The organism is Rhodoferax ferrireducens (assembly GCF_003347515.1).
In the GTDB taxonomy this organism is placed as follows: Bacteria; Pseudomonadota; Gammaproteobacteria; order Burkholderiales; family Burkholderiaceae_C; genus Rhodoferax.
In genome coordinates, this window is sequence record NZ_QEII01000269.1 from 111947 (window position 1) to 168876 (window position 56930).

At 60.5% G+C, this 56930-nt stretch carries 50 protein-coding genes and 1 tRNA gene (2 of these 51 running past the window's edge); 24 read left to right on the forward strand and 27 right to left on the reverse strand.

Features of this window, described 5'->3' with window-relative positions:
* The 9 genes from C5P05_RS11830 to C5P05_RS11870 form a co-directional block, all read right to left on the reverse strand.
* Nucleotides 1–385: the beginning of a pilus assembly protein TadG-related protein gene (locus tag C5P05_RS11830; RefSeq protein WP_114970036.1), read on the reverse strand. Its footprint begins 953 nt before the window's first position; 385 of the gene's 1338 nt are visible here — the first part of the coding sequence; the start codon lies at nucleotides 383–385; its stop codon lies beyond the left edge, outside the window.
* 49 nt (nucleotides 386–434) lie between these two features.
* Nucleotides 435–698 (reverse strand): hypothetical protein, encoded by a 264-nt coding sequence (locus tag C5P05_RS11835; RefSeq protein ID WP_198674703.1) that lies wholly within the window; start codon nucleotides 696–698, stop codon nucleotides 435–437.
* A gap of 162 nt (nucleotides 699–860) precedes the next feature.
* Nucleotides 861–1880 carry a helix-turn-helix transcriptional regulator gene (locus tag C5P05_RS11840; RefSeq protein WP_157979310.1) on the reverse strand — a complete coding sequence of 340 codons (1020 nt, stop codon included), beginning with the start codon at nucleotides 1878–1880 and terminating at the stop codon, nucleotides 861–863.
* Nucleotides 1881–2096: 216 nt separating this feature from the next.
* Nucleotides 2097–2849 (reverse strand): lysophospholipid acyltransferase family protein, encoded by a 753-nt coding sequence (locus tag C5P05_RS11845; RefSeq protein ID WP_198674704.1) that lies wholly within the window; start codon nucleotides 2847–2849, stop codon nucleotides 2097–2099.
* Nucleotides 2849–4141: a dihydroorotase gene (locus C5P05_RS11850; protein WP_114970039.1), complete on the reverse strand. Its 1293-nt coding sequence runs from the start codon at nucleotides 4139–4141 to the stop codon at nucleotides 2849–2851. Before C5P05_RS11850 ends, C5P05_RS11845 begins: the two co-directional genes overlap by 1 nt.
* Nucleotide 4142: 1 nt before the next feature.
* Complete coding sequence (locus tag C5P05_RS11855) at nucleotides 4143–5105, reverse strand: aspartate carbamoyltransferase catalytic subunit (RefSeq protein ID WP_114970040.1); 963 nt, start codon at nucleotides 5103–5105, stop codon at nucleotides 4143–4145.
* Nucleotides 5106–5108: 3 nt separating this feature from the next.
* Nucleotides 5109–5606: a bifunctional pyr operon transcriptional regulator/uracil phosphoribosyltransferase PyrR gene (pyrR, locus tag C5P05_RS11860; RefSeq protein ID WP_114970041.1), complete on the reverse strand. Its 498-nt coding sequence runs from the start codon at nucleotides 5604–5606 to the stop codon at nucleotides 5109–5111.
* Nucleotides 5603–6028, reverse strand: a complete 426-nt coding sequence (ruvX, locus tag C5P05_RS11865) for a Holliday junction resolvase RuvX (protein WP_114970042.1) — start codon at nucleotides 6026–6028, stop codon at nucleotides 5603–5605. Before ruvX ends, pyrR begins: the two co-directional genes overlap by 4 nt.
* A complete protein-coding gene (locus tag C5P05_RS11870; protein ID WP_114970043.1) occupies nucleotides 6025–6624 on the reverse strand; it encodes a YqgE/AlgH family protein in 600 nt (199 codons plus the stop codon). The genes ruvX and C5P05_RS11870 overlap by 4 nt, the downstream gene beginning before the upstream one ends.
* A gap of 21 nt (nucleotides 6625–6645) precedes the next feature.
* Here C5P05_RS11870 and C5P05_RS11875 point away from each other — a divergent pair, with 21 nt between their 5' ends.
* A complete protein-coding gene (locus C5P05_RS11875; RefSeq protein ID WP_114970044.1) occupies nucleotides 6646–8136 on the forward strand; it encodes a cryptochrome/photolyase family protein in 1491 nt (496 codons plus the stop codon).
* A gap of 51 nt (nucleotides 8137–8187) precedes the next feature.
* Here C5P05_RS11875 and C5P05_RS11880 read toward each other — a convergent pair whose 3' ends face one another.
* From C5P05_RS11880 to C5P05_RS11905, 6 genes are all read right to left on the reverse strand, one after another.
* Nucleotides 8188–13896 (reverse strand): Hpt domain-containing protein, encoded by a 5709-nt coding sequence (locus tag C5P05_RS11880; RefSeq protein WP_114970045.1) that lies wholly within the window; start codon nucleotides 13894–13896, stop codon nucleotides 8188–8190.
* A gap of 44 nt (nucleotides 13897–13940) precedes the next feature.
* Nucleotides 13941–16190 carry a methyl-accepting chemotaxis protein gene (locus C5P05_RS11885; protein WP_114970046.1) on the reverse strand — a complete coding sequence of 750 codons (2250 nt, stop codon included), beginning with the start codon at nucleotides 16188–16190 and terminating at the stop codon, nucleotides 13941–13943.
* A 21-nt stretch (nucleotides 16191–16211) separates the two neighbouring features.
* Nucleotides 16212–16742, reverse strand: a complete 531-nt coding sequence (locus tag C5P05_RS11890; RefSeq protein ID WP_114970047.1) for a chemotaxis protein CheW — start codon at nucleotides 16740–16742, stop codon at nucleotides 16212–16214.
* Nucleotides 16743–16757: 15 nt separating this feature from the next.
* Nucleotides 16758–17123, reverse strand: coding sequence for a response regulator (locus tag C5P05_RS11895; protein WP_114970048.1), 366 nt, complete (start codon nucleotides 17121–17123; stop codon nucleotides 16758–16760).
* Nucleotides 17123–17515 (reverse strand): response regulator, encoded by a 393-nt coding sequence (locus tag C5P05_RS11900; RefSeq protein ID WP_198674709.1) that lies wholly within the window; start codon nucleotides 17513–17515, stop codon nucleotides 17123–17125. The genes C5P05_RS11895 and C5P05_RS11900 overlap by 1 nt, the downstream gene beginning before the upstream one ends.
* 66 nt (nucleotides 17516–17581) lie before the next feature.
* Nucleotides 17582–17734, reverse strand: a complete 153-nt coding sequence (locus C5P05_RS11905) for a rubredoxin (protein ID WP_198674705.1) — start codon at nucleotides 17732–17734, stop codon at nucleotides 17582–17584.
* Nucleotides 17735–17888: 154 nt separating this feature from the next.
* Here C5P05_RS11905 and thiD point away from each other — a divergent pair, with 154 nt between their 5' ends.
* Both thiD and hemL read left to right on the forward strand, forming a co-directional pair.
* Nucleotides 17889–18800: a bifunctional hydroxymethylpyrimidine kinase/phosphomethylpyrimidine kinase gene (gene thiD, locus C5P05_RS11910; protein ID WP_232834453.1), complete on the forward strand. Its 912-nt coding sequence runs from the start codon at nucleotides 17889–17891 to the stop codon at nucleotides 18798–18800.
* The gene (hemL, locus tag C5P05_RS11915; RefSeq protein WP_114970052.1) at nucleotides 18784–20094 is read left to right on the forward strand and encodes a glutamate-1-semialdehyde 2,1-aminomutase; all 1311 of its coding nucleotides are present in this window, start codon (nucleotides 18784–18786) and stop codon (nucleotides 20092–20094) included. Before thiD ends, hemL begins: the two co-directional genes overlap by 17 nt.
* 108 nt (nucleotides 20095–20202) lie before the next feature.
* On the opposite strand, the gene purH is transcribed toward hemL, so the two are convergent.
* From purH to dusB, 3 genes are read right to left on the reverse strand one after another with little or no spacing between them, the layout of a single operon-like run.
* On the reverse strand, nucleotides 20203–21795 hold the full coding sequence (purH, locus tag C5P05_RS11920) for a bifunctional phosphoribosylaminoimidazolecarboxamide formyltransferase/IMP cyclohydrolase (protein WP_114970053.1): 1593 nt from the start codon (nucleotides 21793–21795) through the stop codon (nucleotides 20203–20205).
* A 56-nt stretch (nucleotides 21796–21851) separates the two neighbouring features.
* The gene (locus C5P05_RS11925; RefSeq protein ID WP_114970054.1) at nucleotides 21852–22088 is read right to left on the reverse strand and encodes a helix-turn-helix domain-containing protein; all 237 of its coding nucleotides are present in this window, start codon (nucleotides 22086–22088) and stop codon (nucleotides 21852–21854) included.
* Complete coding sequence (gene dusB / locus C5P05_RS11930) at nucleotides 22085–23137, reverse strand: tRNA dihydrouridine synthase DusB (RefSeq protein ID WP_114970055.1); 1053 nt, start codon at nucleotides 23135–23137, stop codon at nucleotides 22085–22087. Before dusB ends, C5P05_RS11925 begins: the two co-directional genes overlap by 4 nt.
* 122 nt (nucleotides 23138–23259) lie before the next feature.
* Here dusB and C5P05_RS11935 point away from each other — a divergent pair, with 122 nt between their 5' ends.
* On the forward strand, nucleotides 23260–23730 hold the full coding sequence (locus tag C5P05_RS11935; protein ID WP_114970056.1) for a YqaA family protein: 471 nt from the start codon (nucleotides 23260–23262) through the stop codon (nucleotides 23728–23730).
* A 214-nt stretch (nucleotides 23731–23944) separates the two neighbouring features.
* Here the strand turns inward: C5P05_RS11935 and ychF are convergent, their stop codons facing one another.
* Entirely contained in the window at nucleotides 23945–25030 is a 1086-nt protein-coding gene (gene ychF, locus C5P05_RS11940) for a redox-regulated ATPase YchF (protein WP_114970057.1), read from the reverse strand.
* A 143-nt stretch (nucleotides 25031–25173) separates the two neighbouring features.
* Between ychF and C5P05_RS11945 the strand changes: the two genes are divergently transcribed.
* From C5P05_RS11945 to C5P05_RS11955, 3 genes are read left to right on the forward strand one after another with little or no spacing between them, the layout of a single operon-like run.
* Nucleotides 25174–26283: an FAD-dependent monooxygenase gene (locus C5P05_RS11945; RefSeq protein WP_114970058.1), complete on the forward strand. Its 1110-nt coding sequence runs from the start codon at nucleotides 25174–25176 to the stop codon at nucleotides 26281–26283.
* A 17-nt stretch (nucleotides 26284–26300) separates the two neighbouring features.
* Nucleotides 26301–27014: a DsbC family protein gene (locus C5P05_RS11950; protein WP_114970197.1), complete on the forward strand. Its 714-nt coding sequence runs from the start codon at nucleotides 26301–26303 to the stop codon at nucleotides 27012–27014.
* On the forward strand, nucleotides 27014–28828 hold the full coding sequence (locus C5P05_RS11955) for a M61 family metallopeptidase (protein ID WP_114970059.1): 1815 nt from the start codon (nucleotides 27014–27016) through the stop codon (nucleotides 28826–28828). The genes C5P05_RS11950 and C5P05_RS11955 overlap by 1 nt, the downstream gene beginning before the upstream one ends.
* On the opposite strand, the gene C5P05_RS11960 is transcribed toward C5P05_RS11955, so the two are convergent.
* Nucleotides 28815–29621, reverse strand: a complete 807-nt coding sequence (locus C5P05_RS11960; RefSeq protein ID WP_114970060.1) for an enoyl-CoA hydratase-related protein — start codon at nucleotides 29619–29621, stop codon at nucleotides 28815–28817. The genes C5P05_RS11955 and C5P05_RS11960 overlap by 14 nt on opposite strands.
* 108 nt (nucleotides 29622–29729) lie before the next feature.
* Between C5P05_RS11960 and C5P05_RS11965 the strand changes: the two genes are divergently transcribed.
* The 9 genes from C5P05_RS11965 (at nucleotide 29730) to mdoH (ending at nucleotide 39958) form a co-directional block, all read left to right on the forward strand.
* A complete protein-coding gene (locus C5P05_RS11965) occupies nucleotides 29730–30509 on the forward strand; it encodes an enoyl-CoA hydratase (RefSeq protein WP_114970061.1) in 780 nt (259 codons plus the stop codon).
* Between the two features lie 38 nt (nucleotides 30510–30547).
* Nucleotides 30548–30624, forward strand: a tRNA-Met gene (locus C5P05_RS11970).
* Nucleotides 30625–30762: 138 nt separating this feature from the next.
* Nucleotides 30763–31212, forward strand: coding sequence for a hypothetical protein (locus tag C5P05_RS11975; RefSeq protein WP_232834454.1), 450 nt, complete (start codon nucleotides 30763–30765; stop codon nucleotides 31210–31212).
* 102 nt (nucleotides 31213–31314) lie between these two features.
* A complete protein-coding gene (gene miaB, locus C5P05_RS11980; RefSeq protein ID WP_114970062.1) occupies nucleotides 31315–32673 on the forward strand; it encodes a tRNA (N6-isopentenyl adenosine(37)-C2)-methylthiotransferase MiaB in 1359 nt (452 codons plus the stop codon).
* A gap of 38 nt (nucleotides 32674–32711) precedes the next feature.
* A complete protein-coding gene (locus C5P05_RS11985; RefSeq protein ID WP_114970063.1) occupies nucleotides 32712–34133 on the forward strand; it encodes a sensor histidine kinase in 1422 nt (473 codons plus the stop codon).
* Entirely contained in the window at nucleotides 34117–34782 is a 666-nt protein-coding gene (locus tag C5P05_RS11990) for a hypothetical protein (protein ID WP_114970064.1), read from the forward strand. The genes C5P05_RS11985 and C5P05_RS11990 overlap by 17 nt, the downstream gene beginning before the upstream one ends.
* Nucleotides 34779–36206: a sigma 54-interacting transcriptional regulator gene (locus tag C5P05_RS11995; protein WP_114970065.1), complete on the forward strand. Its 1428-nt coding sequence runs from the start codon at nucleotides 34779–34781 to the stop codon at nucleotides 36204–36206. Before C5P05_RS11990 ends, C5P05_RS11995 begins: the two co-directional genes overlap by 4 nt.
* 204 nt (nucleotides 36207–36410) lie before the next feature.
* A complete protein-coding gene (locus C5P05_RS12000; RefSeq protein ID WP_114970066.1) occupies nucleotides 36411–37979 on the forward strand; it encodes a glucan biosynthesis protein G in 1569 nt (522 codons plus the stop codon).
* The gene (gene mdoH / locus C5P05_RS12005) at nucleotides 37955–39958 is read left to right on the forward strand and encodes a glucans biosynthesis glucosyltransferase MdoH (protein WP_114970067.1); all 2004 of its coding nucleotides are present in this window, start codon (nucleotides 37955–37957) and stop codon (nucleotides 39956–39958) included. Before C5P05_RS12000 ends, mdoH begins: the two co-directional genes overlap by 25 nt.
* Before the next feature lie 154 nt (nucleotides 39959–40112).
* Here the strand turns inward: mdoH and ffh are convergent, their stop codons facing one another.
* Nucleotides 40113–41477, reverse strand: a complete 1365-nt coding sequence (gene ffh, locus C5P05_RS12010) for a signal recognition particle protein (RefSeq protein WP_114970068.1) — start codon at nucleotides 41475–41477, stop codon at nucleotides 40113–40115.
* A gap of 77 nt (nucleotides 41478–41554) precedes the next feature.
* On the opposite strand from ffh, the gene C5P05_RS12015 reads away from it, so the two are divergent.
* From C5P05_RS12015 to C5P05_RS12050, 8 genes are all read left to right on the forward strand, one after another.
* Entirely contained in the window at nucleotides 41555–42358 is an 804-nt protein-coding gene (locus C5P05_RS12015) for a cytochrome C assembly family protein (RefSeq protein ID WP_114970069.1), read from the forward strand.
* Entirely contained in the window at nucleotides 42355–42582 is a 228-nt protein-coding gene (locus C5P05_RS12020) for a PP0621 family protein (RefSeq protein ID WP_114970070.1), read from the forward strand. The genes C5P05_RS12015 and C5P05_RS12020 overlap by 4 nt, the downstream gene beginning before the upstream one ends.
* Nucleotides 42583–44337 (forward strand): two-component system sensor histidine kinase NtrB, encoded by a 1755-nt coding sequence (locus C5P05_RS12025; protein ID WP_114970071.1) that lies wholly within the window; start codon nucleotides 42583–42585, stop codon nucleotides 44335–44337.
* Entirely contained in the window at nucleotides 44316–45800 is a 1485-nt protein-coding gene (locus C5P05_RS12030) for a sigma-54-dependent transcriptional regulator (protein ID WP_114970072.1), read from the forward strand. Before C5P05_RS12025 ends, C5P05_RS12030 begins: the two co-directional genes overlap by 22 nt.
* Nucleotides 45787–46383, forward strand: coding sequence for a 1,6-anhydro-N-acetylmuramyl-L-alanine amidase AmpD (ampD, locus tag C5P05_RS12035; protein ID WP_114970073.1), 597 nt, complete (start codon nucleotides 45787–45789; stop codon nucleotides 46381–46383). The genes C5P05_RS12030 and ampD overlap by 14 nt, the downstream gene beginning before the upstream one ends.
* Before the next feature lie 419 nt (nucleotides 46384–46802).
* On the forward strand, nucleotides 46803–49748 hold the full coding sequence (locus C5P05_RS12040; protein WP_232834455.1) for a ribonucleoside-diphosphate reductase subunit alpha: 2946 nt from the start codon (nucleotides 46803–46805) through the stop codon (nucleotides 49746–49748).
* A gap of 133 nt (nucleotides 49749–49881) precedes the next feature.
* Entirely contained in the window at nucleotides 49882–51084 is a 1203-nt protein-coding gene (locus tag C5P05_RS12045; protein WP_114970074.1) for a ribonucleotide-diphosphate reductase subunit beta, read from the forward strand.
* A 170-nt stretch (nucleotides 51085–51254) separates the two neighbouring features.
* On the forward strand, nucleotides 51255–51812 hold the full coding sequence (locus tag C5P05_RS12050; RefSeq protein ID WP_114970075.1) for a histone H1-like DNA-binding protein: 558 nt from the start codon (nucleotides 51255–51257) through the stop codon (nucleotides 51810–51812).
* A 116-nt stretch (nucleotides 51813–51928) separates the two neighbouring features.
* On the opposite strand, the gene C5P05_RS12055 is transcribed toward C5P05_RS12050, so the two are convergent.
* The 6 genes from C5P05_RS12055 to C5P05_RS12080 all read right to left on the reverse strand — a co-directional run.
* Complete coding sequence (locus C5P05_RS12055) at nucleotides 51929–52987, reverse strand: zinc-ribbon and DUF3426 domain-containing protein (protein ID WP_114970076.1); 1059 nt, start codon at nucleotides 52985–52987, stop codon at nucleotides 51929–51931.
* 34 nt (nucleotides 52988–53021) lie between these two features.
* Nucleotides 53022–53927, reverse strand: coding sequence for a 50S ribosomal protein L11 methyltransferase (prmA, locus tag C5P05_RS12060; RefSeq protein WP_114970077.1), 906 nt, complete (start codon nucleotides 53925–53927; stop codon nucleotides 53022–53024).
* A gap of 71 nt (nucleotides 53928–53998) precedes the next feature.
* Entirely contained in the window at nucleotides 53999–55348 is a 1350-nt protein-coding gene (gene accC, locus C5P05_RS12065) for an acetyl-CoA carboxylase biotin carboxylase subunit (RefSeq protein ID WP_114970078.1), read from the reverse strand.
* An 11-nt stretch (nucleotides 55349–55359) separates the two neighbouring features.
* Nucleotides 55360–55809, reverse strand: coding sequence for an acetyl-CoA carboxylase biotin carboxyl carrier protein (gene accB, locus C5P05_RS12070; protein ID WP_114970079.1), 450 nt, complete (start codon nucleotides 55807–55809; stop codon nucleotides 55360–55362).
* Nucleotides 55810–55977: 168 nt separating this feature from the next.
* Entirely contained in the window at nucleotides 55978–56406 is a 429-nt protein-coding gene (locus C5P05_RS12075; protein WP_332871348.1) for a TlpA disulfide reductase family protein, read from the reverse strand.
* 134 nt (nucleotides 56407–56540) lie between these two features.
* On the reverse strand, nucleotides 56541–56930 hold the 3' portion of the coding sequence (locus C5P05_RS12080; protein ID WP_114970081.1) for a hypothetical protein. The gene runs 204 nt beyond the window's last position; only the last 390 of its 594 coding nucleotides appear in the window; the start codon falls outside the window, past its right edge; the stop codon is at nucleotides 56541–56543.

Sequence of the window (56930 nt, forward strand, 5' to 3'; positions counted from 1 at the left end):
TACTTTCGGCTGCGAGTTCCGAGATTTCATCCAGCGTCTCGGATATCAATGTACCCACGTAAGGAATCAGGTTTGCCCACGGCGAAATGTTCGCGGCGGCGGTACTGACGTACTTAGCCCAGGATCCAAGACCCACGGCCTGACCGATCGCGATCTCATTGGCGAGGATGGCGCGATTGGTGTAGGCGTCGTAGTTCAGGACCCGTGCCTCAAAAACACCGGCACTGTAGGCGACGGCATCCGCGGTGTTGGTGAGACGGATTTTTTCCTGCACCAATTGCCCACTGTTGAACATGAAAAACAAAATGGCCGCCACGGCAACGAGCAAGACCAGCGCCAAGGGCAAGGCCTGACCACGCTGGGCGCAACGGAATTTAGGATGCATTGAAACGGACAAGACCACTGTCTATCCATGGGGACAGACAGTGAAATGATTACTCGCCCTTGTTGCCGGTGTAGGTATCAAGCGTCTCTTTTGTGGCCGCTTTGGCAGCGCCTGCCGTTGCGTCGGTTTGCGCCTTGGTCTTCGCCGCCGTGCCGTCATTGCCCGACAACTCTTGCGCTATCGCAGCGGTCTGGTTGCGAACTGTGCTGCCGAAGTACTGATACACCGCGATGGCGGCAATGGCGATCATCGCGACGATGATGATGTATTCGGTCATGCCTTGACCGCGCTGACTGCTTCTTGAATTTTTCATGGGTTGGTTGCTCTCTCTGGGTGATAGGGGCATGCCGCTCCGGCCGGCAAGTCCTGCGGATGTTAGGGATCACCCCATAGCTTCGCCATAGTCCGTTTGGACTATGGACTAACTTTCACGTCTTAAGAAATGCAGACAGAAAATTGCGACACCGCAAATAGCCTATTTGTAGGGCAGCAGATGCTGACGCGTGGCTTCAGCCGCGGCTTGTGCGCGCGTGTTGACCCGCAGTTTGACCAGGATGGTTTGTGCCTGGTTTTTGACTGTATTGGGCGAACTATCAAGAATCAAGCCAATCTCGCTGTTGGTCTTGCCTTGACAGATCCAGCCCAGAACTTCGCTCTCCCGGGCAGTCAATGCCTGTCGTGGCGGTAGTGCGCGGGCCAGAGGCGCCGCAGGAGATTGAATGCAGCGCAGCAAGGCGGCGTGCATCGCCGGAACCATCAGCCTGAGGAGTTTTCCTTGCTCGTCTCCCGGTGGGGAAGGCAGCTTGTGAAAACTGAAGAAGGTCATGTGATCCCGATGAATGTCAAAAAGACCGTGGGCTGCGATGTTTTGAAGTCCGCTGGCGCTAAAAGCCTTTAAGCAACCGAGGTTGAGCGCCGCAGCATTCAGGCTCAGGTCATACATCTGAGGTTCACCGCTTTTCAACCAGCGCTGCATCATGAACGTGTGATATCGACCTTGCGCAAAATGTGCAGCCTTGAGGCATGAATCAGAAAAATTTTCCGATACAACGTCAAGCGGTTTGACACCGAAATCAAGCACTTGTCCCACGCAAGCCACAAAGGCGCCATGCGGAAGAACGAGTTGAAAATCAGTCTTTGTCCAGGTAATGAAGTCGTCTTTCGTGGACACCAGGTCCAGCGACTCCAACGCGGTGACAACTGCGGAACGACTGGCTCCGCCGCAAGGCTTGTTTACCCACTTCATTCTTCCCCCCCCTTTGATGCAGATTTCCCGCTGGTCCCAGCGAGTCATTTGTTGGACCAGTTCATGGAGCGTTTGCAGCGCGTACGAATGACTCACGCCATGTACGACACCTCGGTCATGCACAAGGGATTCAGTTGCCGCCGCTTCGGAGTGTGCGCCCAGAGTTGTATAGACAACTGCGGTGGGTCTTGACGTTCCGTGACGACACTGGCTGGCGCAGATACACCTGCGTGATTGAGAACGCAACAAGTCGCGCGTTAGGAAGAATAGATTGATTTGCCATAGATAACCTCAACGAAACTGACGGATCGCGCCTCCCCAAGGAACGACTGAACTAATTTTTTGTTGAGTGTACAAGCCAAAAAATGCCCAATTGCCGTCTCGTTACATGCCGTAACAAGACCGAGTCAAAAGGGTTACCCGTCCGCCATCAAGCTTGACGGATACAGCCAACGATGCGGCGTGCTAGGAAGGGGTTCGCAGGACTTCCACCGTCGTTCGCACATCAGCCGCCCAAGCGCGGCGGTCACGCCCTTGCGCGGACTGGGGGTCACCAAATATCAGAACCGCGCACAGTTGCGGCGAGGTGAGCGTGCGCCAGACCGAGCGCATCAAGGAGTCGTCGCCGATGTAGCACGGCGCCAGGCTGTGCTCGCCACTGGCGAAGTCCGTAAAGCGCAGCGCCACTGGCAGCACCGGCGCATTGGCCGCGATGGCGGCCTGAAACAGATTGGCATGAAAGGGCAGCATATTCACGCCATCGCTGGTGGTGCCCTCTGGAAAAATGGCCAGAATGTCGCCCGCCTGCAAGCGCTCGGCCATGTGGTGCACCACACGCATGGCGTCGCGGCGGGACTCGCGCTCGATGAACAAGGTCCCCGCACCGGTCGCCAATGTACCGATCAGCGGCCAGTGCTTGACGTCGGCTTTGGAGACAAAGCGGCAGTGGCGCGCAGCGTGCATCACCACAATGTCCAGCCACGAGATGTGGTTGGCTGCCAGCAGCGCGGGGCCTTGTGCCGGTGGTTCACCAATCACTACCAATTTAATAGCTAGCCGCGCAAGCAGGGTATGGGCCCAAAGCTGAATTCTTGCTTCTTTTTGCGCAGAAGTCAGTCGCGGGAACAGCACCACAACCATGACACAACCGGTCATGATGTGCACCATGGCACGCGTGAGCCGCCAGCCAGCGCTGACGCGTACGCCCAGGCGCTTCATCAAGCCTGAAAGGCGACTTGCCCGCCCACGATCGTGCAGCGCACGCGGCCTGGCAGTTCGTAACCCGAGAAGGGAGTGTGTTTGCCCTGGCTACGCAAGGCGCCAGGTTCCACCGTCCAGACGGACTGGGGGTCAAACACGCACAGATCCGCCACGCCGCCTACCAGCAAGCGGCCGACGCGGCCTTGACGCTTGCCCAGTGAGGCACCCAGCACATCGGCCGGCCCGCTGGTCACCGCGGCCAAGGCACGCGCCAGTGGCACGCCACTGTCTGCGCTCCATTTGAGCGCCAGACTGAGGAGCAGCTCGACACCCGTGGCGCCCGCCTCGCTCTCGGCAAAGGGCAAGGCCTTGGCATCTTCGTCCACCGGCGTGTGGTCGGACACCAGCGCATCGATGGTGCCGTCCGCCAGTGCTGCGCGCAGGGCATCGCGGTCGCGCTGCTGGCGCAAAGGGGGGTTGAGCCGGGCGCGGCTGTCAAAGTAGCCAATATCCGCGTCTGTCAAATGCAGCGAGTTGATGCTGATGTCACAGGTGACAGGCAAGCCCTCCAGCTTGGCCTGGCGCACCAGGGCCACGCCGGCCGCGCTGCTCAAGCGGCACAGATGGACCCGGACACCCGTGACCTTCATCAACTCGAAAATGGTGTGCAACGCAATCGTCTCCGCCACCACCGGCACGCCGGCCAAGCCGAGGCGGGTCGCCAGCGCGCCGCTGGCCGCCACGCCTTTGCCGAGAAACAAGTCCTGCGGTCGCAGCCAGACTGCATAGCCAAACGTGCTGGCGTACTGAAACGCGCGCTGCATGACCAGGGTGCTGGCCAGGGGCACTTCGGCCTGGCTGAACGCGACGCAGCCCGACTCGGTCAGCTCCACCATCTCGGTCAGGGTTTCACCGGCGAGGTTCCGGGTCAGGGCACCCAGCGGGTAGACGCGACACTGGTTCAGTTTTTCGGCCCGAAAGCGCAACATTTCGACCAGGCCCGGCTCATCCAGCACCGGCTCGGTATCGGGTGGGCACACCAGACTGGTCACGCCACCGGCCACGGCCGCCGCCATCTCGGACTCCAGCATGCCTTCGTGCTCATGGCCGGGCTCGCGCAAACGCACCGCTAGGTCCATCAAGCCGGGCACCACAATGCAGCCGCTGACGTCAATGGTCTGCGTCGGCTGGAATTCATTTGCTATATTTTTAATAGCTACCACCGCACCATCGACGAGGGCTACGTCCACAATTTCATCGAAACCGCTGGCAGGATCGATGACCCGGCCGCCTTTGATTAATATATTCATATCAGGCCTCGTTCCCCGCCACGATGCTCATCACCGCCATGCGCACGGCAATACCGAACGTTACCTGCGGCAGGATCACGCTCTGCTTGCCGTCCACCACGGCCGAGTCAATCTCCACACCGCGGTTGATGGGACCCGGGTGCATCACGATGCAATCCGGCTTGGCCAGTTGCAGCTTCTCCGGTGTCAGGCCGAAGCTCTTGAAAAATTCCTGACTGGAAGGCAGCAACGCGCCGTTCATGCGCTCACTCTGCAGGCGCAGCATGATGATCACGTCGCAGCCGCGTATGCCCTCCTCCAGCGTGTGGCAGACGCGCACGCCCATTTGCGCCATATCAGAGGGCACCAGGGTCTTCGGCCCAACCACACGCACTTCGGCACAACCGAGCGTGGTGAGGGCGTGGATGTCGGAGCGCGCCACGCGTGAATGCAACACGTCGCCCACGATGGCCACGGTCAGGTTGGAAAAGTCTTTCTTGAAATGCCGGATGGTGTACATGTCCAGCAAGCCCTGGGTCGGATGCGCATGCCGTCCGTCACCGGCGTTGATCACATGCACATGCGGCGCCACATGCTGGGCGATCAGGTAGGGCGCACCTGACTCGCCGTGGCGCACCACGAACAGGTCGGCCGCCATGGCGCTCAGATTGGCGATGGTGTCCAGCAGCGATTCGCCTTTGGAGGCCGATGAGCGGGCGATGTCCAGGTTGATGACATCGGCACTCAGACGCTTGGCGGCAATCTCGAAGGTGGTGCGGGTACGGGTCGAATTTTCGAAAAAGAGATTGAACACGCTCTTGCCGCGCAACAGCGGCACTTTCTTGACTTCGCGGTCATTGACGCTGACAAAATTTGCCGCCGTGTCCAGCACCTGGGTCAGGATACTTTTGGGCAGGCCCTCGATCGAGAGCAGGTGAATCAGTTCACCGTTTTTATTGAGCTGGGGATTGCGCTTGTAAAGCATGGCTTAGCGGGACTCCACGTTGAAACTGAAAACCCCGGCTTCATCGCGGGCCAGCGCCAGAGACTGGCTGGCGGGCAAGGCCACACGGGCGGCGCAGAAATCGGCCTGAATGGGCAGCTCGCGCCCGCCCCGATCCACCAGCACCGCCAGCTTGACGCTGGCCGGCCGGCCAAAATCGAACAATTCGTTGATCACCGCGCGAATGGTGCGCCCGGTGTAGAGCACGTCATCGAGCAGGAGGATGTGCGCGTCGTTCACGTCAAAGTCAATCTGCGTCTGCGCCCCGGCCGTCATGCCACGGCGGGCGAAATCATCGCGGTGCATGCTGGACGAGATGACGCCGGGCCGCTCGGCCAGGTTCATGTCCCGCTGCAAGCGCTCGGCCAGCCAGACGCCGCCGGAGGTGACGCCGACCAAGCGCGTGCCGGGGCCATGGAGGCCACGCACGCCGGAAAGAAAATCAAGGTACAGCGCCTCCGCGTCCAGCGTGAGTGTGCTCATGGAATACTCCTCAGAAACTGTTCCAGAATAATGCAGGCCGCCGCAGCATCCGCGTCCTTGGCCCCCATGGAGAGCGCTTCGGTGGTGGTGTAGCGCTCGTCCACTTCAAAGACTGGCAGCTTGAAACGGCCATGCAATTGGCGGGCAAACTTGCGCGCCCGCAGGGTATTTTCATGTTCCGCGCCATCGGGGTGGAACGGCACCCCCACCACCAGCGCGTCGGGCTGCCATTCTTTAATGTGCAGGGAAATTTTGACGAAGCGGGCGTCGCCCTCGGCGGTGATCGTGCCTTGCGGCTGGGCGGTACGCATCAGGCGGTTGCCGACGGCGAAGCCGGTGCGCTTGAGACCAAAATCCAGGGCCAAAAAAGTTTGCAGTCCGGCCGGCACGCTCAGGGGCGTTGCGCCCTTCTCACCGCTCATGCATGCCCCGCATCAGGTGACAACATCCACGCCTCAAAACCCAGCAGCTGCAGGGCCTGGTCATAACGCTGTGCCACCGGTGTATCGAAGATGACGCTGGTGTCGGCGGCCACCGTCAACCAGCTGTTGTCCGACAGTTCGGCCTCCAGCTGGCCTTCACCCCAGGCGGCGTAACCCAGCGACACCAATACTTTGCGCGGCCCCGCGCCCGTGGACAGGGCTTCCAGGACGTCTTTGGACGTGGTCATTTCCAGGCCACCCGGGATCATCATGGTCGAGGCGTAGACGGATTCGCCCGTCTTGCCCTCGCTGGCAAACAGTGCTTCATGCAAGACAAAGCCCCGCTCCGTCTGCACCGGCCCGCCCTGAAATACCGGGGCGCCTGTCAGGTCCTCACGACGCAAGGGCAACTCCACCTTGTCAAACAGGCTTTTCAAGCTCATCTCGCCGGGTTTGTTGATCACCAGCCCCAGGGCGCCGCGCTCGCTGTGCTCGCAGACGTACACCACGCTTCGGGAGAACATTTCATCCTGCAAACCAGGCATGGCGATCAGAAAATGATTCGTCAAGTTGGTGAAGGCAAAATCTGAGGGCATGCAACAATTTTAACGGCGATCATGAACAAGCAATTTGAAACAGGTTTGATGTGGTTCCGCCGCGATTTGCGTGTGGTGGACAACGCCGCGCTGTGCCTGGCCTTGAAGGCCTGCCGGCAGGTGCATTGCGTTTTCGTCTTCGACCGGGACATTCTCGCCGCCCTGCCGCGCGCCGACGCCCGAGTGGAATTCATCCGTGCGGCATTGTGCGAGCTCGACGAAGACTTGCGACAACTGAGCCGCACACCGGGCGCGGGCCTGATCGTGCGCCAGGGACGAGCGGACGAGGAAATCGCGACCCTGGCCAAAGAACTGCAGGTGCAGGCCGTCTTTGCCGCCCATGATTACGAGCCGCAGGCGCGGGCGCGCGACGCCCGCGTGCGGGAAGCACTGGCGCACGCGGGTGTGGCCCTGCAGACCTGTAAAGATCATGTGATTTTTGAAGACCGCGAAATCCTGACCCAAACCGGGACACCCTATGGCGTTTTCACCCCTTACAAAAATAGGTGGTTGGCGACGGTCACATCCCATCACCTGCGTGGCCACGATGCGGCCCCTATCGTTGCCGCCCTGGCGCCACGCCCGGCCACCCTGCAGCAACCGGTACCGGCTCTGGCCGCGATTGGATTTGAAACCAGCAAGCTGAGCGCACTGAAAATCCCGACCGGGGCGTCGGGCGGTCGCCAGCTGTTTGAAGACTTCTTTGAACGCATGGACCGCTACGACGAAACGCGCGATTTTCCGGCCGTTAAAGGCCCGAGCTACTTGAGCGTGCACCTGCGCTTTGGCACGGTGTCCATCCGCCAACTGGCGGCCACCGCCCTGCAGCGACAAATTCAGGGCAGCCGGGGCGCTGCCGTCTGGCTGGGCGAGCTGATCTGGCGTGATTTTTATTTCCAGATTCTGACCAACTTCCCGCACGTGGCCCACGGCGCCTACAAACGGGAGTACGACGCGATCCCATGGGAGCGGGGCGAGCATGCCGAAACGCTGTTCAAAGCCTGGTGCGAGGGGCGCACTGGCTACCCGCTGGTGGATGCGGCCATGGCCCAGATCAACCAGACCGGCTACATGCACAACAGACTGCGCATGGTGGTGGGCAGCTTTCTGGTGAAAGATCTCGGCATTGACTGGCGCCGGGGTGAAGCCTATTTCGCCCGGCAGCTCAATGATTTTGATTTGGCGGCCAACAACGGTGGCTGGCAGTGGATCAGCTCCAGCGGCTGCGACGCGCAACCGTATTTCCGGATTTTCAATCCAGTCAGTCAGAGCAAGAAGTTTGACAGCGAGGGCAAGTTCATCCGCCGCTATTTGCCACAACTGGCGAAACTCAGCACAGCAGCCTTGCACGCACCCTGGACCGCCTCCCCTCTGGATTTGCAGTCGGCTGGCGTGGTACTCGGACAAAACTATCCTGCGCCCATCGTGGCGCACGAGGTGGCGCGGGCACTGACTCTGCAACGGTATGCGGTGGTCAAGAACTCAGTCCAACCGTCTCAAGCTCAACGTTAGCTACGTATTTAATAGCATATTGCGCAATAAGAACGGGGGCTAGAGCCTTATTTAACCCTCAAGCGTAACGGCACAGTACTGCCGCACCAGACCAATCAGCGCTTCCTCCGAATACGGCTTGCCCAGATAGTGATCAACCCCCAGTTCACGCGCGTGCTCGCGATGCTTCTCGGCAATGCGCGAGGTAATCATGATGATGGGGAGGTCGCGCAACTTGGCATCGCCGCGAATATTTCGCACCAGATCGAAACCATCCATGCGTGGCATTTCGATGTCCGACAGCACGACCGCAGGTTTCTCCTCCAGCAAACGCTCCAGGGCCTGCAAACCGTCGGCCGCCAACGCCACCCGGAACCCTTCGCGCTTCAGGAGTCGCTGGGTCACACGGCGCACCGTGATCGAGTCGTCCACCACCAACACCAGGGGCGCCTGGCTGGCACCCGCCATCAGGAGCGGCGCGGGCGCCGCACCCGCTGAAGACACATCGTCAACGGCTTGCTCGGCGTTCAGCTTGAGTTGACGCGCCTGGTCACCATAAACGGAAGCCAGTGCCACCGGGTTATAGATCAGGACCACGGCGCCCGACGCCAGCACCGACATGCCGGTCAGACCGGGGAGACGGGACAGCTGCGGCCCGAGATTCTTGACCACGACCTCCTGGTTGCCAAGCACTTCATCGACGTGCAATGCGACCCGCTGACCGGCACTGCGGAAAATGGCAACGGCCAGGGTTTTGGTCCTTGTCTCGCTGCTGGTCACCGAGGCCTGCAACAAGGTCCCGGCCCAGAAAAACGGCACTTGTTCATTGTTGAAGGTAAACAGATTGTCCTGGTACGCGCGCTCCAAGTCAGCTGCCGGCACCCGGCGCACCATCTCGACCAGATTCGCCGGCACGCCGACCACCAGCTCATCCATGCGCAGCATGACGACCTGCGTCACCGCTGTGGTGAGTGGCAGGATCAGTGTGAACTTGGTGCCCTGCCCGCGCGCGGTCGATGTTTCAATGCGGCCACCCAGGGCATTGACCTCGGCCCGCACGACGTCCAGACCGATGCCACGACCGGCCAGTTCGGTGACCTGCGAGGCGGTGGAAAACCCGGGGGTGAAAATCAGGTTGGCTGCTTCAGAATCCGTTAGCGACGCCGCGTCGGACAGATGCCCTTCGGCCCCGGCTTTTTCGCGGATTCGATCCAGGTCGAGACCCGCACCATCGTCGCTGAACTCGACCGTCACGTCATTGCTTTGCTGTTGGAGATGGATGGTGATCGTGCCTACCGCCGGCTTGCCCGCGGCGGCGCGCACCGCTGGCTCTTCGATGCCATGCGCCACCGAATTGCGCAGCAAATGTTCAAACGAGGGGGCCATGCGTTCCAGCACGCCACGGTCCATGTCCAGCGAGCCCCCGACGATGTCCAGCTTGACGAGGCGGCCGGCATCCTTGGAGGCCTGGCGAACAACGCCGTACAAACGCTCCGCAATCCCCTCGAACTCCACCATCCGCGTGCGCAACAGGTCGCGCTGCAACTCACGGGCCTGGCGACCCTGGGCAATCAAATCATCCTCAGTCCCCTCTACCGTGCGCTGCAGACTGCGCTGCACGGTGGCCACGTCATGCACCGATTCGGCCATCATCCGGGTGAGTTCCTGAACCCGGGTGAAGCGATCAAACTCAAGCGGGTCAAAGGCCTGCGCGGAGTCTTTGGCCTGCGCCAGGCGGGACTGCATCTGGGACTCCGATTGCAGTTCGATATCGCGCAGTTGATGCCGCAAACGGTCCAGATTGCCGGTCAAATCGCCCAACGATCCACGCAGCTGACCCAAACGGGCCTCCAGCCGCGAACGCGTGATCATCACTTCGCCGGCCTGATTGACCATGCGGTCCAGCAACTGCGAACGCACGCGCACGGTTTGGTTGGACGCCGGCCGCAACGCCACGGGCGTCAGGGTCGCCGCGAAGGCAATTGGCAACGCCGCTGAAGGCGGTACCGGTGAAATGGCGGCCAGGGGAGAGTCCACCTCTTGTTCCACCGGGCCAGCTTCGGGCAGGCTCAGGGCCTGTTCGGGCGTGGCACGGAGGTGGTCGAAATGGGCCTGGATCGCATCAAAACGGACCAGCAATGGCTCCAGCTGAGACGCCTGCAAGTCTTCAAGCCCAAGCCGTTCAATAGCGGACTCCATGCGATGCGCCATCTCACCCAGGTGCATGGCGCCAGCGAGGCGCGCACTGCCTTTGAGCGTATGCAGGACCCGCAATACCTCGCTGCGGGCGCCTAGGTTGTCCGGGCGGGCCGTCCATTGCCGGAGCGCGCCACCGAGCTGCGGCAACAACTCAAGCGCCTCTTCTTCAAAAATCGGGAACAGGTCAACATCAAGCACATCGAGCACGTCGATGTCATCATCTTCGTGCTCTGGGTGCGCGTGTGTTACTGCGGCACTGACCTCGGGCGGCACGGCGACCGGCGCCACGAGGTCTAGATCCGGGATGGCCGGCACGGCTGAATCGCTGGCGATGGCAGGGGCCTCTGGCGCATCCGGTTCCAACGCCTCAATAGGGTCAACCGCCACGAGCTGATCAAAATCAAGCTCATCAAGCTCGATGGGCGCTTCCGCCTCACTAACGAGTTCGGCATACAGACTGTCTTCGACCTCTTCTGCAACGGACGGAAATTCAATGTCCAGAATGGCTTTGAGCGCGTCAATCAGGGCCTGGTCCGGCTCCTTGAGGAATCCGGCCGCAAATTGGTGCAACAGGCGACGAATATCTTCCGCTGCCTCAATGAATACTTGGGCATGCTCAGGAACCCCTTGCCCATGAAGCTGCACATGCCGCAAGGCTTGTTCCAATGCCCGGGCAATCTCGGACAAGGCCATAAACCCGACAGTGGCGGAACTACCGGACAGCGAATGCGCCCATGCAACCGTGGTGTCAGACAAAGGTCGTGGCAACTCAAGCGCCCATTCGTTGAGCTCGGTGAGCAAACGGCGAGACCATTCATCCGCCTCGTTCAGATAAACGTTGTAAAGAGGAATATCGATACGCAGGGTCCCGATGACCTTGACCTGATCTTCCAGACCCGCGTCTACAAGCTCAGCCGGTTGGGACTCCGGCGCAAACTCGACAGCAGCGCTCTCCACCTCGGCCAGTTCAGGATGCAATGTCTCCACTTCGTCCAGAGCCGCCGCCGTCTCCAAAGGAGATTCTGCAACCTCTGAGACCTCTGGGACCTCGGCAAAATCGAAGTCAAGCAGATCAAGCGGCACTTCCGCCGCGGAAGCCAGCGATGGCGCTGCCGCTGCGTCACGCACTGACAGATCGGGGCCGGCTTCAACAGCCTGAGTCACATCGAAATCAAGTATTTGCGTCGAGACGAAGTCAAAATCAGGATGCAAATCTTCCATCTCTGCTTCCATCGGCACTTCTTCGCCCGGCAGCACGAGCTCCACCCTACGGTTGTCAAGACGCAATGCATCTGCGGCCTTACTAAAGACCTGCGCGCTCCATGGCGCATCGTCTCCGCTCGCGATGTCCTCCACCCAGCGACCGAATCCCTGCAGGGCCTTGTCGGCGAGGCTGAGCAAGTCATCGCTGGCCGGCTTTTGCTCTGCCAGCCAGGTGTTGAGCAACTGCTCCATGGACCAGGCGGCTTCGCCAAATTCGTTGAGGCCGACCATGCGCGAACTGCCCTTGAGTGTGTGCAAACACCGTCGAAGCGTGGTCTGTTGTCCCAAATCAGTGGGGTCTTCGGCCAGGTCCCGGATGGCTGCCATGGCGGTTTGCACCACGTCACGCGCTTCTTCCAGAAAGATATCCTGCAAATCAATCTCGTCGTCGTCCTCCGGCTCGACGAGTGCCGCCTTCACCGATTCTTGCGCCGGCACCACCGCCGTCTCAGCCACTTCAACCACACGCTCTGCCGGCGGGCTCACAACCGGCATCTCCACGGCAACGGATTCGTCGACCGCAACGCTGTCAACACCCACCTCAGGCAGCGCCGTCTTCTCACGCCCCATCAGGGGTTTGAATTCGCCTAGTTCTTCGTCATACACAAAGAGTTTTTTGGCCAGCTCACGCTGATAACTCAACATGTCAATCAAAAATCCAAGCGCTCCCAGGCTGTTGCCCAACTTCTCGAAAATACCGGTCCGGGCGGATTCGACATCAATATCGTCAACCAGGAACTTTTCGACACTGCCCCGCATGCGCAAGGAGGCCAGCGCGGCTTGGTCCAGACCCAGCACCGAAAAGACGCCCCGCATTTGGGCCAACTGGCTGGGCACCTCATGCAGGGGTACTTTGTCCTGTGGATTGCGAAAGAAAGCATCCAAGGATTTTTCAACCTCACCCAGCGTCGTTCGCAACTCGTCCACCACACTGCCCATGATCTGACGATCACTGACCCGGCGGTACAGGTCCTCCATCCATCGCTCCAGTGGCTCGGTCTGGCCACCCGCATTGACGTGTTCCAGTCGCCTGGCAAGACTGGCACTGCGCTCCGTCATGTGCGAATCCGTGGGGTCCATATCTTCGTAGGCGGCCTCAAGAAACAGCACGGCCGTGGCCACTTCCATGGCCAGCGCGGGCACTGGCGCCTCGCCTGAACGGGCGGTCGTCTCTATCGCCTGTGTCAGGGCGCGCGCCAAATCACCACTCTCGGGATGCAACTTCAATACCGAATCGCTCACCAGGCTGAATTGATCCGTTGCCACCTTCAGGCGATTGGTATCACCGCCAGCGAGGGCAGACCAGGTCTCAGTCGCCGCGGCAATACGTTTGCGAGCCTGAACCAGCAGTGCCGGATCGAAGCGTCCGAACTGAGGCGTCTCGTAATCAAATGACTGCGTCTGGGTCAAGCCATAAGCTGCGCGAACGGCAGCCAGCACCGGCGCATCGGCCGCACTCGCGGGAATGGCTTGCGCACAGAAAAACAGCAAATCCTGAATCAGACGCTCGGAAACACCCTGTTCACCACGCGCCAGCGTTCTGTATTGAAGAAGAATGCGGGACGCAGCCCGCTTGCCGTAAACATCGGCGGGACAAAGGCCCAGGGACACGGCTTCAAAATACGCGCCACAAATTTTCCAGAAAATCCGAGGTTCCAGCGCGCTTTGCGCCGCTGCAAAACCCAGACTGATGTCGCGCATGGTTTTTGCCGCGACCTTCTCGCCCGACTTGACAACTCTCAGGACCAATCCGTCAAGACGGGCCCGAATCGACGAGTCGTACGCCAGCGGTACGGACTCTTCAGGCATCGCGACATCAATCCAACGCCATTCGAGAGGCCACAAATCCGCCGGATGCACGCGATCATCGCCCACCAGCTCCAGTACGTCGCGGTACTGGGGAAACAGGGCCACGGACGATGCACTTTTCCCCTTGAGAACACCTTCCAGGTATTCAGTCAACGCAAAGCTGGCCCGCTCCACCTTGTTGGCGGCTTCATCGCTGCAAAGCTCGGGACGCTGCACAAATTTCTGTGCCAGCGCCTCCATGGCGCGCAAAACCTTGGCTGGCTCGGCCATGCCCACCATCTCCAGCGCACCGACGGCCTGATGCAGTTGCTGGCGGGCAATGCGCAACTGGCTGGCATCCAGCGCAGCCAGATCAGAGCCGCGGGCCAACTCCGCATCACGGACAAAGCGGCGCAGTGCTTTGGTCGCACCATCCAGCGATTTCCTCAGCTCATCAAGCACCCAGGCCAGAGGCCCGAGGTCATTAGTCGTGAGTTCGTTGTCGCCAGTCGGGGCAGCGTTCGGTTGCATGGGTTCGTGCACTCCTGGGGATAGCAAATTCACACCGGTGAGGCTCAGGCAATCTTGAACCGGGCCACGGACTGACGCAGTTCTTCAGCCATTTTCGAGAGCTCGCGCACCTGGGTGGCGGTGGATCGTGTGCCCTCGCCGGTCTGCTCGGTCACGGCAAAAATATGTTGAATATTGTCAGCCACCACATTGGCCAGGTTCGCCTCGCGAGAGGTGGAGTTGGAAATCTGCTCGATCAGCTCGGCCAGGCGACGCGACACCTGGTCAATTTCGGTCAGGGCGGTGCCGGCGTTGTCTGACAGTTTGGCCCCTTCCACCACGCCCTGCGTAGAGCGCTCCATGGCGCCCACGGCATCCTGGGTATCGGTCTGAATGGCCTTGACCAGCGCGGAAATCTGACGCGTTGCATCGGCGGATCGTTCGGCCAGACGCTGCACCTCTTCGGCCACGACGGAGAAGCCGCGACCGGCCTCCCCTGCGGAAGCCGCCTGAATGGCGGCATTCAGCGCCAGCACGTTGGTCTGCTCGGTAATGTCAGAAATCAGTTCCGTGATTTCACCAATTTCCTGGGACGATTCGCCCAGGCGCTTGATCCGCTTGGATGTTTCCTGGATCTGGTCGCGGATGGAGTTCATACCGCCGATGGCATTTTGCACGGCCTGCAGACCCACCTCGGCCGCTCGCAGCGATTGCCTGGCCACTGATGCCGACTCTTGCGCCTGGACCGACACATCATTGATTCGCGAAGCCATCTCAACCACCGAACGGCCGGTTTCCCGAATTTCATGCAATTGCTCGTTGGACGCAGCCAAAAGCTCTGTTGAAGTGGTGTCCACATCCGCTGTGGTCTGCGCCACGCGGGCCGCAGTACTTTGCACGTTGCCCACCAGGGAGCGCAACTCTTCCACCGTGTAGTTCACGGAATCGGCAATGGCACCGGTAATGTCTTCCGTAACGGTCGCCTCCTGTGTCAAGTCCCCCTCCGCAACCGTCTGCAATTCATTCATCAACCGCAAAATGGCCGCCTGGTTGGCGTCGTTTACCCGCTTGGCCTCTTGCTCCTGGCGCTCGGCATCCACACGTTGTGTCTCGGCCGCGACCTGGCGCTTGCGACTGTCCAGCAACTGGACGTAGGACAGACCACCCGCGCACAGCATGGCAAACAAAGCAGCGCCCACCAATACCGAGAAGGCGGCGAGTCCAAGACCCGTGTTCGATGACAGTTTGCCCTGTAGTTCTTCAAGATTCCGACGCAGAGGTTCACTGTCCGAAATAATCGAAACCTGCGCCTCCCGTGCCGAAACAAGCCCCTGCAGATTGCCCAGAATGGCGCCGGCCTGCGTGCGGGTTTCCTCAAATAGCTTGATCAAGGCTTCCAACTGTTCACGCGTTTGCGGATCTTTCGAGGCCATCAAACGCAATTCAGAGCTGCCCTCCAGCAGACCCAGTGAAATTTCCTTGAACGAGTTCAAATCCTTGCCCAGCAGAAAAACGGCCTCGGGGCTCACCCCCTCTGCCGTCAGAAATTCGTTGGACGATTTGCCAATCCGCTGCGTCAACATGACCAGCTGACCGGCCGCCGAGATCTCTGTCGCCGGAGCATTTTGCTGCAGCTTGAGCGAAGACACGGTCTCGGCAATTTCCAGCAGGTCTGAAGACTGCCGATTGATCAGACGAAGCGCCGCGCCCACCTGCGTCAGGATTTTCTGCTGTGTCATCACCGTGGCTGCATTCTTTTCGGCCCGCTCCATCAGGGGTGATATTTTCTCCAGCTCCGACTGGTAGTCGGAACCCAAGGCCGCCAGACTCATCTGGTCATCACCGGTCTTCAGACCGCGCACTGAGCTGGCGAGAACGCCGGAGCTCTCCACCACGTCCGGAAAGGCCTGCGCGCCCCCCACCAGCGCCTGCGAAACCGACTTCGCCAACCGTTGCGACTGCATCAGGGAGTTGCCCGTGGCCTCCACCTGGCGCGCCACGCGGTTTGCCTGACTGAGTGCCAAGAGCGTTACAGCCGCAAGCAGGACCAGTGCCAAGCCCAGCAGAATCGACAACAGCCGCTGATGCTGGACCACCGTCTTCTTGCCCAGAATGGGCAGGGCAATCAGGTCCTTGGCATCTTCACCCGGCGCGTCGCGCATGTCCAGACCTGCAGCAAGCTTCCCCTGCGCGGTCACTGCGGGCTCCACGGGCTCCATCATGGCGTCCGACATGCCCAGGCTCAAGCGGGAATCCTCCTCGGACTCCAACGACTTTTTTGCAAACAGATTTTTCAGTTGGTCGACGACGGACATAAGGAAACCTTAGTAAAAGACTTAAGCGCTAATGCTGAGAAATTCGGAAAGTTGGGACAAAGACTGCAGGTTGATTTCCTGCCAGTGCACGCCATTGAGGTCAGTCAGCAGGCTGCCAAAATAAACCGGGGAGCCCGCAGGCGGTACCGCTGACGCGGAGAACGCATCGCGTTTGCGAAGCCCTGCCAGACCATCCACCATCAAAGCACAATTGAGTTCCAGTGCCGCATGAAAGGTGATGACACTGGATTCAGCCAGCGACTGTTCGCCTCGGACCCGAGTTGACCCGTCACCCATGAAGCTGGCCAGATCAACGACGCCGTACAGGGAACCGCGGAGATTGATGACCCCCATGAACCACGGGCGAGCGTAGGGAACCAGCTGGATGCTGGTCAGCGGGAATATCTCGCCAGACTGCGACAGGGGGAAGAGATAGTTGGCCTCACCCACCTTGACAGCCAGCCACGACGCGGATATCCCCTCGGTGCGGGCCGCCTGCAATCGGCTGGCAAGGCGGGTCTGGAGTTCTCGGAGAGCTTCGCGATTAGCCATGCCGTCCTGAGGATTTCAACCCAAAGCCTTGATCTTGAGCATCAACTCGTCCGCATCGACCGGTTTGGTGATGTAATCCCGCGCCCCCTGACGCATACCCCACACCCGGTCAGTCTCCAGGCTCTTGCTGGTACATATGATGATCGGGATACCCGCGTACTCCGGGGTCCGGTTAATGGACCGCGTCAGCTGAAACCCGTTTTGACCGGGCATCACCACGTCCATGAGGATCAGATCGGGCTTCTCCTCGGTCAAACGGCGAAAAACCTCATCGGCGCCCTCCGCTGTGCGCACTGACATGCCGTTTTTTTGCAACAAATTCGTCATGAACATCAATTCAGTCTTTGAATCGTCCACGACCAGAACTTTCTGGATAGCCATTAATTTACTCCTTGCATTACGGTGCCAAACTGCTGAACAGCCTGCAACAACTGGTCTTTGGTGAATGGTTTTGTCAAATAATCCTGCGCCCCGACCATGCGCCCGCGCGCCTTGTCAAAAACGCCATCCTTGGAAGACAGCATGACAATCGGCACACCAGAAAACCGGGCATTGCGTTTGATGATCGCGCAGGTCTGGTAGCCATCCAGGCGCGGCATCAGGATGTCACAAAAAATAAGATGCGGCTGGTAGTCATTTACCTTGGCCAGCGCATCAAAGCCATCCTCAGCGAGCATAACTTCATGCCCACCCTGTTTGAGAAAAATTTCGGCGCTGCGGCGGATGGTGTTGCTGTCGTCAATCACCAGAACCTTAAAAATCGACCCAGTCATATTCACAAGACATTGCTCCTGAACTGAGATTCAAAAAAATTAACGGTGCACATCCTAATCACAGGGCTAAATTTGCACCATTTCGAAGTCTTCCTTGCGGGCACCACATTCCGGACACGTCCAGTTGAGGGGCACGGCGTTCCACGGCGTTCCCGGCGCCACACCATGATCGGGGTCACCCATTTCTTCATCATAGATCCAGCCACAAATCAGACACATCCACGTTTTGCTCTCGCTCACAGCTCAAAAGGCCTTCCCATAGAATGCAGTCATTGATGAATGATAAAGACGACGTGCAAGATATCCGCACCGCACGCCATAACTTGCGATATTCTGCCTGAAGAAAAATACAGGCCTGCTTATGCAACCACCCATGGTTTCCCCTATAGACGAAGAGCTGCCTGAGGCGACGCATCCGGCATGCGTGATGGTGTTCAATGCCAGTGACCCCAGCGGCGCGGGCGGCCTGGCGGCGGATGTGACCGCCATTGCCTCGGTGGGCGCACACGCCCTGCCCATCGTGACCGGAGCTTACGCGCGTGACACGGCCGAGATCTTCGATCACTTTTCCTTCGACGACGAGGCCGTGACCGAGCAGGCCCGCGCAACCCTGGAGGATGTGGCGGTTCAAGTGATCAAGGTCGGCTTTGTCGGCTCGCCGGAAAATCTCAGCGCGGTCGCAGGGATCGCCGCCGACTACGCGGATGTTCCCCTGATCGCCTACATGCCTGACCTGTCCTGGTGGGATGAAGTCCAGATTGACCTCTACCTGGACGCGTTCAAGGAATTGATCTTGCCCCAGACGACCGTGCTGGTCGGCAACCACAGCACCTTGTGGCGCTGGTTGCTGCCCGACTGGAGCACGGAACGCCCGCCGGGCGCACGCGATATCGCGCGCGCCGCGCAGGAACTGGGTGTGCCCTACACGCTGGTGACCGGCATTCCCCTGCCCGACCAGTTCATTGACAACGTACTTGCCTCCGCACAGACCGTGCTGGCCAGTGAAAAATTTGAGCGCTTCGAAGCGGTTTTTTCGGGCGCCGGAGACACCCTGTCGGCTGCGCTGGCGGCCCTGCTGGCCAGTGGCGACGACCTGTCGGAAGCCTTCACCGAGGCGCTCAGTTACCTGGATCGTTGCCTGGAAGGCGGCTTTCGCCCGGGCATGGGCCATATCGTGCCAGACCGGTTATTTTGGGCCCAACCGGAAGAAGAGCCTGACGCAGCATCCGACGCCCTCTCTTCTTTCCCCACCCTGGAACTCACGCCGAATGACACAAAACATTGACCACAACCACACGCTGTTTGAACGCGCCAAGCGGGTGATCCCCGGTGGCGTCAATTCACCGGTCCGGGCCTTCAAGGCAGTCGGTGGCACGCCCCGCTTCATCCAGCGCGCCCAGGGCGCTTACATGTGGGACGCCAACGACCAGCGCTATATCGACTACATCGGCTCCTGGGGCCCGATGATCCTGGGCCACGGCCACCCGGCAGTGCTCAAGGCCGTGCAAGACGCCGCGCTGGAAGGCTTCTCGTTCGGTGCCCCGACCGAGCGCGAAGTCGAACTGGCGGAAGAAATCCTGAAACTGATGCCGTCCATGGACATGGTGCGCCTGGTCAGCTCCGGCACGGAGGCGGCGATGAGCGCCATCCGTCTGGCGCGCGGCGCGACCGGCCGCAGCAAGCTGATCAAGTTTGAGGGCTGTTACCACGGCCATGCCGATGCGCTGCTGGTCAAGGCCGGCTCGGGCCTGGCCACCTTTGGCAACGCCACCAGCGCCGGCGTACCGCCCGAGGTGGTGCAGCACACGCTGGTGCTCGAATACAACCACATCGGCCAGCTGGAAGAAGCTTTTGCCCTGCACGGCGATTCCATCGCCTGCCTGATGATCGAGCCGATTGCCGGCAACATGAATTTCGTGCGCGCCTCCGTCCCCTTCGTGAAGCGCTGCCGCGAACTCTGCACCCAGTACGGTACCTTGCTGGTCTTTGACGAGGTCATGAACGGGTTTCGCGTGGCCTTGGGTGGCGCGCAAAGCGTCTACGCGCGCGACATCCCCGGCTTCGAGCCCGACATCACCGTCATGGGCAAGGTCATTGGCGGCGGCATGCCGCTGGCGGCCTTTGGCGCCAAGCGCGCGGTGATGGAACACCTGGCACCGCTGGGCGCGGTGTACCAGGCAGGCACCTTGTCCGGCAACCCGGTGGCCACCGCCTGCGGCTTGGCGACCCTGCGCGAAATCCAGAAGCCCGGTTTCTTCGAAGACTTGTCGCGAAAGACTCGCTTGCTGGTGGACGGCTTGACCCGCGCGGCCCATAGCGAAGGTGTTTCTTTCTGTGGCGACAGCGAGGGCGGCATGTTTGGCTTCTTCCTCTTTGACGTGCTGCCGCAGAACTACCCCACGGTCATGAAGACGGACAGCGCCCGCTTCAACCAGCTCTTTCATGGCCTGCTTGACGGTGGCGTCTACATTGCACCCGCCCTGTATGAAGCCGGTTTTGTGAGCGCCGCCCACACCGACGACGACATCGCAGCGACCGTGGCCGTGGCGCACCAAGTATTCAAATCACTCTCAAAATAATAGCTTCTTGCGCATATCACACGCGGGCTAGAGGCCGATTTGGCATAAAAAAAGCGGCTTTTGGCCGCTTTTTTTTGATTCAGCGCCGCAAGCTCGGCGCCCCCAGGCTCAATGACGGAAGTGGCGCACGCCGCTGAACACCATGGCAACACCGCGCTCGTTCGCCGCGTCAATCACCTCCTGGTCGCGCATGGAGCCGCCCGGCTGGATGACGCAGGTCGCACCGGCGTCCACCACCACGTCCAGACCATCGCGGAACGGGAAAAAAGCGTCGCTGGCGACGGCCGTGCCGTTGAGTGACAAGTTGGCATGCTGGGCCTTGATGCTGGCAATGCGGGCCGAGTCCAGGCGGCTCATCTGGCCGGCGCCGACACCCATGGTCATGCCGCCCTTGCAAAACACAATGGCATTGCTCTTGACGTACTTGGCCACGTTCCAGGCAAACAACAGATCCTGCAACTGTTCTGCCGTGGGCTGAACCTGGGTCACGACCTTGAGGTCAGCCAGCGTGAGCTGGTGGTTGTCCGCCGTCTGCATCAACAGGCCGGAGCCGATGCGCTTGACGTCCACGGCGTTGCGCCCGTTGTCCCAATCGGTCGCGCCACCGGCGGGCAGGCTGATTTTCAGGATGCGCACGTTGACCTTGCTCTTGAACACCTCCAGCGCCTCGGGCGTGAAGTCGGGCGCCATCAGCACTTCCACAAACTGCTTCGAAACCTGTAGCGCGGCCCGCTCATCCAAGGTGCGATTGAAGGCAATAATGCCGCCAAACGCCGAGGTCGGATCGGTCTGGAAGGCCTTGCTGTAAGCCTCCAGCGGATCGGCGCCGATGGCCACGCCGCAGGGGTTGGCGTGCTTGACGATGACGCAGGCGGCCTCCTGGCTGGCGTCGAAGCTCTTGACGCACTCCCAGGCGGCGTCGGCGTCCGCGATGTTGTTGAAGCTCAGTTCCTTGCCGTGCAACTGTTGCGCCGTCACCAGCGAGCCGGGCGCGGGGTAGATGTCTCGGTAGAAGGCCGCCTGTTGATGCGGGTTTTCGCCGTAGCGCAGGTCTTGCAGCTTGATGAACTGGCTGTTGGACTGGGCCGGGAACAACTGACGCTGGGGTGTGTTGTTGCCTTCTTCAAAATGGATCGACGACAGGTAGTCGCTGATGGCGCCGTCGTACTGGCTGATGCGGTTGAAGGCAGTGACCGACAGGGCAAATTTGGTCTTGAGGGTGAGGCCGCCGGCCGTGAGTTCCGCCAGCACTGGCGCGTACTGCGAGGCATCAGTCAGCACGGCCACGTCTTTCCAGTTCTTGGCGGCGCTGCGCACCATGGCCGGGCCACCGATGTCGATGTTCTCGATCGCGTCTTCCAAGGTGCAGCCGGGCTTGGCCACGGTCGACTCAAACGGGTACAGGTTGACCACCAGCAGGTCGATGGTGTCGATGCCGTGCGTTTTGAGTGCGGCCATGTGCTCCGGCAAATCGCGGCGGGCCAGCAGGCCGCCATGCACTTTGGGGTGCAGGGTTTTGACGCGACCATCCAGCATTTCGGGAAAACCGGTGAGTTCCGCCACTTCGGTCACCGGCAGGCCTTGGTCAGCCAGCAGTTTGGCGGTTCCGCCCGTGGAGATCAGCTTGATGCCGAGGGCGTGCAAGGCCTGGGCAAATTCAACAATGCCGGTTTTATCGGAGACGGAGAGGAGTGCGTTCATGGATTCAATCTAAGAGTCAGTAAAGAGGTCGTGGCCGGGCGCGGGCCGAGGGCCGGCTAGCGGATCAGCTTGTGTTCCAGCAATTTCTTGCGCAAGGTGTTGCGGTTCAGGCCCAGCCATTGCGCCGCTTTGGACTGGTTGTGGTCGGCGTGGTGCATGACGACTTCCAGCAGCGGTTTTTCCACCACATTGACCAGCATGGTGTACATGCCGTCAGGTTCGGTGCCGCCCAGGTCCCTGAGATAACTCTCCAGGCTGGCGCGCACGCATTCTTCTATATGCATATTGCTCATGCTGTCGTCTCCGTGTGTTCTTCATTCTTGTTTGCAAAACCCATTGAAACATCCTGCGGCATCCGGTCCATGCGTTCGCTCAACCCATCAAAAAAATCTGCCACGGCGGCAGACTGCTGGCCACAGTTCTCAATCAAATTCATGCGGGCCCGAAAATCCTCGCCGCCGGGCAAGGATTTGACGTACCAGCCAATGTGTTTGCGCGCGGTTCTCACCCCCGAAAACTCGCCATACAGCGCGTAGTGATCCTGCAGATGGTCGAGCAACAGGTGCTTGACTTCGTGCACCAGCGGCGGCGCCAGCTGGGTGCCGGTGGCCATGAAATGCAACATCTCGCGAAAAATCCAGGGCCGTCCCTGCGCCGCCCGGCCAATCATCACCGCATCGGCTTGGGTGACAGCCAGCACCTGGCGGGCTTTCTCGGGCGTATCGATATCGCCATTGGCCACCACCGGCACCCCCACCGCCGCCTTGACCGCCGCAATGGTGTCGTACTCCGCCTGCCCTTTGTAACCCTGCTCGCGGGTGCGGCCGTGCACCGTGATCATCTGCACGCCGGCGCGCTCGGCGGCGCGGGCCAGTGCCACCGCATTTTTTTCCGCCTGGCACCAACCGGTGCGCATCTTGAGCGTGACCGGCACGCCCCGCGGGGCGCACACGGCGACCACCGCTTCGACGATGCTCAAAGCCAGCGCCTCATCCTGCATCAGCGCCGAGCCGGCCCATTTGTTGCAGACCTTCTTGGCCGGGCAACCCATGTTGATGTCGATGATCTGCGCACCGCGGTCAATGTTGTAAGCGGCCGCCTCGCCCATCATCGGCGCGTCGGTGCCGGCGATCTGTACCGCGATCGGCCCGGGCTCGCCCTCATGGTTGGCCCGGCGCGAGGTTTTGAGCGTGCTCCACAAATCCGGCCGGCTGGTGACCATCTCACTGACGGCATAGCCCGCCCCCAGCTTTTTGCACAGCTGGCGGAAAGGCCGATCCGTCACCCCCGCCATGGGGGCAACCAAAAAAGGATTGGCAAGGACATAGGGGCCAATGTTCATGCGAACAAATCGAAAGTACGGTGTGGAAAAGCGGTGTTGGAATCGGGGGGCAGAACGCCAGAGCGTGATTCTAACTGCCCAAAATTTCAGCAATTGAAACGCAAACCTATACTCACCCACCCATGGAAGTCTGGCTCGAATCACTGCTCATACTGCTCTCACTGCCCAAATTCGGCCTCAGCACGGTGTTTGTGGTGTCCTTCATTTCAGCCACGCTTTTGCCCTTGGGTTCCGAGCCCGTGGTGTTCGGGCTGGTCAAGCTCAGTCCGGAACTGCTGTGGCCCAGCATCGGGGTTGCCACCGTCGGCAACACCTTGGGCGGCGCCTTGACCTGGGCCATGGGCTTGGCCTCGCACAAGGTGGCGGATCGCTACCAGCACTCCAAACACCATCTGCGGGCGCTGGACTGGCTGGAGCGCATCGGTCCCAAAGCCTGCTTGCTGGCCTGGCTCCCCATCATCGGTGACCCGTTATGTGGCGTCGCTGGCTGGCTCAAGCTGCCGTTCTGGCCCTGCCTGGCCTACATGGCCATAGGCAAACTGATCCGCTACACCGTGATGACGACGGCCCTGATGGGCCTGTTTGGAACCTAAAGGTTCGACAGCGAGAATTCCGCAAAGAGCGCGAGGCGGGGGCGGGGCGGATGTTGGGAGCGACATCAAGGACCGAAGGTACAGTCGCACCCGGCATCCGCCCCGCCCCCGCCGCCCCGAAGCCACCAAAGTCCTTTGTCCACGCAGAAACAGCTACCAATTTAGTAGCTGTTTACGATTATCCCACAAGGGCTACAGCCCTATTTCCTATAAATTACGAGCTGAACAGAAAGTTCATCACATCGCCATCCTTGACGACATATTCCTTGCCCTCACTGCGCATCTTGCCAGCGTCCTTGGCGCCCTGCTCGCCCTTGTAGGTGATGAAGTCGTCAAACGCGATGGTCTGGGCGCGGATGTAGCCCTTCTCGAAATCGGTGTGAATCACGCCAGCCGCTTGCGGACCGGTGTCACCCACATGGATCGTCCAGGCGCGGACTTCCTTGACCCCGGCGGTGAAATAGGTTTGCAGACCCAGCAGCTTGTAGGCCGCCACGATCAGACGGTTCAGACCCGGCTCCTCCTGGCCGATTTCAGCCAGGAACATCTTCTTGTCCTCTTCCTCCATGTCGGCCATTTCGGCTTCCATCTCGGCGCAGATCGCCACCACCGGCGCGTTTTGTGAACTGGCGTAAGCCGTCAGACGCTCCAGGAAGGGATTGTTCTCAAAACCATCCTCAGCCACATTGGCCACAAACATGGCGGGCTTGGCCGTGATCAGGAAAAACTGCGTCAGCAGCGGCAACTCTTCCTTGCTGAAGTCCAGCGTGCGCACCGGTTTGGCTTCGTTCAGCGCCGCCTGGCATTTCTCCAGCAGCGCCACCAGCTTGATGGATTCCTTGTCGCCCGAGCGCGCCGTCTTGGTGACGCGGTGCAGGGCTTTTTCCACCGCCGTCAAGTCGGCCAGGCACAGCTCGGTCTGGATCACTTCGATGTCCGAGATCGGATCCACCTTGCCGGCGACGTGAATCACGTTGTCGTCTTCAAAGCAGCGCACCACATTGATGATGGCGTCGGTTTCGCGGATGTGGGCCAGAAACTTGTTGCCCAGGCCCTCGCCCGTGCTGGCACCGGCGACCAGGCCGGCAATATCCACAAACTCGACAATCGCGCGCTGCACTTTTTGCGGCTTGACAATGCTTGATAGCGCATCGAGGCGCGCGTCCGGCACTTCGACGATGCCCACATTGGGCTCGATGGTGCAAAAAGGATAGTTTTCAGCCGCGATGCCGGCCTTGGTCAGGGCGTTAAACAGAGTCGATTTACCGACGTTGGGCAAGCCAACAATGCCACACTTCATGAAAAATACCTCAAAAAATCTAGCTTTTGAGTGTATTCGATGCGCCTTGGCGACGTCGGGCTACCGTAGCGCCTCCCCCACCGTGCGGCATTCAGAAAGGACCAGAAGCCCCGGATTTGGCCTCGCCTTCTACAATCCCGGCCATGACTCAACCCTTTGATATTTGCATTCGCGGTGACGGCATTGTGGGTCGCACGCTGGCGCTGTTGCTGGCCCAGGAGCGCCTACGCGTGGGCCTGGTGTCGCCTATTCGCCCGACAAACACGGCCGACGTGCGGGCCTATGCCTTGAATGCCAAATCCCGCGCCCTGCTGGAATCGCTGCGCTGCTGGCCCGATGCGCTGCATGCGACCGAAGTGTTGAACATGCAAGTCAAAGGCGACGATGGTGGCGAGGTGAACTTTTCTGCCACGGAGCTCAAAGTACCGGGCCTGACCTGGATTGTGGACGTGCCGGTGCTCGAAGCCCAACTGGCCGAGGCGGTGCGGTTTCAGCCACAGATCGAGTTGCTGGATGCGCCGCAGCCCGCCGGCCTGACCGTGATCTGCGAAGGCAAGGCCAGCAGCACGCGCGCCGAGTTCGGCATTGAATTCGATGTCACGCCTTATCCCCAGAGTGCCATCGCGGCGCGCGTTACCTGCGACAAGCCGCATGGCCAGACCGCGCGCCAATGGTTTTCACAAGACGATATCCTGGCTTTTTTGCCCTTGGGCGGTCCGCAGGGGAACTCTGTCGCCCTAGTCTGGTCTGTAGAACATGCCAGGGCACAGGTTCTGTTGGAGAGCGGCCCTGCGGAATTTTGTCAGCAGCTCGAAGCGGCCAGCGAAGCCAGTTTGGGTCAACTCACCTTGACCAGTGAGCGACATGCCTGGCCACTGCAAAAGGCCCAGGCCAAGCGCTGGGCCGGTGTCCATGGGGGCAAAGCGTGGGCATTGGCCGGCGACGCCGCCCACAACGTGCACCCGCTGGCCGGACAAGGCCTGAATCTGGGGCTGGGCGATGTGGCCGCACTGGCTGCGACCTTGCGCGAGCGTGAGTATTGGCGTGCCGTCGGCGATGAGAAGCTGTTGCGACGCTATGAGCGTGCCCGCAAGGCAGAGATTTTGACCATGGGTGCCACGATGGATGGTTTGCAACAGTTGTTTTCGCGGAAAAGCCTGGCGTGGCAGACCGCGCGTAACTGGGGCATGAACGGGTTTGAACGCAGTGGACTGGTCAAGCAATGGGTCGCGCGTCAGGCCATGGGTTTTTAATATTTGAATGGATGAAGATGAAATTATTTAAGGCCACGTTGATCGTTGCAACCCTGGCGGCCGCTTTGAGCGCCACGGCCCAGGAAGCCACCATTCGCAAGAATCTGGGCGAGCGGATCACGCAACTGCAGAACATCGACGAAGTCACCAAAAGCCCGATGCCAGGACTGTATGAAATTCGCGTCAACGGCACCGAGATTTTCTACACCGACGCCACCGGCAATTTCCTGATCCAGGGCAATCTGATTGACACCAAACAGCGCCGCAACCTGACCGAGGAACGCGTGGACAAGTTGACGGCCATCAATTTTGATTCGCTGCCGCTCAAGGATGCGTTCACCATCGTGCGTGGCAACGGCAAGCGCAAGCTGGCCGTTTTTGAAGACCCCAACTGCGGCTACTGCAAGCGTTTCGAGCAGGACCTGCAGAAGGTGGACAACGTGACCATTCACATGTTCCTCTACCCCATTCTCAGTGCCGACTCCACCGACAAATCGAAGAACATCTGGTGCGCCAAAGACAAGGCCAAGGCCTGGCAGGACTGGATGGTGCGTGACCAGCAGCCCGCAGCGGCCAGCTGCGATAGCGCCGCCGTCGGGCGCAATGTCGAACTCGGTCGCAAGTACAAGATCACCGGCACCCCGACGCTGGTCTTCGTCGACGGGTCCCGAGTACCCGGGGCGATTGGCGCTGCCGAGGTGGAGAAACACCTGACTGCCGCCAAAAACTGATGGCCGCCGCCATCCACTACAGCGTCCAGGTGCTGGACCTGCACGCGCATCTGTTTCAGGTCACGTTAAGCATCGCGCAACCCGCCGCGTTACAGCGCGTCAGTCTGCCGGTGTGGATTCCGGGCAGTTATCTGGTGCGCGAGTTTTCCAAAAGTCTGCAGCGGCTGCAGGCGCGCCAGGGTGGCAAATCGCTTGAGCTGACCCAGCGCGACAAATGCAGCTGGCAAGTCCCCTGCACAGTGGGCAAGCCCCTGGAGTTGACCTACGAGGTTTACGCCCTGGACAACTCGGTGCGCACGGCCTGGCTCGATGCAGATCGTGGTTTCTTCAATGGCACCAGCCTGTTTTTGCGCGTGGAGGGCCAGGAAGATTCGCCGCATGCGCTGACTTTGATCGCAGACAAGACACCGGCCGGCTGGCAGGTGGCGACTGGACTGGCACCGAAAAAAATCACTAAGAGCGGCTTCGGCAGCTACCTCGCCCCCAGCTACGCCGAACTGGTGGACTGCCCCGTGGAAATGGGCCGGTTCTGGAGTGGCTCGTTTATGGCCGGCGGCATCCCGCACCGTTTTGTGGTGGCGGGCGCGCCGCCCAGTTTTGACGGCACGCGGCTGCTGGCCGATACCCAGGCCATTTGCGAGGCTGAAATCAGTTTCTGGCATGGCGCCAGGACCAGCACCCGCGCCGGCCACCGGCCGCCGCACAAGAATTACCTGTTCATGCTCAATGCCGTGGACGAGGGCTACGGCGGGCTGGAACACGGCAACTCCACTGCGCTGATTTGCACCCGCAAAGACCTGCCGCGCCTGGATAACCCGGCGCTCAAGCCCCGCACCGGTCCGGCGACGGAGACCAAGCCCAAGCAATCCGAGGGCTATACCACCCTGCTGGGCCTCATCAGCCATGAATATTTTCATACCTGGAACGTCAAGCGCCTGCGACCGGCCGAATTCGCCCGCTACGACTACGCCCAGGAAAATTACACGCAGCTGCTCTGGTTTTTTGAAGGCTTTACCAGCTACTACGACGACTTGTTGCTGCGCCGGGCCGGCCTGATTGACGACCCCACCTACCTGAGGCTGCTGACCAAGACCATCAATCAAGTGCTACAGACACCGGGGCGCGAAGTGCAATCCGTGGCGCAAGCCAGCTTCGATGCCTGGGTGAAGTACTACCGGCAGGACGAAAACACGCCCAACGCCACCGTGAGCTACTACACCAAGGGTTCGCTGGTGGCCCTGTGTCTGGACCTGACGCTGCGCCAGCAAGGCAAGACCACACTCGATGCCGTGATGCGCGCCCTGTGGCTTCGCTGCCAGGGCGGGCCGATGACGGAGGGGGATTTATCCGCGGTGCTGGCCGAACTCTCGGGGCGCTCTTTTACCCGGGAAATTGCGCGCTGGGTGCACGGCACGGCGGACCTGCCGCTCAAGCCCCTGCTGGAGGGACAAGGCATTGCGGTGCTGGAAGAACCCGCCCAGATCGCGCAGCGATTGGGTGTGCGCGTGAGCGAGAGCGCCGGGATTCAGATCAAAATCGTTTTGCGCGGCGGTGCCGCTGAGCGCGCCGGTTTCGCAGCCGGCGATGAGTGGCTGGGGGTGGAGACCGGCTCCGGCAAGGCGGCCACCCGCTGGCGCCTGAGCAAGCTGGATGACCTGCTGCTTTACGCCGGATCAGCCACCAAAATCGAGGCCCTGGTGGCACGCGACAAACGCCTGTTGAACCTGTCGCTGACACTGCCCAAGGCCGTCACTACCTGGCGGCTGGTGGCGCGTGACAGCAAGCTCGTGGTTCAGTGGCTTAGCAACCCTTGAACCGGGGCACGCGCTTCTCGCGAAACGCCATCACGCCTTCCATATAGTCCGCGGTTTTGCCCAGGGCCGACTGCGTATCGCGCTCCACATCCAGTTGCTGGTCGAGGCTGCGCGTGCTGGCCTCACGCAGGAGGTGACGCGTGGCGACCAGGGCCAGGGTCGGCATGGCGGCGAGGCGTTCGGCCAGCGTTGTTGCCGCAGCCACGCAGTCATCGGCCACGTCCCAGATCAAGCCCCACTCTTTGGCCTGAGCTCCACTCAATTTATCGCCCGTCATGGCCAGCGCCATGGCCCGCGCCAAGCCCAGCCGCTGCGCCAAAAACCAGCTGCCGCCAGCATCGGGAATCAAGCCAATCTTGCTGAAGGCCTGGATGAAACTGGCCGTGGGCGCCGCAATCGCGATGTCGCAAGTCATGGCCAGCGAGGCACCGGCGCCGGCAGCCACGCCGTTGACGGCGGCGATGGTGGGCATGCGCAAGTTTTGCAGGCGACGCGCAGTCGGGTTGAATGTCTGCTCAATCAGGGGGCCGGGGTCGGCGCGGGCCACCAGATCGGGGCCCGGCTCAAAATCGAAATCGGCCAGATCGGCACCGGCACAAAAGCCGCGTCCGGCCCCGGTGATCACCAGCGCGCGAATGGCCGGGTTGGTCTCGGCCCGGTCCAGCGCCGCCCATAAGTCTTGGTGCATCTGGCGGGTGAAGCTGTTCAGGGCTGGCGGCCGGTTCAGGGTGGCGATCGCCACAGCACCGTGCTCGGCGTACAAAACAGTGGGTTCAACTAGAGGCTCAGACATACACATACTCCTCGGTTAGCGCTGAATTTAGCATTGCCCGGGGCCGGATTTGATCCCTACTTTCCCTTGGGCATATAGTCACTGTTTCGCAAAAATCCGGAGAGCCCCATGAATTTCGAACTGATCACGATCCGCACCGAAGCCGACAAAGTCGGCATCATCACCCTGAACCGTCCCAAGCAACTCAATGCGCTGAACGACCAGCTGATGACGGAGCTGGGCGCCGCCCTGAAGGCCTTTGATGCCGACCCGGCCATTGGCTGCATGATCATTACCGGCAGTGAAAAAGCGTTTGCCGCCGGCGCCGACATTGGCGCCATGGCCAGCTACACCTTTGCCGATGTGTACAAGGGCGACTACATCACGCGCAACTGGGAAGAGATTCGCTCCATCCGCAAGCCGGTGATTGCCGCCGTCAGCGGCTTTGCCCTGGGGGGTGGTTGTGAGCTGGCGATGATGTGCGACTTCATCATCGCCGCGGACAACGCCCGTTTTGGCCAACCCGAAATCAAGCTCGGCATCATCCCCGGCGCCGGTGGCACGCAACGTCTGCCGCGCGCCGTGGGCAAGGCCAAGGCCATGGACATGGCACTGACCGGGCGCATGATGGACGCGGTGGAGGCCGAGCGCGCCGGACTGGTCAGCCGCGTGGTGCCGCTGGACAAGCTGATGGAAGAAGCGTTGGGGGCCGCCCTGATGATCAGCGACTTCTCGCAAATCGCCACCATGGCGGCCAAGGAATCGGTGAATCGGGCGTTTGAGGGCAGCCTGAACGACGGCATCATTTTTGAGCGCCGACTGTTCCACGCCTTGTTCGCCACCGCCGACCAAAAGGAAGGCATGGACGCATTTGTGAACAAACGCAAAGCAAATTTCCAGAACCTGTGACGAACAGGCCTCGCAACTGGCTATAATTCCGGCCTGTTGGTGATATAGCTCAGTTGGTTAGAGCGCAGCATTCATAATGCTGATGTCGGTGGTTCAAATCCACCTATCACCACCAAGTTTTCCAGAACCCGCATCGGCTACCGTTGATGCGGGTTTTTTGTTGCTGCAAGCTATTGATTTACAATGAATTTCGCTCGGGTTGTGATTTTTCAACCTGAATTCGCCTCTCCCCCTCAGCCTCTGGATGTACACCATGAACCGCTGCCTGCCTCTGCCGATCGTTCGCTGGCTGACCGTGCTGGTCATGCTCTGGGCCTCAAGCCTCAGCCCCGCCTCCGCCCAATCCATGCTGCGCCAGTTTCCGCCGGCCGCCAAGCGCGGCACGCTGCTGGTAACCGCCCCGCCCGAAATACTGATCAACGGCGCCTCCGCGCGACTCTCGCCCGGCGCCCGCATCAAGGGCGTCAACAATGGTCTGGTGATGTCAGGCGCCTTGGTCGGACAAAGTGTGCTGGTCAACTATGTGCGGGATGGCCAGGGCCAGATTTCCGAAGTGTGGATTCTGAGTCCTGAAGAAGCCCGTGCCGAGCGTTCCGGCATGGAAGTCGTGACGAATTTCATCTTTGGCTCGGACGCCGACAAGGTCAAAACCGATGACGGGAAAACCCCGTTCGACCAGCTGCCCAAGTACCCGAAGCAGTGATGGCCTCGGTGCCACGCCTGATTTATAAGAAATCGGTCTCTAGCCCTCGTTCCACCTGCGCAGACAGCTATATAAACAATAGCAATTAAATTGAAGTTTCCCATGAGCAAAAAAGTCTTTATCAAAACCTTTGGCTGTCAGATGAACGAGTACGACTCGGGCAAGATGGCCGACGTGCTGAACGCCGCGCAAGGCTACGAGCCCACCGACAACGTGGACGAGGCCGACCTGATTTTGTTCAACACCTGCTCGGTGCGCGAAAAAGCGCAGGAAAAAGTGTTTTCCGATCTGGGCCGGGTCAAACACCTGAAGAAAAAAGGCGTGCTGATCGGCGTCGGCGGTTGTGTCGCCAGCCAGGAAGGTGCGGCCATCATTGAACGCGCACCGTATGTGGATCTGGTGTTTGGCCCGCAAACCCTGCACCGCTTGCCGCAAATGCTCGCAGCGCGGGATCTGCACAACCGCTCGCAAGTTGACATCAGCTTTCCCGAAATCGAGAAGTTCGACCACCTGCCGCCGGCGCGGGTGGACGGCGCCACCGCGTTTGTGAGCATCATGGAGGGCTGCTCCAAATACTGCAGCTACTGCGTCGTGCCTTACACCCGGGGCGAAGAAGTCTCGCGGCCGTTCGAGGACGTGTTGGTGGAAGTGGCCGGGCTGGCCGACCAGGGCGTGAAAGAAGTCACGCTCTTGGGGCAAAACGTCAACGCCTACCGCGCCCGCATGATCAGCGACGCGCAATCACCCTCCAGCGAGATGGCCGATTTCGCTACCCTGCTGGAATACGTGGCCGACATTCCCGGCATCGAGCGCATCCGCTACATGACCAGCCACCCGAACGAGTTCACGCCGGCCCTGATTGCAGCTTACGCCAAGATCCCGAAGCTGGTGAACCACCTGCATCTGCCGGTGCAACATGGCTCGGACCGCATTTTGATGGCGATGAAACGCGGCTACACCGCGATGGAATACAAATCGACCGTGCGCAAACTGCGCGCCATCCGGCCCGACCTGGCCATGAGCAGCGATTTCATCGTCGGCTTTCCGGGTGAGACCGAAGACGACTTCGACAAGATGATGAAACTGATTGACGACGTCGGTTACGACACCTCCTTCAGCTTCATCTTCAGCCCGCGCCCCGGCACGCCGGCGGCCACGCTGCATGACGACACGCCGCACGAGGTCAAGCTACAGCGCCTGCAGCGGCTGCAGGCCAGCCTGGATGACAGCGTGCGCGCCATCAGCGCGAGCCGGCTGGGCACGGTGCAGCGCATTCTGGTCGAAGGCGCCTCGCGCAAGGACCCGACCGAGTTGATGGGGCGCACCGAGTGCAACCGCGTGGTGAACTTCAAGGGCCAGCCGCGCCTGATCGGCCAGATGCTGGATATCAGCATCACCGAGGCGACGCAACGCTCGCTGCGCGGCGAGGTGCTCACGCGGGACGTCGGCGCGGCGGTCTGAGCGGCTCACCCGGCACGCCAACCCGTGACTCCTTGAGAATGCTGCAGCGGTTTTCGTTTCGTCAACTCCTGGTCATCGCTTTTTTGCTGATTGCCGCGCTCCTGGGTGCGGCCTCGCTGCGTGCGCTGTTCACGCTGGAAGAGCTGACGCTGCAAAGCCGGGACGGCGCGTCCCGCTCGCTGGAGCTCAGCCGATGGGCCCAGTCGCTGAGCGAGCGCAGCGTCTCCCTGGAGCGCACCTCGCGCCAGTCGGTGGTGCTGGACGATCGCGTCCTGCGCGCGCGCTTTGCCGACGAGGCCCGCGAGGCCATCACCCTCCTGGCCAGTCTGACAGCCGAAGGCATGCCCCGACGCAGCGAGCAGCAGTGGCGCACGCATCTTCAAACGGTTGACGGCCTGCTAACCGGCCCGCCCAATACCGCGCTGGACCGGGAACGCCAGCTGGCGCAGGTGTTTCGCGAACTGGAAATCGTCAATTCAGCGATTGCGGTGCAGGTGCAGCAGACCATCCAGCAACGCAACAAATCACTGGAAACCAGGCTCGAAGACAGCCGCCGGCACCTGGCGCAGCAAGTCACCTGGGCCATCGCGCTGGCGGTCGCCATGGCGCTGGCCTTCGGCATCTGGTTCACGGTGCCGCTGCGGCGGCTGGAACATGCCATCGTGGGCCTGGGCGAAAACCGGCTCGATCAGGTGATTGCCATTCGGGGGCCGGCGGATCTGGCCCTGGTGGGACAGCGGCTGAACTGGCTGCGCCTGCGCCTGGTCGAGCTCGATGCCGACAAATCGCGTTTCTTGCGCCACATTTCGCATGAACTCAAGACCCCGCTGGCATCGCTGCGCGAAGGCGTCTCCCTTCTGGAGGACGGCGTCGCCGGCGAACTGAACCAGGACCAGCGCGAAATCGCCCAAATCCTGCGCCACAACACTGGCGTCCTGCAAGCCCAGATTGAAGACCTGCTGCGCTTCAACACAGCGGCGTTCGAGGCCCGCCAGTTGCACCGCAAGACGACCGACCTGCTGGAGCTGGTGGAGTCGCAGGTGGACGCGCAGCGTCTGCAATGGCGTGCGCGCGACCTGTCCGTGACCATCGTCGGCAAGCGACTGCTAGTGGAGGTCGATCCCGAAAAAATCGGCACGGTGGTGGCCAATCTGTTGTCCAACGCCATCCGCTATTCCCCCCTCAAAGGCCTGATCCGGCTGGAGCTGAGCAGCCTGCCGGGCCTGGTGCGCATCGACATTCACGACCAGGGTATTGGCGTGGCCGCGGCGGATCGCGAACGAATTTTCGAGCCGTTTTACCGTGGTGAGCGCCAACCGGCTGACTTGGTCCGGGGCAGCGGCATTGGTTTGTCCATCGTGCACGAATACATGGCCGCGCACGGCGGCCACATCGAGCTGCTGCCCGATCAACCCGGCGCACATTTCAGAATCGAGTTTCCCCATGTTTTCAAATCCTGATATTCCTGCCGGAGGCACCCTTCGCCTGGCGCGTACCGCCGTGCTGGGGACCCTCGCTGCAACCGTGCTGCTGGCCGGTTGCGCCGGTCCATCCCGCCAGCGCGGTGACAAGGCAAGGGACACAACAGCGCTGCCGCCTGCCAGCGTCAGCCCCCTGTCATGCCCGCCGGTCGCGCCGGCCTGCCCGGCCGTACTGCCAGCCACCGACGCCGTCACCCGCATGCTGGCCTACGCGCAACGGGTGCGCCTGATGCCGCCCGCAGAATTGAACCAGGAAGCGGCCCGGCTGGGCAACGGGTCCAGCCCGACCGAGCAACTGCAACTGTCCCTGGTCCTGGGCCAGTTGCTGCAGCTGCCGGAACTCCTCCGCGCGCAGGAACTGCTGGCGCGCGTGCTGGCCGACGCCGGCACCGAGGCGCAGACGCTGCATACGCTGGCGCGCCTGCTGGCCTCGCGCTATGTCGACCTGCGGCGCCTGGAAGAGCAGCTGGAAAAACAAACACAACAAACACGTGACGTGCAGCGCCGGCTGGACCAGACCAATGAGCGGCTGGAGGCCCTCAAGGCGATAGAACGCAGCCTGCCGAGCCGACCGCCCGCGGCCAATTCCTCGGCACCGGCCGGTCGCAGCAGCGCCCCCACGCCATGAGCGACTCCACCCCTTCCACTCCGACCACAGGCGCGGCGCTCGCAGCGGGCCCCCATCTGCTGGTGGTTGACGACGACGCCGACATGCTGCGCCTGCTGACCATCCGGCTCACGGCGGCGGGTTACCGCGTGACGGCCGTCACCTCGGCCGAGGCCGCCATGACGCAGCTGCACATCGAGCGCCCTCAACTGGTGCTCAGCGACGTGCGCCTGCCGGGCAGGGACGGCCTGGCGCTGTTTGACGACATTCGCGCGCAACATCCCTCACTGCCGGTGATTTTGCTGACCGCCCACGGCACGATTCCCGATGCGGTGCAGGCCACCGAGCGCGGCGTGTTCTCGTACCTGACCAAACCCTTTGATGGCAAGAGTCTGCTCGACAAGATTGCGCAGGCCCTGTCGCTGAGCGCCCCGGCCCATTCCGTCAGGGCCGGCAGCCCGCAAGCCTGGCAAAACCAAATCATCAGCCGCTCCAGCCGCATGGCGGAAGTGCTGGCCGAGGCGCGCATGGTGGCGCAATCGGACGCCAGCGTGCTGCTGCGCGGAGAAAGCGGCACCGGCAAGGAGCTGCTGGCCCAGGCCATTCACCAGGCCGGGGCGCGCGCCAACAAACCCTTTATCGCGGTGAATTGCGGCGCCATTCCCGAGGCCTTGCTGGAGTCGGAACTGTTTGGCCACGTCAAGGGCGCCTTCACCGACGCCGTGGCCAATCACGCCGGGCTGTTTCAGGCGGCGGATGGGGGCACCCTGCTGCTGGACGAGATCGGCGACATGCCGTCGGCGCTGCAGGTCAAGCTGCTGCGTGTGCTGCAAGAGCGCATGGTGCGGCCCCTGGGCTCAAGCCAGTCGCTCCCCGTGGACGTGCGCATCATCTCTGCGACCCACCGCGACCTGGACCAGGCCATGGCCGAGGGCCAGTTCCGGGCCGACCTGTATTACCGGCTCAATGTCGTCACCCTGACCCTGCCGCCGCTGTCGGAGCGGCGCGAGGACATCCCGCTGCTGGCCAACCATTTTCTGGTCAAGCTGGCGGGCAAGTACAAAAAACGACTGAGCGGCTTCGCGCCCGAGGCCCTGATCGCCTTAACCACCACCGCCTGGCCGGGCAATGTGCGCCAGCTCTACAACGTGGTGGAACAAGTCTGCGCGCTGTCGACCACGCCGCTGGTGCCGCTGGCCCTGGTGCAACGCGCCCTGCGTTCACCCAGCGTGGAGGTGTTGACCCTGGCCGAGGCCAGGCAGCGGTTTGAGCGCGACTATCTGGTGGGTCTGCTCAAACTCACCGACGGCAATGTGGCCGATGCCGCCCGTCTGGCCGACCGTAACCGGACCGAGTTTTACCGCCTGATGCAAAAGCACGGCTTGACGCCGGGCCTGTTCAAGGCCGACAGCAACGGGGCGGCCTCGCCCCCAGCTTCAAACTGAGTCGCTCACAGGCGACAGCCCTAAGGGCTTGATTTCAAAGGGATTTCCATTTTCCAGGCCGGATGTTGTCGCTCTGCGGCGACAAAAACACCGGTTTGCGCTGGTTTTTTAGCTGTTTTTCGGGCCACAGAACTAAAGATGATGCCAAGCTGTTGATTTCAAAAGGTTTTCTCAACCTGGCATAGGGTTTGCACTAGTGTTGGCATGCAAACTTTTTGTTCCCCTTATTTCCGCGTTCGCCGACCTCTCCATCTAGCCCGCCTGGCGGCCTTGGCATGCGCTGTTCTGCTGGCCCTGGCGGCCGGCCAAGCCCATGCCTGGAATCTCGACGATGTCGCCGGACTCGCCGTCAAGCAGGCCAAGGCCCCGTTCAAGCCGGCCAGCCACGCGATTCCGGCGGAGCTCGCCAATCTTGATTACGACGGTTACCGCGACATCCGCTTCAACGCGGACCGCACCTTGTGGCGGGCCGACAAACTGCCGTATGAGGCCAATTTTTTCCACGTCGGAAGAAACGGCGACTCCGTTCGGGTCCATGAAATCACCGCGCAGGGTATCAAGCCGATTCCCTATAACCCGGCCGACTTCAACTTTGGGAAAAACAAGGTGTCGCCGCAGAAATGGGGCAACCTCGGCTACGGCGGCCTGCGCGCCTTCAACAACCTGAACTCGCCGACCTACAAGGACGAGCTGGTCGTTTTTTCCGGCGCCAGCTACTTCCGGGCGCTGGGCACCGGCCAACGCTACGGCCTGTCGGCACGCGGGCTGGCGGTCGACACGGCGGGCAGCACCAAGGAAGAGTTTCCGCGCTTTACCGAGTTCTGGCTTGAAAAGCCGACCGGCGATTCAAAAAAGCTCACCGTCTATGCGCTGATGGACTCGCCGCGCATGACCGGCGCCTACCGTTTTGATGTCACGCCCGGCGAGCAGACCGTGACGGAGGTCCATGCCCGCGTCTTCATGCGCCAGACCGACACCCCGGTCGCCACCTTGGGCATGGCGCCGCTGACCAGCATGTTTTTCTTTGGCGAGAACCAGCCACGACCCAACGACTTCCGCCCGGAAGTGCATGACTCCGACGGCTTGATGGTCGCCACCGGCGAAGGCGAATGGCTGTGGCGTCCGCTGCAAAACACCACGTCACCACTCGCCACCTCGTTCAGCATGAAAAGCCTGAAGGGCTTTGGCCTGATGCAGCGTGACCGCGCCTTCAATAGCTACGAAGACACCGAAGCCCGCTATGAACTCCGGCCCAGCGCCTGGGTCACGCCACTGGGGGACTGGGGCGCCGGCCGGGTCGAGCTGCTGCAATTTGCCACGCCGGACGAAACCCACGACAACGTGGCGGCCTATTGGGTCCCGGCCAAAATGCCGCAACCCGGTCAATCGCTGGATTTCGCTTACACCATTCACTGGCAGGGCAAAAACCAGCAGTTGCCGCCCAACGGCTGGGTGACGCAATCGCGCCGCGGCAGCGGCTTCGTCAAGCCCGGAACCGAGCCCGTGGGCCAGCAAACCCAGTTCACGATCGATTTTGCCGGCCCGGCCCTGGACGCCCTGAGCGAAAGCGCGCCGGTGCAGGCCATCGCCACCGCCAGCGCCAACGGCCGCGTGACGGAAAGCCTGGTCTACAAGAACCCGGTCACCGGCGCCTGGCGCATGACTCTGCGCGTGCAGCGACTCAATCCGGAACAACCCATTGAGCTGCGCGCCTTCCTCCAACACAACAACCAAACACTGAGCGAAACATGGACCAACCTGATCACACCTTGAGCCCCATCAACGTGCGCAGCGCCCTGCGCGAAGTACGGCACCCCAACGCGGTCACGGCACCGCCGATCAATCGCGGCTCCATGGTGCCGCGGCCGTGGCGAGGTTTCTGGAACAGTCTGGCCAGCGCCGCACTGCAGCCAGCCCTCAAGTTGATGGGACGGGCGCCCGCCGAGACAGTTCCGGTCCAACGGGTCGCGGACAAGCCGCAGCCATGGCAGCAAGCAGCCCAACGCCGGCGTACCGTCTTCATTCTGCTGACGCTGATCAGCACGGCCCTGGCGACCACCTTGTTTGCCGATTTGCAGCCTGACTACGACAACGCCTATCTGCAGTACGGCCAGGCCACGCTGTTTGCCCTGCTGTCGGCTTGGGTGGTGACCGGCTTCATGACGGCAATGATGGGTTTTTACGTGCTGGTGCGGGGCGACAAACACAGCCTCTCGGCCAAAAAAGTCCAGCACCACACGCTGGATCCCGCCACGCGCACGGCCATCATCATGCCCATCTGCAATGAAGATGTACGCACGGTCTTTGCCGGCCTGCGGGCCACCTGCGAATCAGTGGCGCTGACAGCGCATATTCGCGCTTTTGACGTGTTTGTGCTGTCTGACAGCAACGACCTGGCCATCCAGAAAGCCGAACGCGCGGCCTGGGAAGACTTGCGCGCCCAGCTCGCCAGCCAGCCCGACCAGCCCCAGATCGAGGTCTACTACCGCCTGCGCAAACGCCGCACCGACCGCAAGGCCGGCAACGTGGCCGATTTCTGCCGCCGCTGGGGCAAGGACTACCGTTACATGGTGGTGCTCGACGCCGACAGCGTGATGAGCGGTGACTGCCTGGTCTCCATGGTCAAGCTGATGGAAGCCAACCCCAGCGCCGGCATCATCCAGACCGCCACCCAGGCCATCGGCCACGTCACCTTGCACGCCCGGGCCCAGCAATTTGCCTCCCGCGTGACGGGTCGCCTGTTCACGCTGGGCATGCAGTTCTGGCAAATGGGCGAGTCGCACTACTGGGGCCACAACGCCATCATCCGCGTCGCGCCCTTCATGGAACATTGCGCGCTGGCGCGCATTGCCGGTACTGGCGGCATGTCGGGCAGCATCATGTCGCATGACTTTGTGGAAGCCGCATTGATGCGCCGCGCCGGCTACCACGTCTGGCTGGTGGCCGATCTGGTGGGCAGCTACGAGCAGCAACCGCCTGACCTGTTGGCCGAACTGCAGCGCGATCGCCGCTGGTGTCAGGGCAACCTGCAAAACTCGCGCCTGATCGCCGAGCCCGGCATTCATCCGGTGCACCGCTCCATGTTTGCCACCGGCGCCATGGCTTATCTGTCGGCGCCGCTGTGGTTGAGCTTTCTGACGCTGGGCACGGCCCTGTGGCTGTCGGGCTCGCCGATGATTGCCAACTGGATGCTGCTGCCCGGCGAACTGGTGTCGCTGTGGGCCTGGACGTTGTGCATGCTGTTCTTGCCGCGCCTCATGGGCCTGGCCGCGGTGTTGATCAACCGCCAGCAACAAGCTTTTGGCGGCACCATCAGCCTGCTGCGCAGCGCCTTGCTGGAAACCTTTATTGCCCTGTTACAGGCACCCATCCGCATGGCGGCGCACTCACTGTTTGTGGTGGTGGCGCTGACCGGACTGAAGCTGGAATGGAAATCGCCCCCGCGCGAAGCAGCGGCCGTGCCGTGGCGTCATGCGCTGAGGCAGCTCGCCCCCATGAGCCTGGTGATCGCGGCGCTGGCCGCTGGCATCGCCATGATCGACGCCCGCGCCCTGATCTGGTTGCTGCCGGTTGGGCTGCCGCTGCTGCTGTCCATCCCGATGACCGTGATCACCAGCCGGGTTGGCCTGGGTACGGCGATGCGCGCGCAGAACTACCTGCTGATTCCGGAAGAGACCCAGTCACCGGCCGTGCTGCGCCGCGCCTGGCTGCACGCCAGTGCCCGGGTCAAGCCACGGCTGCGCCTGGTCTGAGCTGTCGGTGAACGAACAGCCCAGCGCAGGCAGCTATAACATTAATAGCTGCCTGCGCTTATTCTATAAGGCCTAGAGGCCTGAAAGGCATATAAATGAATTGCGGGACAAGAGCTGACTCGCTGCGCGTAGCGGCGGCCTGTCCCGCAAGATCTCAGAAGGGCATCTTGGGCATGCCTTTCATGCCGCCCATGCGCTTCATCATTTTCATCATGCCGCCGCCCTTCATCTTTTTCATCATGTCCTGCATCTGCTCAAACTCCTTGAGCATGCGGTTCACTTCCTGAACCTGCACCCCGGCACCGGCCGCAATGCGGCGCTTGCGGGTGGCCTTGATGAGTTCGGGTTTGCGCCGCTCCAGTGGCGTCATGCTGTGGATGATGCCTTGCTTGCGCTGGATGTCTTTCTCGGCGCGGTTCATGTCGACTTGGCCAGCCTTGGCCGCCATCGCCGCCGGCAGTTTGTCCATCAAGCTGGCCAGGCCGCCCATTTGTTTCATCTGCTGAATCTGGGCCAGAAAGTCATTCAAATCAAAACCGGCGCCACTCTTGATCTTGGCCGCCAGCTTTTGCGCCGCGGCAATGTCGACGCCCGAGGTGACCTGCTCCACCAGCGCCAGAATGTCGCCCATGCCCAGGATGCGCCCGGCGTGGCGCTCGGCATCAAACACTTCCAGACCGTCCAGCTTTTCGCTGGTGCCGGCAAACTTGATTGGCGCGCCGGTGACCTGGCGCACCGACAGGGCCGCGCCGCCGCGTGAATCACCGTCGGTCTTGGTCAGGATGATGCCGGTCAGCGGCAGCGCTTCCTTGAAGGCCAGGGCGGTGTTGATGGCGTCCTGGCCCTGCATGGCATCGACCACAAACAGGGTTTCGACCGGGTTCAGCACGGCGTGCAAGTCCTTGATTTCGCGCATCAGCGCTTCGTCAATCGCCAGCCGGCCGGCGGTGTCGACCAGCAGCACATCGAAATAATGCTTGCGGGCATAGTCCAGCGCCGCCAACCCGATGTCGACCGGCTTCTGGTCCGGTGTGCTGGGGAACCATTCGGCACCAGCCTGGGCCGTGACGGTTTTCAACTGCTCAATCGCCGCCGGGCGGTACACGTCGCCCGACACGGTCAATACTTTCTTGTTGCGCTTTTCGATCAGGTGTTTGGCCAGCTTGGCGGTGGTGGTGGTTTTACCGGCCCCCTGCAGACCGGCCATCAGGATCACGGCCGGCGGTTGCGCCGCCAAGTTGATGTCACTGATACCCTCGCCCATGGTGAGCGCCAGCTCTTTGTTGACGATGCCGACCAGCGCCTGGCCGGGTGACAGGGAACCCAGCACGTCCTGGCCCAGCGCCTTTTCCTTGACCCGGGCGATGAAGTCGCGCACCACGGGCAGGGCCACGTCGGCCTCCAGCAGGGCCATGCGTACTTCACGCAGCATGTCGGCCACATTGGCCTCGGTGATACGGGCCTGGCCACGGATTTCCTTGACGAGGCGGGAGAGTTTGTCGGTAAGGGCGGAGGCCATAAAGGGTATTCCGGTGAACGGAACCAAGGTTGGGTGCCAACAGGCACTGGCAATGTGCAAAACGCTAAACTGTACCCATGATTTTAGCCAGTGCGTCTCCTCTCAGTTTGACTTTGACCACCGGTGCCGCCTTGGCCTACGCGGTGTCGGCCGTTGGCGCCTCGCGTCTGGGGGCACGGACCGTGCGGGTGGCGGTACGGCTGGCCTGGCTGTTGCACGGCGTCGTGCTGGCGTGGAACTTGTTTGGTGCCGAGCCCCGTTTTGGTTTCGCGCCCGCTTTGTCCGTCACCACCTGGCTGGTCGCCGCCGTGTATGCCATTGAAAGCCATGTGTACCCGCTCCTGCAGACCCGCTGGACGCTGTCTGCACTGGGCGCCGTCGCCGTACTCCTGGCGGCGTTGTTTCCGGGCGCGCCCCTGCACGCGAACGCCTCACCCTGGCTGCCGCTGCATTGGGCGTTGGGGATTGCGTCCTACGGCCTGTTCGGCGTCGCCGTGGTGCACGCCTGGTTCATGACGCGGACCGAAGCGCGCATCCGCCATGCCGCCGATCCGCACAGTGGCATGCCGCTGCTGACCATGGAGCGTCTGACCTTCCGGTTTGTGGGCGCCGGCTTCATTCTCCTGTCTGCCACCCTGCTGGTGGGCATCTTGTTTGAAAAGCAGCTCTATGGCTCGGCCGCCCCCCTGAAATGGGACCACAAGACGGCATTTTCTATCCTGTCATGGCTGGCGTTTGCCATCCTGCTGGTCGGTCGCGCCCGTTTTGGATGGCGCGGCAAACGCGCGGTACGGGTCTTGTACATCGGCTCGGGGCTGCTGCTGCTGGCTTATGTCGGCTCGCGCTTCGTGATGGAGATTATTTTGGGGCGCTCGGTATGAAGTTCCTTCTCATCCTGGTGGTGGTGCTGGTGGGCGTCTGGCTTTGGCGTACCAGCCGACCGTCAAGCCCGAAACCGGACCGGCAGCAACCCCAGGCCGCCCCGCAGCCGCTGGAGATGGTCAGTTGCGCGTTCTGCTCAGTCCATATTCCCTCTGTGGACGCCATTCAGGGCAAACAAGGCGTGTACTGCAGCGCAGAGCATCTTCATCGCGCGGAGCGTTGAATGCGCCTGCAGTCAGACGCGCAATCCTGGTTTGGTCCTTCCTTGCTTGACCCCGGCCTTGAGCTGGTAGACAACCCCCAGGAGTTTGAGCGTTTGTGGCGCGGCTTCATGACCGCGCGCGCCACGCTCGGGCTGGTGCTGCTCTTGCTACAGGTCACCATCTACGCCCTGGGTGCGTCCAAAGACACAACCTTGATCCTGATCTGTACGGTCTACTTTTCTGCCGCACTGGCTGTGCGCCTGATGGCCAGTCCGCGCCCACTGGGCAAGACCTTTGATGCCCAATGGACCGCCACCCTCGGTGTGGACATCCTGGTCTTCGCGGCCCTGCAAGTGGCCCAGGGCAGCAGCATCAACTACGCGCCTTTGTTCGCCCTGCCCATTTTGATGGTGTCTGTGCTGGGCTCCCTGCTGCTGGCCCTGGGGGCTGCGGCCGTCGTGACTCTCTTGATGTTTGTCTACGCCACCTGGACCTCCCTTCAGGTTCCAGGGGACGCGGCTTCCCATTTTTTTCAGGCCGCCCTGACCGGTGCCGGCTGTTTCGTCATTTCATTTCTGGCCAACCAGATCGCAAGCCGCCTGGCCAATGTAGAGCTGCGGGCGCAGCGCAGCCAGCTGGCCGCGCGGGTACAACGACAGGTCAACGAACTCGTCATTGAGTCCTTGCCTGACGGGATTCTGGTGGTCGACCAAAGCGGCACCGTGCGCGCGGCCAATCCGGCGGCGCGCCAGCTGCTGGGCGCCGAACGCGCTCTGCGAGCCAGCCCATTTGAGCTCGCTTCCCTGACCGGATGGCAAGGTCTGGTTGATCTGATGAACCGCAGTTTTTCCGAGCACGGCGCCCAACAGGCGGATATCACCATTCACCATGCCGGGCGGGGCCCCAGCCGCGTTCGGGTGCGCACCCAACTGACGGCCACGCAAGGCGGCCATGGCGAGAGCCTGTGTGTCATGTTTATCCAGGATCAGCGCGAAATGGAGGCGCGGATGCGGACCGAGAAACTGGCCAGCATGGGCCGCATGTCCGCCGCCGTCGCCCACGAAATTCGCAACCCCCTGGCGGCCATCGCGCAGGCCAATGCCCTGCTCGACGAGGACCTCTCCGAGCCGCGCCACAAGCAACTCACCCAGATGGTGCAGCAAAATGCCAAACGCCTGGAGAAAATCGTGGAAGAAGTTCTCGATATCTCCCGCGTGCAGCATCGCGACGACGGCCTTGCAGCCCCGGCGCTGGTCTTGAATGGGGCCGTGACCAGAATTTGCCACGACTGGCAAGTCCAGACTGCAAGCGAACACCGGCTGCGCGTCAACCTGGCGCCCGGCCCGATCGAGGTGAGATTTGAGTCGGAGCATCTTCGCCGGATCCTGGTCAACCTGCTCGACAATGCCCGTCGCTACGCCAGTCAGCAACTGGACGCTATCCAGGTGTCGGCTGGCAAGTCGACGATGGGGCATGTTTTTTTGAGCGTCTGGAGTGACGGCCAACCCATGGATCAATCGGTTGAGCGCCATTTGTTCGAACCCTTTTTTTCTTCCGAGAGCCGCTCCAGCGGCTTGGGCCTCTATATCTGCCGGGAGCTCTGCGAGGGACACGGCGCGTCCATTGCCTACTTCCGGACAATGAAAAACGTCAAAGGAAAAGCCGTCGAAGGCAACGAATTCATCGTGACTTTCCGGCCGACTCCATCACAGAACGGCGTTAGCATGGCCAGCAATAACACATCGGTAACACCATGGCTTCAAACACACCGCTGAGCAGTGCCCAGATCCTGGTGGTCGACGACGAGCCCGATCTGAGGACGCTGTACGAGTTGACACTGCTGCGCGCGGGCTACCGGGTGGAAACCGCCGAAAGCCTGGCAGAGGCGTTCCAGCATTTGAGCGAAGGCCAGTTTGATGTGGTCATCACCGACATGCGTCTGCCCGATGGCTTGGGCATGGCGCTGATCCGGCACATCAAGGCGCAACAACGCAGGGAACGCTGCGTGGTCATCACGGCCCATGGTTCGGCAGAAAATGCGGTGGAGTCACTCAAGGCCGGCGCCTTCGACTATCTGACCAAACCGGTTGATCTCAAGCAGTTTCGTGCCGTGATTGCCTCAGCCGTGCAAGACTCCCCTCCTCCCGCTGTTGCCAGGTCAGAGCCCGCCGTTTCGCGGCGAAGCGGTACGGGCGATACCGTCGTCACCGTGCCCACCCATGGCGACGCAGCGCTGCGGCGGCTGGTGGGCGAGTCGAGCAGCATGCGCGGGGTCAAGGAACGCATCGTCAAAGTGGCCCGCAGCATGGCCCCGGTTCTGGTGACGGGGGAGTCCGGCACCGGCAAGGAGCTGGTAGCCAGCGCCATTCACGCCAACAGTCACCGCACGGGCGGTGCCTGGGTGGCCGTCAACTGCAGTGCCATTCCCGAGAACCTTCTGGAAGCCGAATTCTTTGGGGCCAAAAAAGGGTCTTATACGGGCTCTACCCACGACCGCGAGGGCTTCTTTCAGGCCGCCAGCGGCGGCACCTTGTTTCTGGATGAGATCGGTGACTTGCCCCTCGCCATGCAATCCAAGCTGCTGCGCGCCATTCAGGAGCGCTGTATCCGCCCGATCGGCTCGACGCAGGAAGAGTCGGTCGACGTCCGGATCATCAGTGCGACGCACAAGGATCTCGCGGCCGAAGTACAGGCGGGACGCTTTCGGCAAGACTTGTATTACCGTTTGAATGTGATTGAAGTTGTGATTCCGCCCCTGCGAGAGCGCCGGGAAGATCTGGCCCCGCTGTGCAAGGCCCTGTTGCGCCGCATCGCCAATGAAGCGGGGGTCCCGACGCCAACACTGTCGTCCGCCATGCTGGATCAACTCTTCTGTGACCCGCTGCTGGGCAACGTGCGCGAATTGGAGAATCTGCTGCATCGTGCGGTGACATTGAGCGATGAAGACAACCTGCAGATTGAACCCTCGGTGCGTCAACCACTCAGCCCGGAACCGGCTGCCCTCAGCTTGAGCCCGACGCCGACAGAGGCGGATCAGTCCCCCATACCCAGTGATCTGCAGAGTCATCTCGACAGCCAGGAGCGCGACATACTGATCCAAGCCTTGCGTGAAACCGGATTCAATCGCACCGCCGCCGCCGCCCGACTCGGTTTGAGCCTGCGTCAAATACGTTATCGCATCGCACGGCTCAATATTGACACCCCGCATAACAGTGAATCTGCCGATGAAGCCATCTGAGCCAACCAATCCAACAGCGCTTTGGGTCGACGGTTGGTACCAGTTCTCCGGGCGGCTTGCGTCACCCAATTGCGGTCCTCGCCCGGCAGGAACCAAAGTAGATCTGATCGTGCTGCATTCCATCAGTCTCCCGCCGGGTCAATACGGTGGTGATGAGGTGCAGCGTCTGTTTACCAATCAGCTCGACTGGAACCAGCACCCCTACTTCAAAAGCATCCAGGGGATGGAAGTGTCGTCCCACTTTTACATCCGGCGCCAAGGCGAACTCCAGCAGTTCGTCAGCGCCAATGACCGTGCCTGGCACGCCGGCGTCTCCAGTTACCTCGGGCGCAGCAACTGCAACGACCACTCCATCGGCATCGAACTCGAAGGGCTGGAAGGCGATCTCTTTGAAGACCGTCAGTATGAAACGCTGGCGGGCCTGTGCGCAGCCATCCTGCAGGACTATCCCATCGCGCACATTGCCGGCCATGAACACATCGCCGCGGGACGAAAAGCCGACCCCGGAAAGGGGTTCAACTGGCGACTTTTGCAGCACTCCCTAGGATTGGCGCCTCAGTATTTTCCCGCTGGTCTTTTGTAAAAAAATGTTTGCCAAAATTATTTGGCCGTAAAAAACCCGACCGCGTAGAGGAAGGTTTTCGACGGCACAAAAAGGCAAACCGCAAGCTGCATGCGGCACTGAAGGCGATAAGCCTTGGCAAGGCTCTAATTTGCTTGACGCGGCAAAAAAATCGCTGGTTTTGCAACGTGTTCCAAGAGATCCGCCGGCACGCCCATCAGAGGCGTGACTGTCGAAAGAATACAAAGCACATCGTTCTAAATTTACAAGATTCGACAAAATAGCCTCGCCTGCCAAAGTACACTACCGGTAGTGCTTGAAATCAATCAAGACCCCATATATAGTGTGTCCTACTGAAAAGACAGACCCTCCGTTCGCGGACGCGGTGCTGCTCACAGAGACCTCCAATCAAATAAAACCAGCTACTGACGAGGAAATATATGCTGCCTGCTTTGAATACCCCCCCCGACATCCAGACCGGTACTCTTACCCAACACGGTGCCGATGGCGCCAACACGGCAACAAGCGGTGCTTTGAGCCACTACCAGATTCTTCGCCGCAACGGCGCCGTGGTTCCTTTTGAACCCAACAAGATCGCCGTCGCCATGATGAAGGCCTTTTTGGCGGTGCATGGTACGCAAGGCGCCGCGTCGGCCAGCGTTCGCGAAACCGTCGACGGACTCACGCAAGCCGTGATTCGCGCCCTGATGCGCTCCCGTCCCGGTGGCGGCACCTTTCACATTGAAGACGTGCAGGACCAGGTTGAACTCGGACTGATGCGCAGCGGCTATCACGAAGTGGCACGCGCCTATGTGCTCTACCGGGAAAAGCGCACTCAGGAACGCGCCCAAAAATTGACCCAAGAAACGCCCGCCACGCCTGTGCTGCATGCGCTGGACCACGGCCAGCGCATCGTCCTGGATCTGGAACGCCTGAAGAACCTGATCCGCTCAGCCTGTGCCGGACTAGGGGCAGACGTCCAGCCAGAGCCCATCATGGCCGAGACCATGCGCAACTTGTACGATGGCGTGCCCATGGACGAGGTGTACAAGGCTTCCGTACTGGCAGCGCGCACGCTGATCGAAAAAGATCCCGATTACACCTACGCCACGGCACGCCTTCTGTTTCACACCATTGCCAAGGAGGCCCTGGGCCGGGACGTGGTGCAGGCCGACATGGCACAGGCCTACGTCGACTATTTCCCTCAATTCATCCAGAAAGGGGTCGACAACGAGTTGCTTGACGCCAGACTGCTGACGTTTGACTTGCCGCGCCTGGGCGCCGCGCTCAAGGCCGACCGGGATTTGAAGTTCGATTATCTGGGTCTGCAAACCCTGTATGACCGCTACTTTCTCCACGTTGGCAAAACACGCATAGAGTTGCCGCAGGCCTTCTTCATGCGTGTGGCCATGGGCCTGTCGCTCAATGAGTCAGACCGCGAGACGCGCGCCATCGAGTTTTACGAGGTCCTCTCTTCGTTCGACTTCATGTCCAGTACCCCCACATTGTTCAACAGCGGAACCCTGCGCTCACAACTCTCCAGCTGTTATCTGACCACCGTGCCAGACCATCTGGAAGGCATTTACGATTCCATCAAAGAGAATGCCCTGCTGTCCAAGTTTGCCGGCGGCCTGGGCAACGACTGGACGCGTGTACGCGCCTTGGGCGCCCACATCAAGGGCACCAACGGCGAATCGCAAGGCGTTGTTCCGTTCCTGAAAGTCGTGAATGACACGGCCGTGGCGGTCAATCAGGGCGGCAAGCGCAAGGGCGCCGTGTGCACCTATCTGGAAACCTGGCATCTCGACATTGAAGAGTTTCTGGAGTTGCGCAAGAACACCGGTGACGATCGCCGCCGTACCCATGACATGAACACGGCCAACTGGATCCCCGACCTGTTCATGCGTCGCGTGATGGAAAAGGGCCAGTGGACCCTGTTCTCGCCCAACAATGTGCCGGACCTGCACGACAAGTTCGGTGCTGACTTCGAAAAAGCCTATGTCGCTTACGAAGCAAAAGCAGCGTCTGGTGAACTCAAGCCCGCCCGCACCTTGCAGGCCGCCGACCTGTGGCGAAAAATGCTCACCATGCTATTTGAAACCGGCCATCCCTGGATCACGTTCAAGGACGCGTGCAACATCCGCTCGCCGCAGCAGCATGTCGGCGTGGTTCACTCCAGCAACCTATGCACGGAAATCACGCTCAACACCAGCGACACTGAAACAGCGGTGTGCAACCTCGGCTCGGTCAACCTGCTGCAGCACCTGAAAGATGGCCCCGCAGGATCAGCCGGCGGCGCCAAAGTGCTTGATCACGCCAAGCTGCAAAAGACCATCACGACCGCGATGCGCATGCTCGACAACGTCATCGACATCAACTATTACGCCGTGGAGAAGGCGCGCGACTCCAATATGCGTCACCGTCCGGTGGGTCTGGGGATGATGGCATTCCAGGACAGCTTGTATGAGCTGCGCATCCCCTACGCCAGCCATGCCGCCGTCGAGTTCGCCGACAAGTCGATGGAAGCCATTTGCTACTACGCCTATTGGGCCTCCACCGAGCTGGCACGCGAACGTGGTCAGTACTCCAGTTACAAGGGTTCGCTCTGGGACCAAGGCATTCTGCCTATCGATACCCTGGACATGCTGGCGCGCGAGCGCGGCGGGTATGTGGAAGTGGATCGCTCAGCCACGCTGGATTGGGATGCCCTGCGCAAGAAGATTGGCCGGGACGGCATGCGCAATTCCAATTGCACCGCTATCGCACCAACCGCCACCATCTCTAACATCATTGGTGTGGACGCCTCCATTGAGCCTTGCTTTGGTAATCTGTCGGTCAAGTCCAACCTCTCGGGCGAATTCACCATCATCAATGGCTACCTGGTGCAGGATCTCAAGCGACTGGGGCTTTGGGATGATGTCATGGTGATGGACCTCAAACATTTTGATGGTTCCTTGAGTCCGATCGACCGGGTGCCGGCTGACATCAAGGCCTTGTACGCCACGGCATTCGAGGTCGAAACGCAATGGTTGGTGGAAGCCGCGGCACGTCGCCAGAAGTGGATTGATCAGGCCCAATCCCTCAATATTTACATGGCAGGCGCCTCCGGCAAGAAGCTGGATGAAACCTACAAGCTCGCCTGGATTCGCGGCTTGAAAACGACCTACTATTTACGGACCATGTCAGCCACGCATGCCGAGAAATCAACCGTGACTGCGGGTCGAATGAATGCGGTGTCCTCCGGCGGTGAATCGCACGGCAACTCTGTCGGCATGAGCGCGCTGGACGCCGCTGCCGCCGCGGCCAAAATGCAGATGGCATCGGGACCGGCAACAGACATCAAGTTTTGCGGTGTCGATGACCCCACCTGTGAGTCTTGCCAATAAGGTCTGAACCTCTGTTGTGTGCCTTGCCTACGATGTTGCAACACAACACACATTGAAACTATATGACAGCGATATGAATGAACACTTTTCATTTCATATCGCTGCTCTCATAATCTGCTGATTGGAAATATTTATGTTGACCTGGGACGAAGAAGTTAAGCCCACTCCGCCATTGCCTCAAGCACGCGGCTCATCGAGCAGCCGCTCGATAGAGCCGTCTGTGTCATCTGTCGCAGGCCATACGCTTCATGACGGCGCCCCTGTTCCCGCTTCGTCCGCGACAACGCACGACATTGGCGCAGAAGTGACTGCCAGCCCGCGTCGCGTCAATGCCGCTGACAAACGAATCATCAATGGCAAGACCGACGTCAATCAGCTGGTCCCCTTCAAGTACAAGTGGGCCTGGGAAAAGTATCTCTCCAGCTGCGCCAACCACTGGATGCCACAAGAAGTCAACATGACGCGCGACATTGCTTTGTGGAAAGACCCGAATGGGCTGACCGAAGACGAGCGCCGCATCATCAAACGCAATCTGGGCTTTTTCGTCACCGCAGATTCGCTGGCGGCCAACAACATTGTCCTGGGCACCTACCGCCACATCACAGCGCCGGAATGCCGCCAGTTTTTGTTGCGTCAAGCCTTTGAAGAAGCCATCCATACCCATGCCTACCAGTACATCGTGGAGTCATTGGGCCTGGATGAGAGCGAGATCTTCAATGCCTACAACGAAATCAAATCCATTCGCGACAAAGACGAGTTCCTGATTCCCTACATTCAGGCGATCATGAATCCGGAATTCAAAACCGGAACACCGGAGACCGACCAGACCCTGCTGAAGTCGCTGATCGTGTTTGCCTGCCTGATGGAAGGCCTGTTTTTCTACGTCGGCTTTACCCAAATCCTGGCCCTCGGTCGTCAAAACAAGATGACCGGCGCCGCCGAGCAATACCAGTACATCCTGCGCGATGAATCGATGCACTGCAACTTTGGCATTGACCTGATCAACCAACTCAAACTCGAAAATCCGCATCTGTGGACAGCCGAGTTCAAGGCCGAGATCAAGGCCCTGTTCGAGGAAGCGGTGGAGCTCGAATACAAGTACGCCGAGGACACCATGCCACGCGGTGTGCTGGGCATGAATGCGTCCATGTTCAAAGGTTATTTGCGCTATATCGCCAACCGGCGTGCGACCCAGATCGGGCTTGAGGCCCTTTACCCCAATGAAGAAAACCCGTTCCCGTGGATGAGCGAAATGATTGACCTGAAGAAAGAGCGCAACTTCTTCGAGACCCGCGTCATTGAATACCAATCCGGCGGGGCGCTGTCCTGGGATTGACTTTAATAAATGAAAACAAGAATTTCACACGCAGTTGATCGCCCCAAAGAGGGCCAAAGCTGTTTGTGCACCCGAGTTCATGGTGCTGGGAACAAACCCAACACCATGAATCGCTTCATGCACTCCAACTCGCATGAAGTGCTCTTTGTAAATTGATCAAGGAGAAAATAATGGCAACTGCAAAAAAACCGGTCGCAAAAAAGGCCGTTCCCGCAAAGAAGGCTGCGCCAGCGAAAAAAGCTGCGCCAGCAACGAAAGTAGCAGCCAAGAAGGCTGCACCAGCGAAAAAAGCTGTGCCGGCAAAGAAAGTAGCAGCCAAGAAAGCTGCACCAGCGAAAAAGGCTGCACCGGCAAAGAAAGTGGCCGCCAAGAAGGCTGCACCAGCGAAAAAAGCTGTGCCGGCAAAGAAAGTAGCAGCCAAGAAAGCTGCACCAGCGAAAAAGGCTGCACCGGCAAAGAAAGTGGCCGCCAAGAAAGCTGCGCCAGCGAAAAAAGCTGCACCGGCAAAGAAAGTAGCCGCCAAGAAAGCCGTACCGGCTAAAAAGGTTGCCATCAAAAAGGCTCCTGCCCAAAAAGCTGCCGTGGCAAAGAAACCAGCAGCCAAGAAGCCCGCTGCCAAGAAAGCCGCGAAAGCACCCGCCGTCAAGGCGACCCTGACTACATCTGCTGCTCAGACTACGCTGAACCCGCAGGCAGCCTGGCCGTTCCCGACGGCCAGCAAGCCCTGAACCATCGCTACGGCTTTGCGTCAAGCCCGATGTCGAAAGACATCGGGCTTTTTCTTGCCCTGTCTAAATGCCGGCAGCCTTGGGGTCAACCGCGCAGTAGTTCCGGGTTTTATCGCTCAAGGATAAAAAGCCAACAATCGGTAGCCGGCAATCCGCTCGGCCGCACCTGGGGCCTTGGCAGCCATGGCCAGTGAAGCCGGCCACTCGGAGCCAGCAGCCAGTGTGTTCCGGTTGCCACCCATTTCAGCAGGAAAAAATACACGCCGCACAACCGGCTGATCAAGTGAGTCCGTCAAAGTCAACTCGATGGCGGGCATGGCCAATGCGGTGTCAGTTGTATTCTTCATCGTGAAGTTCAGCCGGTAGGAACCCCCTCGAATTTTGGTAAACGAGGAGCTGTCAATGACGATGGAGTCAATGCGTCGAAGCGGTGACAGCGTGCAGTTCAGGGCGGCACAAAATGTCAGCATCCAGGGCTTGAGGCCGGGTTTCGACGCCACTATCCTGTCACGCTCATGAAACATGATTTGCCCAGACAGCCCAAGCAGCAGCGCAAAACTCAGCAAAATCAAAGCCGACCGGATGAGCGGCTTGCGCCAAAAAGAACTGTTTCTCTGGCCACGCAGGAAAGACACATCGCTGAATTCGGCACTGTGGGTGGGCTCAAGGGCATCGAGATCATCCGGGTCATCGACGTCAACTTGAGCTACATGGCCCGGCAACACGGTGTCCAACTGGGCAGAATGCGAATCGTCGGCTTGCGCATCCAGCACATCCGGTGGTGTGGAGGCGACTTCGCCAAGCTGCGAGAACTCATCCGGGATCGGCTCCGGCGACGCCTGCTCTGCTTCCTCATCTGACACCTCAGGCAGAAGCACCTCGGGCTCCGGCTCCAGTGGCAACTCATCGGGACTGGCCTCCAAGCCTGAATCCAGGACTATGACAAGGGGCTGAGGGGGATCATCAGCCCCGTCTGCTGCCTCGAACTTGGCGGCCACGTCCTCCTGCAGGACTACCGGCCGCTCATCCAGGGACGCGGCCTGCAATAGATGAAGTGAGGCATCAAAAATCTCTTCACATTGTCCGCATCGAACCCACCCGTCGGAAATCCGAAGCTGATCAGGTACCACCTTGAACAGGGTCTCGCAGGCCGGGCAACGTGTGATCAGGCTCATTGACAGCAAATAGTAGGGCCGTACCCGGGAAGACTCAGCGTGTCGCGGTCATCAGTATCCAGCCATCTTCCTGGTCAGAAACCTTCAGCTGGCAATAGGGCGCGTAGGCCGCTTTGAGCTCATCCGCCTGGCGCTCCAGAATGCCAGCCAACACCAGCGCTCCGCCTGGCGCGACACGAGACCACAACAGAGGCGCCAGCACCTTCAGGGGCGTTGCCAGAATGTTGGCCAGCACGGTTTGATAGGCCCCTGTCACGACGTCGGGCAGACCTGCGTTGAGTTTGACCTCATTGGCTTGCGCATTCAGCAAAGTCGATTCAACCGCGGCATTGTCGATGTCAACCGCATCAATGTCGGTTGCACCATGCTTGGCCGCACCAATGGCTAGAATTCCGGAGCCGCAGCCGTAATCCAGTACCCGGCCCAGCTCGTTTTTCGCCCGAGATTCGTCCGGTCGACCCTGTTGCGCAATCCAGCGCAAACACATTCGGGTGGTGGGGTGGGTCCCGGTACCAAACGCCAAGCCCGGGTCGAGCCGAATAATGATGCGGGCTTGAGCCGGCGGCTCGTGCCAGGTCGGCACAATCCAAAACTCAGGCGTAATGTCCACCGGCGCAAATTGGGACTGGGTTAATCGCACCCAGTCCTGCTCAGGTACATCCTGCAGGCCCAACAATTGGCAATCGGCGAAAAAATCCTGTGCCTGCAACAGCGATAGGGCATCTTTTGCCAAGACCTCAGTCGCATAGAGTGCCGTAACCCGCGAGCGCTGCCAGCCGCCTTTGGGAGGAGGCATGCCGGGCTCGCCAAACAAGGCCTGTTCGGCATCGGTCTGGGCATCGGCGTCCTCAACGCTGACGCTCAGGGCATCCAGGGCATCGAGTGCATCACTCAAGGTCTCGACCCGGCTTTCCGGGCACATCAGGCTCAATTCAAACATGCGATCCTAAAAAGTTGAGGACAGAGCTGGTTCGGTTCGCATAACTGCGATCTGTCCCGCAAGGTTTCGGTTTAGCGCTTGTGCTGGCCAAGCCACTCTTCAAGATAATGGATATTGGTGCCACCCGACATGAACTTCGCATCTACCATCAACTCCCGATGCAAGGCGATATTGGTGTTAATGCCTTCCACGACGGTTTCACCCAGCGCCGTGCGCATGCGGGCCAGGGCCTGCTCGCGCGTGTCGCCATGCACAATGATCTTGCCAATCATGGAATCGTAATTCGGCGGGACGAAGTAATTGGTATAGACGTGAGAGTCCACCCTTACGCCAGGTCCGCCCGGAGCATGCCACATGGTGATGCGACCCGGTGAAGGAATGAATTTGTAGGGGTCTTCGGCGTTCACCCGGCACTCGATGGCGTGACCACGAATTTCAATCTGGCGTTGCGTGAAGGGCAGCTTTTCGCCCGCCGCCACCATGATCTGGGTCTTCACAATGTCAACCCCAGTGACCATCTCCGTCACGGGATGCTCCACCTGCACGCGTGTATTCATCTCGATGAAGTAAAACTCGCCGTCCTCGAACAAGAACTCAAAGGTTCCGGCACCGCGGTAGCCAATCTTCTTGCACGCCGCCACGCATCGCTCACCCACGCGCTCAATCAGCTTGCGTGGAATACCCGGCGCAGGGGCTTCTTCAAGGATTTTCTGATGACGTCGCTGCATGGAGCAATCGCGTTCACCCAAATAGACCGCGTTCTTGTACTTGTCGGCCAGGATCTGAATCTCGATATGCCGTGGATTCTGGAGAAATTTCTCCATATACACCGCCGGGTTGCCGAACGCGGCGCCAGCTTCGGCTTTGGTCATGGCCACGGCATTGATCAGTGCGGCCTCGGTGTGCACCACGCGCATACCGCGTCCGCCACCACCGCCCGCGGCCTTGATGATGACCGGGTAGCCCACCACTTTGGCAATGCGGCGAATTTGCACGGGGTCATCAGGCAGCTCACCTTCAGAACCGGGCACGCAGGGGACACCCGCCTTGATCATCGCCTGCTTGGCGGACACCTTGTCGCCCATGATGCGAATCGACTCGGGTGTGGGGCCAATGAACTGGAAGCCGCTCTTCTCTACCCGCTCGGCAAAGTCGGCGTTCTCACTCAAGAAACCGTAGCCGGGATGTATCGCCTCGGCATCCGTCACTTCCGCAGCCGAAATGATGGCGGGCATATTCAGATAGCTCAGGCCCGACTGAGCCGGGCCAATACACACGGCCTCCTCGGCCAGCTTGACATATTTGGCCTCGCGATCAGCCTCGGAATAGACCATGACGGCCTTGATACCGAGTTCGCGACAAGCTCGTTGAATTCTGAGGGCGATTTCGCCCCGATTGGCAACCAGGATTTTCTTGAACATGGGAATTTACATTACTCGATCACGAACAGAGGCTGCCCGTATTCAACGGCTTGACCGTTCTCACAGAGAATCTGTGTCACGGTTCCCGATTGATCGGCTTCGATTTCATTGAGAATCTTCATGGCCTCAATGATGCACACCGTCTCGCCCGCCTTGATGGAATCCCCGACTTCCACAAATACCTTCGCCCCGGGAGAGGCCGAGCGATAGAAAGTGCCGACCATCGGCGACTTGACCGTATGGCCCGTGGTGGCAACTGGCACTGGCGCAGCAACGGCTGCCGCACCTTGAAGCGGCGCTGCAGCCGGTGCGGCCATGGCAGTCGGCGCGGCGTATTGCTGAACCATCGCAACGCCACCTTTGACAATGCGAACCTTGCCCTCTGCTTCTGTGATTTCCAGCTCCGAGACATTTGATTCCGACACGAGGTCAATCAGCGTCTTCAGTTTTCTAAGGTCCATGAGGTCTCCAACGAATTTCAAGTAATGACTGGTGAATTTACCGTAAATTCCACCAAATACAGTCATCTTCTTTTATTTTACAGAATATCTGCATCCACTCCAAGGAATGCCGTGGCACGCAAGCCTGCTGCAGATACCTTTTCGGCACGCACCTGCAACAGATTGAGCCTATTTGAGGGCTATCCAAGCGTGTAAGTCAGCAGGTGTAACTTTGCCTATTTTACGATGCGCGACTTGCCCCTCTGATCCCAGCACAACGGTGAATGGCAAGCCGCCACTCAGATTCCCAAGGGACTTGCTGATTTCTATTCCGGGCATGCCCGCCAGAGCGACCGGAAAACTCACCGGGGCCTTCGAAAGAAAGCGCTTGACGGGTTCCAGCTGATCAACGGCCAAGCCCAGAACTTGCCACCCGTTGACTGAATTTTCGCTATGAAACCCACTTAATAAGGGGAGTTCTTCCACGCAAGGCGGGCACCAGCTCGCCCAGAAGTTCAACAGAACAGGTTTGCCACGCAGCGAGGCCATGCGAAGTGCGCCACCGTCGGGCGTTGCAAACTCCAGTTGCCAGAGCGCGGCCTCGGCGGTCGATGTCATGGTTTGCGGTCGGTATCTTTGCCAGGCCAAACCGGCGCCCCCCAGAGCGGCGGCACCCGCCACGGCAGCCATCAGCCAGCGCCGGCGGTCTCGCGCGATAGTTTCCGGAAGTTCAGGTGAAGGAGTCAGATCAGTCATGTTGGGCGATCATGCAACAAACGTCGAACCGCCGCCAAATCTCCGCGCGGCGTGCGCCCTTTGGCGTCAGGCCGCAGCGCACCGCGCACGTCATCATGGTCGTAGATTAACAAATGCACTCCCACCTCTTCATTCAATTCCGGGCAAAACGCGTGCACGCTCAGGGCCTCAACCGATTCGCCATTGAACCCCGTGACCGTGCGCGGCACGTAATCCACTTGATGATCAATCAGCGCTATCTCAGCCGATTTGCAGTCATCACAAAACAACTGAATATAGATGTCCGACAAGCGCGTCGCCGTACCGTGCCACACGGCCCCGCCCAAGTAAGGTCGGAACCCCGCCATGCGCTCCATCCAGACCAAGGCCAGGTGGCGTAAAGCCAG

What these genes read in the sequence shown, in the direction of transcription:
- thiD (WP_232834453.1), top strand. Translation starts at nt 17,889, where the DNA reads ATGGTTTCCCCTATAGACGAAGAGCTGCCTGAGGCGACGCATCCGGCA.
- C5P05_RS12015 (WP_114970069.1), top strand. Translation starts at nt 41,555, where the DNA reads ATGATTTTAGCCAGTGCGTCTCCTCTCAGTTTGACTTTGACCACCGGT.
- C5P05_RS11855 (WP_114970040.1), bottom strand. Translation starts at nt 5,105, where the DNA reads ATGCTTTACAAGCGCAATCCCCAGCTCAATAAAAACGGTGAACTGATT.
- C5P05_RS11875 (WP_114970044.1), top strand. Translation starts at nt 6,646, where the DNA reads ATGAACAAGCAATTTGAAACAGGTTTGATGTGGTTCCGCCGCGATTTG.
- C5P05_RS12045 (WP_114970074.1), top strand. Translation starts at nt 49,882, where the DNA reads ATGTTGACCTGGGACGAAGAAGTTAAGCCCACTCCGCCATTGCCTCAA.
- ffh (WP_114970068.1), bottom strand. Translation starts at nt 41,477, where the DNA reads ATGGCCTCCGCCCTTACCGACAAACTCTCCCGCCTCGTCAAGGAAATC.
- C5P05_RS11845 (WP_198674704.1), bottom strand. Translation starts at nt 2,849, where the DNA reads ATGAAGCGCCTGGGCGTACGCGTCAGCGCTGGCTGGCGGCTCACGCGT.
- C5P05_RS12075 (WP_332871348.1), bottom strand. Translation starts at nt 56,406, where the DNA reads ATGACATCGACCGCCGAGGCCGCGCTCTGGCAACTGGAGTTTGCAACG.
- ampD (WP_114970073.1), top strand. Translation starts at nt 45,787, where the DNA reads ATGAAGCCATCTGAGCCAACCAATCCAACAGCGCTTTGGGTCGACGGT.
- pyrR (WP_114970041.1), bottom strand. Translation starts at nt 5,606, where the DNA reads ATGAGCACACTCACGCTGGACGCGGAGGCGCTGTACCTTGATTTTCTT.
- C5P05_RS11870 (WP_114970043.1), bottom strand. Translation starts at nt 6,624, where the DNA reads ATGCCCTCAGATTTTGCCTTCACCAACTTGACGAATCATTTTCTGATC.
- C5P05_RS12040 (WP_232834455.1), top strand. Translation starts at nt 46,803, where the DNA reads ATGCTGCCTGCTTTGAATACCCCCCCCGACATCCAGACCGGTACTCTT.
- prmA (WP_114970077.1), bottom strand. Translation starts at nt 53,927, where the DNA reads ATGTTTGAATTGAGCCTGATGTGCCCGGAAAGCCGGGTCGAGACCTTG.
- ruvX (WP_114970042.1), bottom strand. Translation starts at nt 6,028, where the DNA reads ATGAGCGGTGAGAAGGGCGCAACGCCCCTGAGCGTGCCGGCCGGACTG.
- C5P05_RS11950 (WP_114970197.1), top strand. Translation starts at nt 26,301, where the DNA reads ATGAAATTATTTAAGGCCACGTTGATCGTTGCAACCCTGGCGGCCGCT.
- C5P05_RS12000 (WP_114970066.1), top strand. Translation starts at nt 36,411, where the DNA reads ATGCAAACTTTTTGTTCCCCTTATTTCCGCGTTCGCCGACCTCTCCAT.
- C5P05_RS11965 (WP_114970061.1), top strand. Translation starts at nt 29,730, where the DNA reads ATGAATTTCGAACTGATCACGATCCGCACCGAAGCCGACAAAGTCGGC.
- C5P05_RS11880 (WP_114970045.1), bottom strand. Translation starts at nt 13,896, where the DNA reads ATGCAACCGAACGCTGCCCCGACTGGCGACAACGAACTCACGACTAAT.
- C5P05_RS12030 (WP_114970072.1), top strand. Translation starts at nt 44,316, where the DNA reads ATGGCTTCAAACACACCGCTGAGCAGTGCCCAGATCCTGGTGGTCGAC.
- mdoH (WP_114970067.1), top strand. Translation starts at nt 37,955, where the DNA reads ATGGACCAACCTGATCACACCTTGAGCCCCATCAACGTGCGCAGCGCC.
- ychF (WP_114970057.1), bottom strand. Translation starts at nt 25,030, where the DNA reads ATGAAGTGTGGCATTGTTGGCTTGCCCAACGTCGGTAAATCGACTCTG.
- C5P05_RS12020 (WP_114970070.1), top strand. Translation starts at nt 42,355, where the DNA reads ATGAAGTTCCTTCTCATCCTGGTGGTGGTGCTGGTGGGCGTCTGGCTT.
- C5P05_RS11935 (WP_114970056.1), top strand. Translation starts at nt 23,260, where the DNA reads ATGGAAGTCTGGCTCGAATCACTGCTCATACTGCTCTCACTGCCCAAA.
- C5P05_RS11990 (WP_114970064.1), top strand. Translation starts at nt 34,117, where the DNA reads ATGTTTTCAAATCCTGATATTCCTGCCGGAGGCACCCTTCGCCTGGCG.
- accB (WP_114970079.1), bottom strand. Translation starts at nt 55,809, where the DNA reads ATGGACCTTAGAAAACTGAAGACGCTGATTGACCTCGTGTCGGAATCA.
- miaB (WP_114970062.1), top strand. Translation starts at nt 31,315, where the DNA reads ATGAGCAAAAAAGTCTTTATCAAAACCTTTGGCTGTCAGATGAACGAG.
- C5P05_RS11900 (WP_198674709.1), bottom strand. Translation starts at nt 17,515, where the DNA reads ATGACTGGGTCGATTTTTAAGGTTCTGGTGATTGACGACAGCAACACC.
- C5P05_RS11895 (WP_114970048.1), bottom strand. Translation starts at nt 17,123, where the DNA reads ATGGCTATCCAGAAAGTTCTGGTCGTGGACGATTCAAAGACTGAATTG.
- C5P05_RS11960 (WP_114970060.1), bottom strand. Translation starts at nt 29,621, where the DNA reads ATGTCTGAGCCTCTAGTTGAACCCACTGTTTTGTACGCCGAGCACGGT.
- C5P05_RS11925 (WP_114970054.1), bottom strand. Translation starts at nt 22,088, where the DNA reads ATGAGCAATATGCATATAGAAGAATGCGTGCGCGCCAGCCTGGAGAGT.
- C5P05_RS11905 (WP_198674705.1), bottom strand. Translation starts at nt 17,734, where the DNA reads ATGTGTCTGATTTGTGGCTGGATCTATGATGAAGAAATGGGTGACCCC.
- accC (WP_114970078.1), bottom strand. Translation starts at nt 55,348, where the DNA reads ATGTTCAAGAAAATCCTGGTTGCCAATCGGGGCGAAATCGCCCTCAGA.
- C5P05_RS11975 (WP_232834454.1), top strand. Translation starts at nt 30,763, where the DNA reads ATGAACCGCTGCCTGCCTCTGCCGATCGTTCGCTGGCTGACCGTGCTG.
- C5P05_RS11945 (WP_114970058.1), top strand. Translation starts at nt 25,174, where the DNA reads ATGACTCAACCCTTTGATATTTGCATTCGCGGTGACGGCATTGTGGGT.
- C5P05_RS11995 (WP_114970065.1), top strand. Translation starts at nt 34,779, where the DNA reads ATGAGCGACTCCACCCCTTCCACTCCGACCACAGGCGCGGCGCTCGCA.
- C5P05_RS11835 (WP_198674703.1), bottom strand. Translation starts at nt 698, where the DNA reads ATGAAAAATTCAAGAAGCAGTCAGCGCGGTCAAGGCATGACCGAATAC.
- purH (WP_114970053.1), bottom strand. Translation starts at nt 21,795, where the DNA reads ATGAACGCACTCCTCTCCGTCTCCGATAAAACCGGCATTGTTGAATTT.
- C5P05_RS11955 (WP_114970059.1), top strand. Translation starts at nt 27,014, where the DNA reads ATGGCCGCCGCCATCCACTACAGCGTCCAGGTGCTGGACCTGCACGCG.
- C5P05_RS11885 (WP_114970046.1), bottom strand. Translation starts at nt 16,190, where the DNA reads ATGTCCGTCGTCGACCAACTGAAAAATCTGTTTGCAAAAAAGTCGTTG.
- C5P05_RS12055 (WP_114970076.1), bottom strand. Translation starts at nt 52,987, where the DNA reads ATGAGCCTGATCACACGTTGCCCGGCCTGCGAGACCCTGTTCAAGGTG.
- C5P05_RS11890 (WP_114970047.1), bottom strand. Translation starts at nt 16,742, where the DNA reads ATGGCTAATCGCGAAGCTCTCCGAGAACTCCAGACCCGCCTTGCCAGC.
- C5P05_RS11850 (WP_114970039.1), bottom strand. Translation starts at nt 4,141, where the DNA reads ATGAATATATTAATCAAAGGCGGCCGGGTCATCGATCCTGCCAGCGGT.
- C5P05_RS12050 (WP_114970075.1), top strand. Translation starts at nt 51,255, where the DNA reads ATGGCAACTGCAAAAAAACCGGTCGCAAAAAAGGCCGTTCCCGCAAAG.
- dusB (WP_114970055.1), bottom strand. Translation starts at nt 23,137, where the DNA reads ATGAACATTGGCCCCTATGTCCTTGCCAATCCTTTTTTGGTTGCCCCC.
- C5P05_RS11985 (WP_114970063.1), top strand. Translation starts at nt 32,712, where the DNA reads ATGCTGCAGCGGTTTTCGTTTCGTCAACTCCTGGTCATCGCTTTTTTG.
- hemL (WP_114970052.1), top strand. Translation starts at nt 18,784, where the DNA reads ATGACACAAAACATTGACCACAACCACACGCTGTTTGAACGCGCCAAG.
- C5P05_RS12025 (WP_114970071.1), top strand. Translation starts at nt 42,583, where the DNA reads ATGCGCCTGCAGTCAGACGCGCAATCCTGGTTTGGTCCTTCCTTGCTT.